Raw genomic sequence first — 56,535 nt, 5'->3', positions numbered from 1 at the left:
GGGCGACGCCGGGTTCGACGCCGAGAGCGAGACGCTGCTGGCGACGCTCGCCGAGCAGACCGCTGCCGCGCTCCTCCGCGCCCGCCTCTCGACGGAGGTGGCCAGCGCCCGCACGGCGGCAGAGACAGAGCGTGTCCGCAATATATTGCTCGCCTCGATCAGCCATGATTTCCGCACGCCGCTGGCCTCGATCCTGGGGGCTTCCACCAGCCTGCTCGACTATGGCGACGACATTCCGGAGGCGACCCGGCGCGATCTGCTGGGCCATATGCGCGACGAGGCGGAACATCTCGACACCATGGTGCGGAACCTTCTTTCCATGACACGGCTGGAGGCCGGGGCGCTGGACCTGCGCCGCGATTGGATCGATGTCGCCGAAGTCCTGAACCGCGCCGTCTCGGCGGCGCGCAAGCGCGGCGCAACGCAGTCTTTCACCGTCGACACGGCAACGGACCTTCCGCTTCTATTCGCCGATCCGGGTCTCATCGACCAGGCGCTCGCCAATGTCGTCGGCAACGCCGTGCGCTATGCGGGACCCAGCGCGAAAGTTACCCTCTCGGCCACGGCGGACGATGAAATGCTGGAGATCGCCGTGACCGACGACGGGCCGGGAATTCCGCCGGAAGCCCTGCCGCATGTCTTTGAGAAATTTGTCAGGGCCGCCCGCACGAGCGGCGATGGTGGCGATGGCTCAGGGCTGGGACTCGCCATCACCAAGGGAATCATCGAGGCTCATGGTGGAACCACACTGGCGCTGAGCCCCGTTCCCGGCCGAGACGCCGGCGCGAGGGTCCTTTTGCGCCTTCCGCTCGGTACGCCGCCGGACCTGGAAGGATAACCTCGATGCAGCCTCCGCGCGTCCTTGTCGTGGACGATGAGCCAGCCATCCACCGCTTCATGGCGCCTGCGCTGGCCGCCAATGGCTACGAGGCCTTGCGCGCCGATACGGGCGCCGAAGCGCTGGCGCTGGCCGCCAGCCGCCAGCCCGACCTCATCATTCTCGATCTCGGCTTGCCGGATATGGACGGCAAGGAAGTGATCCGACGGCTGCGTGAATGGTCGCCGACGCCGGTCATTGTGCTCTCGGCGCGGGACCGCGATGCGGAGAAGATTGAGGCGCTGGACCTCGGAGCCGACGATTTCGTCAACAAGCCATTCAGCATGGGCGAACTGATGGCGCGGCTGCGCGCGGCGCTGCGCCACCGGATGAAGGAAAAGGGAGAGACCCCACTGCTCCGGCTCGCCGACATCGAGATCGATCTGCCCCGCCACCGCGTCACCCGCGGCGGAGAAGAAGTGAAGCTGACGCCGAAGGAATTCGACCTTCTCGCCTTTCTCGCCCGCCATACCGGCAAGGTGGTCACGCATCGCCAGATCCTGCGCGAAGTCTGGGGACCGGCGCATGAGTACGACACGCAATATCTGCGCGTCTATGTCGGACAGCTCCGCGCCAAGCTGGAGCCCGATCCTGCCAATCCGGTACTGGTCGTCACGGAGCCGGGGGTCGGATACCGGGCGGGAGAATAGCTCCGCCGAACGGCAGGAAGCCCTTTGTCCAGCGGCTCAGAAATCGCTGGCGATGCCCTTGTTCTCCCAATCGCCATAGCGGACGGGCTCGGGCCCGGCGCGGCCGAGGATTTCGCGTGGGCGGTCGGCGGCACCCTCGATCTTCCCGCGCCTGGCTTCAGCCTCGGCCAGCGCCCGAATGGCGGCGGAGCTGAGCGGCTTCGGATCGTTCGGTATCGGTCCCGTCATCGCGAACCTCTTTCAAGCTGGGCCATAGGCGATATAGGGCTCGGCACCGGTCGGCGGCAATCCCGTTGGCGAGCCTAGCGCTTCACGGGTCTCGCCACCGCCAGCACGGCCACTCCGGCCGGACTTGTTGCGGAATCGCGGCACCGCCATCATATGCGTCCTTGAACACGGACCCGTTGAACGGGAACCAGAGGAGACCGCGAAAGCGGGGATCGAAGAGCATGAACATGATGCGGACCGCCCTCCTGCTCGCTGCCCTGACGGCGATCTTCATGGCCGTCGGCTATCTCGTCGGTGGCGTGGGCGGCATGGGGATCGCCTTTCTTGTCGCCGCGGGCATGAACGTCTTCAGCTATTGGAACTCCGACAAGATGGTGCTGTCGATGTATGGCGCCAGGGAGGTCGACGAACGCACCGCGCCGGAATATTACGGCATCGTCAAGCGACTGGCCGCCCGCGCCGGCCTGCCCATGCCGAAGGTCTTCATCATCGATTCGCCCCAGCCCAACGCCTTCGCCACCGGCCGCAATCCGCAGAATGCAGCCGTCGCCGCGTCGGCCGGACTTCTGCGCACGCTTAGCGCCGACGAAGTCGCCGGCGTGATGGCGCATGAGCTGGCGCATGTGAAGCATCACGATACGCTGACCATGACGATCACCGCGACGATCGCCGGCGCGGTGTCGATGCTCGCGAATTTCGCCTTCTTCTTTGGCGGCCGGCGCGATTCGAACAGTCCTTTCGGCGCGATCGGCGCCATCGCGGCGGCGCTTCTGGCGCCGATTGCCGCGATGCTGGTGCAGATGGCCATCAGCCGTTCGCGCGAATATGCTGCGGATCGCATGGGCGCGGAGATTTCCGGCCAGCCCCGTGCCCTCGCCTCGGCGCTTTCGAAAATCGCCGGGGAGGCAAGTCGCATTCCCAACGAGGCGGCCGAGGCCAATCCGGCGACGGCCCATCTCTTCATCATCAACCCCCTTTCTGGTCAGCGTATGGACAATCTTTTCTCGACCCACCCCGCGACCGAAAACCGGATCGCGGCGCTGATGGCCATGGACCGGGAGATGGGACCTGCCCCCGCCGCGTCCCGCGTCGGCCTGCCGGGAGGCTTTGGCGCCAGGCGAGCCGGTGGATCGACCGCGAGCGGTCGCCAGGGACCATGGGGTTGAGCCCGCGCGAGCCGCAGGGACAGCGGTCGAAGCGTCCAGCCGTGTCTTCCGTGCCGGGGCTTGCCGCCCGTGCCGCTGCCGCCGCCGCACTCGACGCGATCCTGAGCGACGGCCGGCAGGCCGATGCTGTTCTGGAATCCTCCGACGGCCCCTTCGCCGCACTGGAGACGCGCGAACGCGCTCTGGCGCGTGCGATCCTCGGCATGTCGCTTCGTCGGCACGGCCAGATCCGCGATGCGCTCGGCCGCTTTCTCGACAAGCCGCTGCCTCGAAAGAGCGGCCGAATGGCCGCGATCCTCGATACTGCGATCGCACAAATCCTGTTCATGGAGGTTGCTGACCACGCTGCGGTTTCTCTCGCCGTGAGCCTTGCCGATGCCGATCGCGATGCGCGGCATTTCAAGGGCCTCGCCAACGCCGTGCTGCGCCGGGTTGCCGGAGCCCGCGATGAGATCGTCGCCTCGCAGGACGCCCCGAAGCTGAATACGCCGCCCTGGCTGCTGAAAAGCTGGACCAGGGCATATGGCGAGGCAACGGCGCTCGCGATTGCCAGCGCACAGGTCAGCGAGCCCTCGCTCGATCTTTCGGTCAAGTCCCAGCCCGCCGAATGGGCGGAGAGGCTGGGCGGCATCGTGCTGCCGACCGGCTCGATCCGTCTCGCGAGCCATGGTCCGCTCGAGGCGCTTCCCGGCTATGCCGATGGCGAATGGTGGGTCCAGGACGCCGCCGCCGCCCTCCCGGCCCGTCTCTTGGGTGACATCGCCGGCAAGTCCGTTATCGACCTCTGTGCCGCGCCGGGCGGAAAGACGGCCCAGCTCGCCGTCGCCGGAGCGAAGGTAACCGCCGTCGACATTTCCGACGCGCGCCTGGCCCGCGTTCGGCAAAACCTCGCCCGCCTTCGGCTCGATGCCACAGTAGTTGCCGCCGACGCGGGCGACTATCTGCCAGCCGAGCCCGTCGACGCCGTCCTGCTCGACGCGCCCTGCTCGGCAACCGGCACCATCCGCCGCCATCCTGACGTCGCATTGCTGAAGCGACCGCAGGATGTGACGGCGCTCGTCGAGATCCAGGCAAGGCTGCTGCAACAGGCGACGCGGATGCTGAAGCCGGGCGGGACGCTGGTCTACTGCACGTGCTCGCTTCAGACGGAAGAGGGCGAGGCGCAGATCCATCGCGCACTCGCCGAACTGCCGCTGGCATTGGAGCCGATCCAGCCATCGGATGTCGGCGGGGTTGGGGAAATCTGCCGCAACGGCTTCCTGAGAAGCTTGCCCTCCGATCTCGTCATGGAGGATGCTCGGCTTTCCGGCCTCGACGGCTTCTTCGCCGCGCGTCTGCGCAAGCTTGGCTGACCGCAAAGCTGGTTCAATTCGCTCGCCGCGGTCGCTAGATTGCCGACGATACGGTAAGAGAACGATTCGTCGCGCGGGCGCCGGCGGCAAGAACGAGGGCTAGAGGCGATGGCGCTGGGCGCGGGATCCGGTCAGGGGCGGCTCGTCCGCTACGCGGTCGGATCGGCGTGGCGTGGCTCTCGCTATGCCTTTCATGCCGGCCTTCTCTATCGCTGGCGCTATTTCGGCCAGGTGCCCGAGCGCCTGCTGATCGCGCCGACGGATCTTCGCACCGCCGACCCGACCATCGCCCACGACATCTATGCCGGACGCTTCGTCTTTGCCGGCGAGGTGGTCGACGTATCCGGATTCTCGGTCTTCGAAATCGAAGCGCCCTCAAGGGCATGGGCGGCCGGTCTGCACGGCTTCGGCTGGCTGCGGCATCTGCGCGCCTCCGATCTTACCGTCTCGCGCTCCAACGCGAGGGCGCTCGTCGACGAATGGATTCGCTTCCAGAGAAGCCACGATCCGGTCGCCCGCGACCCCGAGGTGATAGCTCGCCGGGTGATATCCTGGCTAGCCCAGACCCCGCTCGTTCTCGACGGTTGCGACCACGGCTTCTATCGTCGCTTCATGCGCTCGCTGACGCGGCAAGTCCGGTTGCTGCGGCGCGTCGCCCGTGACGTGCGGCCCGGCTTGCCACGACTGCGGGTCGCCATGGCGCTGGCCGCTGCCAGCCTTTCCCTGTCCGACCAGACCCGCTTTGCACGACAGGCCTCCCGTTTCATCGATCAGGAACTCGCGCGCCAGATCCTGCCGGATGGTGGTCATGTCGATCGCAATCCGGGCACGGTACTCGAGGTGCTCGTCGATCTGCTGCCGCTGCGTCAGGCTTTCACCGCGCGCGGCCTGCAGCCGACGCCGCCGCTGCTTGGCGCGATCGACCGGATGATGCCGATGCTGCGCTTCTTCCGGCATGGCGACGGCTCCTTTGCGAAGTTCAACGGCATGGGCGAGACCCAGCTCGGGCTTCTCGCAACGGTCCTCGCCTATGACGACGCGCGCGGCGCCCCGGTCCGGAACGCCCCCTATGCCGGCTATCAGCGGCTCGATGCCGGCGAGACGGTGGTGATCGTCGACACCGGACCACCGCCTCAGCCCGTGCTGTCGGCAAACGCCCATGCGGGCTGCCTCGCCTTCGAGATGAGTGCGTCACGCCAGCCGATCATCGTCAATTGCGGCGTGCCGGCACCGGGCGCCACGGCGCTCCGCCGCCTCGCCCGCACAACGGCCGCGCATTCGACGGCAACGCTCAACGATTCGTCGTCCTGCCGCTTCCTCACCGGAGGCTATCTCGCCGACCGCCTCGGCGAAGTCATCCTCTCTGGCCCGACCCGCGTTTCCCTGGCGCGGCAGGAAGAGCGCGGCGAAACGGTCATCACCGCCTCGCATGACGGCTACGTCTCGCGCTACGGCATCCTGCACACGCGGCGACTGTCCCTTTCGCGCTATGGCGACCGCATATCCGGCAGCGACAGCTTCACGTCTCCGAGCGGCGGAACGATCGCCAAGGGCGGTCGCGATTCCTTCGCCATCCGTTTCCACCTGCATTCCGCCGTCAAGGCCAGCCGGATCAAGAGCGGACACGGCGTATTGCTCGCGCTGCCCGACGGGTCAGCCTGGGAATTCGAGACAGACGGAGCAGAGGTCGCGATCGAGGAGAGCATTCGCCTTTCTGACATACGCGGCAGTCGCCGGGCTGAGCAGATCGTCATCCACGGCAGGGCTCTGCGGCAGGCGCAGGTGAAGTGGCAGTTCCGTCGCGTCGTGGAACCGGGCGGTCGTCGCCGCGCCGATAGCGACGGCATCGACGATCCGTCCTCCGAAGTCTGATCGAAGCCGGCTCAAGGCTGCACGAGACGAGAAAACGTGCTATCGCGCGGGCCTCCCATCGATCCGCTGTTCAAGACAGCCCGCAAGCCTCGAGGATTGAGATGACTGTAGCGCCGCCGAAGGTCCAAGCTCCCGATCTGGTTCCCCTGAAGCGCGCCCTGTTCTCCGTTTCCGATCTCCGCGGCGCCATCGCGCTGGCCGAAGCCCTGCATCGCCGCGACGTCAGCCTGTTCGCGACCGGTTCGACGGCAAAGGCGATCGCAGCGGCGGGTCTTCCGGTGACGAATGTCGCCGACTGGATCGGCTTTCCCGAGATCCTTGGCGGCCGCGTCAAGACGCTGCACCCGAAGATCCATGGCGGTCTGCTGGCCCTTCGCAACGACCCGGTTCATGCGGCTGAAATGCAGGAACACGGCATCGAGCCTTTCGATCTCGTCGTTTCCAACCTCTATCCGTTCGAGGAGACGATCGCCGCGACGGATGACTATGCGACCATAGTCGAGAATATCGACATCGGCGGGCCGGCCATGACACGCGCCGCGGCCAAGAACCACGGCTTCGTCTCGATTCTGGTCGACCCGGACGATTATGGTGATTTCCTCTCGGTCCTGTCGGCCCATGACGGCGCCACGACGCTGGAAGCCCGCAAGCGCTGGGCGGCCAAGGCTTTCGCCCGCACGGCCGCCTATGACGCCGCTGTGTCCAACTGGTTTGCCGGTCGCATCGGCGATACCGCGCCGAAATGGCGCAGCCTCGGTGGAACTCTGCGGGAGGTGCTGCGCTACGGCGAGAATCCGCACCAGAGCGCCGCCTTCTACGCTACGGGTGAGAACCGCCCCGGCGTCGTTACGGCGCAGCAGCTCCAGGGCAAGCAGCTTTCCTATAACAACATAAATGATACCGACGCGGCCTACGAACTGGTTGCCGAATTCGATCCGGCGGCGAGCGCCGCCGTCGCGATCATCAAGCACGCCAATCCCAGCGGCGTCGCCACCGGTTCATCGCTTGTGGAGGCCTATCGGCGGGCTCTGGCCTGTGATCCCGTCTCCGCCTTTGGCGGCGTCGTCGCGCTCAACCGCACGCTCGATGCCGAAGCGGCCCGCGATATCGTCGAGATCTTCACCGAGGTGATCATCGCCCCCGACGCAAGCGAGGAAGCGATCGCTATCGTCGCGGCCAAGAAGAACCTCCGCCTGCTGGTCGCCGGCGCGCTTCCCGACCCGGCGAAACCGGGCCTTTCGCTCCGCACCGTCGCCGGCGGTTTCCTGGCGCAGGACCGCGACGCCGGCCGCGTGGGACGCGACGATATCCGCGTCGTCACGAAGCGCGCGCCGACCGAGGCTGAGCTGGCGGATCTCCTGTTCGCCTTCCGCATCGCCAAGCACGTCAAGTCGAACGCCATCGTCTATGCCAAGGATGGGGCGACGGTCGGCATCGGCGCAGGGCAGATGAGCCGCGTGGATTCCTCAACCATCGCCGCCAAGAAGGCAGCGGACGCTGCTCGGGCGGCTGGCCTTTCCGAGAGCCTCGCAATCGGTTCCGTCGTCGCCTCCGACGCCTTCTTTCCCTTCGCCGACGGCCTGCTTGCCGCGGCCGAGGCGGGCGCCACCGCGATCATCCAGCCAGGTGGATCGATTCGCGACGAAGACGTGATCGCCGCGGCGGATGCCGCAGGCCTCGCCATGGTGTTCACGGGAATGCGTCACTTCCGCCATTGACGCAGGCGCTCGATCGACGATGATCGAGCTTGCCTCCCCTCTTGTCGGGCCTATCAAGAAGGCGAGACAGCGACGAGAGGAATCGCTACAAGGTTTGTCGCCCCGCCGGCCACGTTGTCCTGGGGCATTCACGGGTTATGGCCGATCGCCGATTTGACGATGTGACCTGGTTGTGCCGCAGGGAGAGTTCATGACGGCCGCAGTCAAGACTGTCTTGTTTGTCGACTACGACAGCCTCTATCTCAGCCTACGCGCGCGCGATCCCGGCATGGCCCGTCGCTTCGCCTCACGTCCCGGGGCTTGGATTGAAGCGATTGAATCCGGCCAGCTCATCACCCCGGTCGGCGACACACCCGTCCGCCGCCGTATCTTGATGCGCCGCTGCTATGCCGATCCCAAGCTCCTCGGCAAGGCGCGGCCGGCTTTCGCCAGCCAAGGTTTCCAGATCGTTGATTGCCCGCCCCTGCCGGGCCGGGATCGGAATTCCGCCGAGATCCAGATGGTGCTCGACACCGTCGACGCCCTCGGCCACCAGACGGGCTTCGACGAGTTCATTCTTCTCTCCGCCGACACCGACCTGACGCCGGTGATCTTCCGTCTCCGGTCCTATAATCGTTCGACGACGATCTACTCCTCCGCCATGACGCCGGCCGGCTATCGGGCCATTGCCGACGGCACGATCGAGGAGGCGGCGTTGATCGCCGTGCTCGGGCCGACCGCCGACGCGGAACCGCCGGAAACCGACGAGCCGGATGAAGACGCCCCTGCCGGGCGGCCCGCGGGCGAACGGGACGATCTCGCCTCGTTGGCGCGGCGGATCCATCAGGCGACGAGCGTTCCGCTTTTCACGCCCAAGGTCTTCGCCGAACTGTTCCGAGCGCTGTCGCACGAGATCACCGAGAACGGCTATCATTTTCAGACGACGGCTGAGAACGTCGCGGTGCGCCTTGTGGCCGCGGGCCGCAGCGCAACGCGCCGGCAGGTAGCCTTCGTCGTCAAGGGCCTCGCCCTGAAGGGGCACGTGTTCTCCGTGACCGATACGCCCGAGCGTCTTGCCGAGGTGTTCAAGGAGCAGGTGCTTTATCTCGCCCGCAATGCGGGCATAGAAGTCGACGACGCGGTCGAGATGCAGGTCAAGGCTTGGATTTCTGGGCGCGCCAACACCGCGGAGGTTCCCGCCCTGCCGCCGCCAGCGGCGGTTGCGCCGCCTGTGACTGCCCCGGCAATCCCGATGCCGCCTCCGCAGCCGCAGAGGCCCGCAGCACCCACTTCAACGGCCAAGCTGACGCCGATCCCCTCGCCGCCGCCCATGCCCGCTGCGCCCGAAAGTCCGGCAAAGCCCCGCCCGATCATCCTGCGCGGAACGGAACAGCCGCTGCCGCAGCCGATTCGCCCGATTTCCGTCCGTCCAGCGGCCCCGGCTCCCGAAGCGCCTGCCCCGGCCGTCGCAGCCCCTCGGCACGAGGTCGAGCGCCGGGCACCTCAGCCGGTCGCGCCGCGACCGCAGCCGCAACCGCCGGCAGCCGCCAACGCGGACGAACCTGTGCCTGCGCCGCGCGCCGCGCCTGCGCCGCGCCCCACGGCCCAGCCACCGATCCTCGAAGCAGAAGAGCCCGTGCGTCCGAGAACGCCGATCGGTCCGCCGCGGCCCAGGATCGCGCGCTCGCCGAACCCGCCCGAGGTAGCTCCGCCCAGTCCGCCAGTTCCCGCTTCACCGGCACCGGCACGAAGCGCGGTCGCCACCGTCCGTCCGCCGGCGCGTCGGACCGCGCCGCCGACTGCAGAAGCGGTCGATCGATCTGACAAGGATCCGATCGAGACTTCGATCCTGGCCGCGATCGCGGAAGCGGTCGACGTCTTGGTGGTCGAAGAAGGCGAGGCGAATACCAGCGCACCGGCTTCGAACCAGCTGAGCCCGGAGAAGGCGGTTCCGCAGGCTCCTGAGGCTGCGGCCGACGATGGCGACATCGGCGACGAGATCCAGCGGATTCTCGCCGCCTACAGCCAGAACCGGAAGCCCTCCGGCAAATAGCCGGAGGCGCTTCGCCCGCGTTCAGCCATTGGCGATATATTGGCCGCCATTGATGGTGAGGACCGAGCCGGTCATGAACCCGCTCGCGTCCGAGGCGAGATAGGCGACGAGCGCGGCGATCTCCGCAGCCTGGCCAAGACGCCCGACCGGGATCTGGGCGATGATGCCTTCCAGGACCTTCTCCGGGACGGCGGCGACCATCTCGGTGTCGATATAGCCGGGGCAGATGCAGTTGACCGTGACGCCCTTGCGCGCATTCTCGAGCGCCAGCGCCTTGGTGAAGCCAATGACACCGGCTTTGGCGGCCGAATAGTTGACCTGGCCGAGCTGGCCCTTCTGGCCGTTGATCGACGAGATGTTGATGATGCGGCCGAAGCTGCGATCCCGCATCCCCTCGATGACCGGCCGGGTCATGGCGAACATCGAGCCGAGATTGGTGCTGATGACGCTCGACCAGGCGTCATAATCCATCTTGTGGAACCAGCCGTCGCGGGTGATGCCGGCATTGTTGACCAGCACCTCTACCGGTCCGACCGCGGCCGCGACCTCGGCCACGCCCTTGGCGCTCGCCTCAGGATCGCTCACGTCCCACCGGAACGTCTCGATCCCCGTCTCGGCGCGGAAAGCCTCGGCCTTCTCGACATTGCCGTGATAGGTCGCCGCGACCGTGTGGCCGGCTGACTTCAACCCGATGGCGATCGCCGCACCGATGCCGCGCGTGCCGCCCGTTACGAGGGCCACTCTTCCCATGGCGTCCTTGCTCCCCTTGGAATGGCCGGTTTAATTCCAGCCGATTTCACGATTGTCGTTCAGCGCTCGACGGTCATCGCAATGCCCATGCCGCCGCCGATGCAGAGCGTCGCCAAGCCCTTCTTCGCATCGCGCCGCGCCATCTCATGCAACAAGGTCACCAGGATGCGGGCGCCCGAAGCGCCGATCGGATGGCCGATGGCGATTGCGCCGCCATTGACGTTGACCTTGGCGGTATCCCAGCCGAGACCCTTGTTCACCGCGCAGGCCTGAGCGGCGAAAGCCTCGTTTGCCTCGACGAGATCAAGATCGTCGGCCGACCATCCCGCCTTCAGAAGCGCCTTCTTCGAAGCCGGGATCGGGCCGGTGCCCATCAAGGCCGGATCGACGCCGGCCGTCGCCCAGGAGGCGATCCGGGCGAGCGGCGTGACGCCGCGCCGCGCCGCTTCCGCCGCTGTCATCAGTACAACAGCGGCCGCGCCGTCGTTAAGCCCCGACGCATTGGCCGCCGTCACCGAGCCATCCTTGGCGAAGGCCGGACGCAGCTTGGCAACGGCCTCCAGCGTGGTGCCGGCGCGGATATGCTCGTCATTCTCGACGACGATGTCCCCCTTCTTGGACGCGATGGTGAAGGGGATGATCTCGTCCTTGAACCGGCCAGCCTTCTGGGCGGCCTCGGCCTTGTTCTGCGAGGCGACGGCGAACTCGTCCTGCTGCTCGCGCGTGATCTGAAACTCACGCGCGACGTTCTCGGCAGTGACGCCCATATGGTAGCCGTTGAAGGCGTCCCAGAGCCCGTCCTTGATCATGGTGTCGATGAGGTTCAGATCACCGAACTTGGTGCCGGCGCGCATATGGGCGGCATGCGTCGAGAGCGACATGGATTCCTGACCGCCGGCCACGATGACCGAGGCATCGCCCGAGGCGATCTGCTGCATGCCGAGCGCCACGGCGCGAAGGCCCGAGCCACAGACCTGATTAAGGCCCCAGGCTGTCGTCCCGATCGGCAGCCCGGCCCCGATCGAGGCTTGACGCGCTGGATTCTGCCCCTGCGCCGCCGTCAGCACCTGGCCGAGGATGACTTCATCGACCTCGCCGCCCTCCGTCTTGGCTCGCTCCAGGACGGCCTTGATCACGGCAGCGCCGAGCTGGTGGGCTGGCGTCGAGGCGAAGGATCCGTTGAAAGCACCGACCGCCGTCCGTCCGGCACTGGCGATCACGATGTCGTTTTGCTGAGCCATGACCATGTCCTCGATTGGTTGGGCCGCTATCCGGGCTGTTCTCTTCGATCCAAGACAGGCTCCGCCTGCGCTGTCAACCGGAGGCCCGAACGGCCACTGCTGCGTTGCAGCGACCGCGCAGCAAAGCTGCAGCAATGCGCTGCACAAAAGGATGGCGGAGCCCTTCAAAAGCCCCTATCGTTAGCATGGGAGAGGAGACGGTTGCATCTTGGGCGCCGGGTCTTTGGGCACGCAGCGCCGCAACCGACAGTCGACGTCCAGCGTCAGCGTGGGAGCGGGTATGGCTAAGGATCAAGAACCGACGACGATCAAGAAATACGCCAATCGGCGGCTCTACAATACCGGTACCTCCACCTATGTTACGCTGGAGGATCTGGCGACGATGGTGAAGACGGGCGAGGATTTCGTCGTCTTCGACGCCAAGAGCGGTGACGAGATCACCCGCTCCGTACTGACTCAGATCATCTTCGAGCAGGAAAACAAGGGGCACAATCTGCTTCCGATCACCTTCCTGCGCCAGTTGATTCGCTTCTACGGCGATTCGATGCAGAATCTGGTGCCGACCTATCTGGACTTTTCCATCGACAGCCTGACGCGCGATTCCGACAAGCTTCGCGGCCAGATGGCGAACGCCTTCGGCCCGAGCGCCTTCACAGCGATCGAAGAAACGGTACGGCGCAACACCGAGATGTTCGAGCAGGCCATGCGCATGTTCCTGCCCTTCAGCGGTGGCAGGCCCGACGGAACGACTTCCGATCGCGCCGGGCGGCCCGATGCGAAGGTCGAGCCGCGTGCCGAAGGAAAGGCCGAGGCCGAGTTCGATACATTGAAGCGCCAGCTCGACGAGATGCAGAAGAAGATCGAGGCGCTCGCCGGGAAGCCCTGATCGCGGTCAGCAAGGCGGCGGTATCGCCTGGACGCTGTCGAGCGGGAACATCTGCCGTTTATCTAGCCGTTGCAGCGGGCCTTGTTCGTTCCTACCTCCATCAGGGCCCGACATTCCGGGCCTCTCGGACGAGGTTGAAGCGATGTTCGGTGCAAAGCGGGACAAGACCTACGGGGCGGACAGTTTCGCCGAACGCGCGGAGCGCGTGCGGCGTGATCTGTGGCCGACCTTGCGCCGTGCCGCCGCTCACGTCCCCTTTTCCGAAGATGTGGTCGCGGCCTATTTCTGCGCCCTGGATCCCAAGACGCCCTTTCGCGTCCGCGCCACAATCATGGGGGCGTTGGCGTATTTCGTATTGCCTGTAGACGTGATCCCAGATTTTCTGGTCGGCATCGGCTTTGCCGACGATGCCACCGTACTGATGACCGCGCTTTCCATGCTCGGCGCTCATCTGACCCCGGTCCATCGCGAAGCGGCGCGCCGCGCGCTCGCGAAGAAAGCGCCCGGCGAAACCATCTGATCGCAACCGATCCACGATCGGACAAGCTCGGGCCATAGTCTTGCCCCAACCTACCTTCAAATCACGGTACCGAGCTTAATCAGCTTGACGATGACGGCTTGGTTCACGGAATGTTAATGTGACCCCGCCAATTTGAAATTCGTTCGGAAGGCTGGCGGTTTCCTCGCCGTTCGGCGAGCTGAAACGTGGGTGAGAGGATAATGAACGCAATCAGGATCGCGACAATCGCGCTGGTAGTCGGCTTCGCCGGCATCGCGCACGCCCAGACCCCGAATCGCGTCGGCACCTTCAAGGATTGGAGCGCCTATGCCTATTCGGACAAGCGGGGCAAGGTCTGCTACGCCGCCTCGCAACCCAAGACGCAGAAGCCGGATGGCGTCAACCGGGACCCGTCCTATTTCATGATCACGGCGCGGCCGACCGAGAATGTGCGGAGCGAGGTCTCCGTCATCATCGGTTACCGCTTCAAGGAAGGCTCCAAGGTGACCGTCGATATTGACGGGCAGAAATTCGCCATGTTCACCAAGGAAGACGGCGCCTGGATCGAAAATGCGGCCGAAGAGACCGCGATGATTGAGGCGATGAAGAAAGGCCACGCCATGAGCGTGAACGGAACGTCCAGCCGTGGGACGGTAACGACGGACAGCTACTCCCTCTCCGGCATCTCGGCGTCGCTCGATGCCATGGGCAAGAGCTGCAAGTAAACCTTTGGGCGGGGCGCGGCCAGAGATAGGTCGCGGCCCCTGGCCGATTGCAATAGCGCGTTTGCGCCTTTCCGCATGACGGGAAGGTCTATCCGACAGGCGGAGAACGCGGCAGCACCAGACCGAAGCGCGAGCCACCGCCGGGCCGGTTTTGAATAACGACGCGCCCGCCATGGGCGTCGACGATCTCCCGGACGATGGCGAGCCCCAGACCAGTACCGCCCGTGTCCCGCCCGCGCGAGGTTTCGAGTCGCTCGAAGGGCTCCAGGATCCGCTCGCGCTCCCTCTCCGGTATGCCAGGGCCCCGGTCGTCAACCCAGACCGCCACCTCCCCCTCCCGACATTCGATGGAGAGTTCCGCCGAGCCACCATAGAGGATCGCGTTGTCGACGAGATTTCCGATCGCCCGCCCGATGGAAAGGCGCGACGCCGAAAGGAAGATGGGGTCCTGCGGCCGCGCGAAGGCCGCGCTCGCGCCAAGCTCCGCTCTGGGCAGGCACACCTCGTCGACGAGTAACGCCAGATCGAACATCGTGCGATCGTCGCGGCTGCGCGTCGCCTTGGCATAGAACAGTGCCTCCTCGACCAGCGCCTGCATGTCCTCGACGTCGCGCTCCGCCCGCTCGCGTATGCGATCCTCGGATATCATGGCAACGCGGAGACGCAGCCGCGTCAGATGGGTGCGCAGATCGTGCGCGATCGCAGCCACGACAAAGGTCCGGCCGTGCACCAGCCCTGCTATACGCGCCTGCATGCCATTGAAGGCGCGAACCAGCGCCCGCATCTCGGGCGCGCCCGTCTCGGGCAACGCCTCGGCCTCCATGCCCTGTCCGAAGCGCTCCACCGCGACGGCGAGGCGAGCCAGCGGGCGCGTCTCGCGCAGGATCGCGAACCCGGCCAGCAGCGCGATAGCAAAGCCGAGCAGGCTGGCGATGAAGCCGGCGGGCAGGCCGAACAGGCGGACACTAAGGCCGTCGGTCGGGCGCACGTGAAGGCTACGTTCCCCCGAGAGCCCGATGATGATCTCGACCGGATCGCGCGCAAAAAGCCCGCCCCACCGGCGGCGGATCGATGCATCGCCGGTGGAAGCCCCATCCGAACTCACGAGAACGGCGCGCGCGTCTCCTTGGGGCAGATTGCGCCGGATCGCCCGCTCCAGCCAGGCAAGCCGCCGCGCCTCGATCTGGATCGGGACGGGCTCATCGACGATGGAGACGGATAGGCTCGGACCGTTGAGCGCACGCAGCAGCAGCTGGGCTTCCTCGCCGGCCGGCTTGTCCATGAGGATGGCGAGCGCCGCCACCTGATCCGGCAGCGGCGCCCGGAAGCCCGATGCCGTCGTCGCGTCCCGCTGGACGAAATAGACGACCGATGAGACGATCTGGAGCGCGATCAGCGCAAGGATCAGGACAAGCGTGATGCGCCAGGCGAGGCTGAGGCGCAGCACGGTTCAGACCTCCCTCGCTTCGCCGGCGAAGAGATAGCCGCCATTGCGAACCGTGGTGATCAGCGTCTCCGCCTCCGGGCTGGCGTCGATGAGCTTGCGCCGCAGCCGACTGACCGAGACGTCGATGGTGCGATCGAACGGATCCGCCATGCGGCCGCGCGTCCAGTCGAGCAATTGGTCGCGCGAGAGCACGCGGCGAGGGTGTTCGACGAAGCAGGCCAGGAGATCGAACTCAGCCGCCGTGATCGCTATCCGCCGTCCGTCCGCCTCGAGGCTGCGCGTATCGAGATCGACCACGAAAGCACCGAAGCGCCGCCGTCGACGCGGTGCCGATTCGGCCGGCAGGGGTTCGGCGCGGCGCAGGATCGCGCGGATCCGTGCCAGCAATTCGCGCGGGTTGAACGGCTTGCCGATATAGTCGTCGGCGCCGAGCTCAAGGCCGACGATGCGGTCCACATCATCGTCCTTTGCGGTCAGGATGATGATCGGAACCCGGCTGCGCGCCCGCAGGCGCCGGCAGATCGAAAGCCCGCCCTCGCCCGGAAGCATCAAATCCAGGATGACGAGGTCTGGCTCGACCCGGCGCAGCACGGTGTCCATCGCGACGCCCGAGACGGCGAGTTCGATACGGAAGCCCTCGCGGCCAAGAAACTCCGAAAGGAGAGCGCCGATCTCGCGATCATCCTCGACCACGAGAAGAACGGGCGTCTTGAACATCGTTTCCATGGGGCGAAGCTGCCTCTTCTCGAATGACGCCGCAACGTCGAGGAGGCCATCGTTACAAAACTTTACAGGAAGACCCGATCCGGCAAACCTCGCGCAAACTGCGGCGCCGATCCTGGACACGTCGAACCGATCCCTCGACAGCCAAGGAGAAAAGACGATGAAGACTTCCGCTTCCCGTATGGTTCTCGCTGCCGCCCTCGCCGCGGCGTCCGTCTTCGCCGCGATGACCCCGGCCTCGGCCTGGACCCGGAACTCGGTCGTGACCACGCCGCGCGGCACCTATACGGGTTCCGGCTCCGGCCAATGCACCTATGGCTCGGGTTGCCAGCGCAATAGCGCCTGGACCGGCCCCAATGGCGGCACCGTGAACCATCAGGGATATGCTTATGGCACCGGCAACGGCTCGATCAACTATGGCGGCTCGACCACGGGCCCGAACGGCGGCACGGTTTCGCGCAGCGGCACCCTCACCCGCTACTGACCATGCGGCAGGGCGACGTCGGCATCGGCGGTACCGGGCTCGCCCCTGAAGCCGACCGGAAATTCGCCGACTGATTGACAATTCCGCGGTTTTTGCTTATCAGCCGCGGAATTATCGCGAAGAGGTTTCCTCCGAGCCACTGACCGGAACGAGATTCCGGAGGTCCACGTCCGCCAGCGCGTTGCGCCCGCGGGCGCCGATCTTATTTGCGTGGTGGCGGGTCGGTGGCGATCCTTTGAAGCAAGCGAGTCCGATGTTCGATTCTCTTTCCGAACGCCTTTCCGGCATTTTCGACAAGCTCACCCGCCGCGGTGCGCTTTCGGAGAACGACGTCAACGAGGCGATGCGCGAGGTGCGCCGCGCTCTGATCGAGGCGGACGTCGCGCTCGACGTGGTGCGCTCGTTCACCGACAAGGTTCGCAGCCGAGCCGTCGGCGCCGAGGTCATCCGCTCGGTGACGCCCGGCCAGATGGTCGTCAAGATCGTCCATGACCAGCTCGTCGAGATGCTGGGCTCCGAGGCCGAGACGATCGATCTGAACGCGCCGGCGCCGGTTCCGATCATGATGGTCGGCCTGCAGGGCTCGGGCAAGACGACGACCAGCGCCAAGATCGCGCGCCGCCTGACGCAGCAACAGAAGCTGAAAGTCCTGATGGCCTCGCTCGACGTGCGCCGTCCGGCCGCGCAGGAGCAGCTTCGCGTCCTCGGCGAGCAGAACGGCATCGACACGCTGCCCATCGTCATGGGCCAGTCGCCAACCGATATTGCGACACGCGCGCTGCAGGCCGCGCGCCTCGGCGGCTATGACGTCGTCATCCTCGACACCGCCGGTCGCACGCATATCGACGAGCCGCTCATGGTCGAGATGGCCGACATCAAGGCCATCGCCAAGCCGCACGAGATCCTGCTCGTTGCCGATAGCCTGACAGGCCAGGACGCCGTCAATCTCGCCCGCTCCTTCGACGAGCGCGTCGGCATCACCGGCATCGTGCTGACGCGCACCGACGGCGATGGCCGCGGCGGCGCCGCGCTGTCGATGCGCGCCGTCACCGGCAAGCCGATCAAGCTGCTCGGCACCGGCGAGAAGGCCGATGCGCTGGAGGATTTCCATCCCGGCCGCATCGCCAACCGCATCCTCGGCATGGGCGACATCGTCTCGCTCGTCGAGAAGGCGGCGCAGAACATCGACATGGAGCAGGCGAAGAAGGCCGCGGAGAAGATGCGAAAGGGCATCTTCGACCTCGACGACCTCGCCGACCAGCTCCGCCAGATGGAAAAGATCGGCGGCATGTCGGGCATGCTCGGCATGATGCCCGGCGTCGGCAAGATCAAGAAGCAGATGGAAGGCGCCAATCTCGACGATGGCATGCTGAAGCGCCAGGTCGCGATCATCTCGTCGATGACGAAGGCCGAGCGCCGCAATCCGGACCTGCTCAAGGCAAGCCGCAAGAAGCGGGTGGCGGCCGGCTCCGGCACCAAGGTCGAGGAAATCAACCGCCTGCTCAAGATGCACCGCCAGATGGCCGACATGATGAAGGCCATGGGTAAGCAGAAGGGCGGCGGCGTGCTCGGCAAGATGATGGGCGCGCTCGGCGGTGGCGGCATGGGCGGCATGCCCAATGTCGATCCGGCCGAACTTGAAAAGCTCGCCAAGCAGATGGGCGGCGGCGCCGGCGGATTGCCGCCCGGCCTCTCCCAGGGTCTCTCGCAGGGATTGGGCAGGGGTCTGCCCGGTCTCGGCGGCCCGAAGCTCCCCGGCCTCGGCGGCGGTTTCCCCGGATTCCCGGGAAAGAAGAAATAGGCGCCATAGCGCCAGTCACAATTCAGTTTCGTTCGAAAGGAAGAAGAAAATGTCCCTCAAGATCCGTCTCGCCCGCGCTGGCGCCAAGAAGCGTCCGTTCTACCGCATCGTCATCGCCGACGCCCGCGCTCCCCGCGACGGCCGCTTCATCGAGCGTATCGGCTCCTTCGATCCGATGCTGGCCAAGGACCACGCCAACCGCGTCGTTCTCGACGTCGAGCGCGCTAAGCACTGGCTGTCGATGGGTGCGCAGGCGACCGACCGTGTCGAGCGCTTTCTGGACGCCGCCGGTCTCCTGAAGCGCGAAGTGCGCAACAACCCGAAGCAGGCCCTCCCCGGCAAGAAGGCGCAGGAGCGCGCCGCCGAGAAGGCCAAGAAGGCCGAAGCCGCTGCGGCCGCCGTTGCCGAGTAAGGTTCCCCCGCTCCCTCTCCACGGAGAGGGAGCGCCAGGAAGGCTCGGATGACAGGTTCGGAGAAGATCCTCCTCGGCCAGTTCGGCGCCGCGCACGGCATTCGCGGCGAGGTGAAGGTCAACGCCTATACGGAGGATCCGCTCGGCCTTGCCGATTACGGTCCGCTGACGATGGGTGACGGCCGCGTCGTCGAGATCACCAACCTGCGTGCGCAGGGCGAGGCCATCATCGCCCGCGTCAAGGGTATCGGCGACCGGAACGGCGCCGAGACGCTCCGCAATCAAAAGCTCTTCGTCGACCGCGCGCTCCTGCCGGCGCTCGACGAGGAGGATGATTTCTACCATGCCGACCTGATCGGCCTCGAAGCCGAACTCGAAGACGGCACGGCCTTCGGCCGGATCCTCGCCGTGCAGAATTTCGGCGCCGGCGACCTGATCGAGGTCGAACCGGCTGGCGGCGGCCGCTCGTTCTATCTGCCCTTCACCCGTGCCGTCGCACCGGTGGTCGACATAAGGGGCAAGCGGATCGTCATCGTCCCGCCGCCGGAGGTCGAGGCGCGGGAAGAGGGCGGCGAAGGCGAGGCGGAGGAGGCACCGTGAGTTCCAGCGCGCCGTGGCGCGCCACGGTACTCACGCTGTACCCCGACATGTTTCCCGGTCCGCTGGGAACCTCGCTCTCCGGCAAGGCCCTCGCGGAGGGCATCTGGTCGCTGGAAACGCGAGACATCCGCGCCTCGGCGACCTCGCGCCATCGCAATGTTGACGACACGCCGGCTGGCGGCGGGCCGGGTATGGTCATGCGCGCCGACATCGTCGCCGCAGCCATTGATGCCGCCATCCCCGAACCTGACGGGCGCCCACGCCTGCTGATGAGCCCGCGCGGCCGTCCGCTCGACCAGGCGCGGGTGCGCCAGCTGGCCGCCGGCACCGGCGCGCTCGTTCTCTGCGGCCGTTTCGAGGGCGTCGACGAGCGGGTGATCGAGGCGCGCGGGCTCGAGGAGGTCTCGATCGGCGACTACGTCCTCTCCGGCGGCGAGCTGGGCGCCATGGTGCTCCTGGACGCCGTCGTGCGCCTACTGCCCGGCGTCATGGGCGCCAGCACGTCGGGCGATGAGGAGAGCTTCGAGGGCGGCCTGCTCGAATATCCGCATTTCACCCGCCCCCGCGAATGGGAAGGCCGCAGCATTCCCGAGATATTGCTCTCCGGCGACCATGCGGCGATCGCCCGCTGGCGCCGCGCCGAGGCCGAGCGCATTACCCGCGAGCGCCGACCGGACCTCTTCGCCGGCTACGCGCAAAACGCAGGAAATCGGCGCTGAACGGCCACTCCGGCTTGACAGAAACGGCTCTACCCGTATAAGAGCGGCCGATCACGGCTCGCCATAGCGGCTCAGCCGTTTTTCATGTTGAAACCTGACTGAAAGAAGCCGGCCCTTTGAGGCTGAGCTGAACAACGGAAAGAACAATGTTCGCAGTCATCAAAACGGGCGGCAAGCAGTATCGCGTTGCCGCCAATGACGAGCTCAAGGTCGAGCTGCTCACCGGCGAAGCCGGCGACACCGTGACCTTCGATGAAGTGCTGCTGGTCGGCGGCGAAGACGGCACTACCGTCGGCGCTCCGCTGGTTGCAGGCGCAACGGTCACCGGCGAGATCGTCGACCAGATGCGCACGCGCAAGATCCTTGTGTTCAAGAAGCGTCGGCGCCAGAATTCGAAGCGCAGCCGCGGCCACCGTCAGCATCTGACCGTCGTCAAGATCACCGGGATCTCGGCGGGCGCCTGAGCGGCGGCCAACGCCTCGCCTTCGGGCGCGGCTTGAGACGAACGCCGCAGGGCGTCACATTGGAACAGGGCTCCGCCGCGATCCGCGTGCGTGAGCCGGGAACGGCCGCCCGATTGGGCAGCGGTCCCGAGCGGAACTGGAGTTGAGATCATGGCACACAAGAAGGCAGGCGGCTCTTCGCGCAACGGCCGCGACTCCGCGGGTCGTCGCCTCGGCGTCAAGAAGTTCGGCGGCGAAGCCGTCATTTCCGGCAACATCATCATTCGTCAGCGCGGGACGCAGTGGCATCCCGGCACCGGCGTTGGCATCGGCAAGGATCACACGATCTTCGCCGTCGAGGACGGGCATGTCGCGTTCCGTCGCAAAGCCAATGGCCGCACCTACGTATCCGTCGCCCCGGCGGTGATGGAGGCTGCAGAATAACCGGTCATTCCTTAGGAACGCCGGTGTCGCATCGACCCGGCCGAACCTGACGGTCCGAAAGACGGGGAGATGGGACGCCATCTCCCCTTTTCTTTTTGGCCCGACGGGAGGCCCCGATGCAGGACGACGGCGGTGAGGAAGCGACGGACGACGATGAACGGGGGCTGCGGACACGACGTCTGCTCCTGCGTCAGCCAAGGACACGGGATGTAGCCGCGCTGACGGCGGCTCTCGACAACCCCCGCGTCGCGATGGGGCTGGTGAGCGTCCCCTATCCCTATCGGCGCGGCGACGCCGAAATTTGGATCGAGCGCGAACGCGCCCGTTCCTCGACATCGGGCGCCAGCTATGTTGCCGTTTCGCGCGCGGAAGGCGGACTGGTCGGCGCCGGCTTCCACAGCCGGAGCGACACCTGGCCGGACGGCTTCGAGATCTGCTTCTGGATCGCCGAGCGATTCTGGGGCAAGGGCTATGGCACGGAGGTGGCGCACGCTGTGATCGACGATGCCTTCTCCGCGGGCGGCGCGGAGCGGATATGGTGTGCGATCCGCGTCAACAGCGCGGCGGCGCGCCGGGTCGTCGAGAAGTGCGGCTTCCAGTTCCGCGATTCCGGCATGGTTCGCTCGGTCGCCGCCCGCGGGGCCGTGCCGATCGAGCGCTTCGTTCTGGAGCGCAGGGTCTGGACCAGCCTGAAGGCCTGGGGTGCGGAAGAAACAGGGCGGATAGGAAAGAGCAAGACAGATGAAGGGGACGATGCGAGCAACGCTGCGTGAGCGAATTCTCCGGACCCCGCGCTTGCTGCTGCGCCCCGCCGAACCGGCGGACGCACCGGCGATCGCGGCTGGGCTCGGCGATTTCGAAGTGACACGCTGGCTCGCCCGCGTGCCCTATCCCTATGACATCGACGAGGCGACGCGGTTCCTCGCTTGGGAGAAATCGCAGCGCCATTTCGGCGAGGATCAGGTCTTCATCATCGATCAAGGCGGCCTGATCGGGCTCGTCTCGCTGCGCGGAAGGGGAGAGGCGCCGGTTCTGGGCTACTGGCTCGCCAGGGCGCATTGGGGGAAGGGGCTGATGCGCGAAGCGGTCACGGCCGTGGTCGCCGATACTTTTTCAAACCCTGCCATCGCCGAGATTCAATCCGGAGTCTTCGAAGGCAATGAACGTTCGCTCGCCATCCAGTCGCATCTGGGCTTCGATATCGTTGGCCGCTCGCGCCAGCATAATCTTGCGCTTCAGCGCGATCTTGATCATATCGACACCATACTGACGCGTGCGCGTCATGCCGAGTTAACAACATGAAATTCCTCGACGAGGCCAAGGTCTATATTCGCTCCGGTGACGGCGGGGCCGGTAGCGTCTCCTTCCGCCGCGAGAAATTCATCGAGTTCGGTGGGCCAGATGGCGGCGATGGCGGGCGCGGCGGGGATGTCTGGGCCGAATGCGTCGACGGCCTCAACACGCTGATCGACTATCGATACCAGCAGCACTTCAAGGCGAAGACCGGCGTTCACGGCATGGGCCGCAACATGGCCGGCGGTCGCGGTGATGACGTGACGCTGAAGGTCCCCGTCGGCACCCAGATCTTCGATGAGGACAACGAGACGCTGATCGCCGACCTGACTCATCCAGGACAGAAGATCCTGCTGGCCAAGGGCGGCAATGGCGGTTTTGGCAATACCCATTTCAAGACCTCGACCAACCAGGCGCCGCGGCGCGCCAATCCCGGCCTTGAAGGTATCGAGCGCTGGATCTGGCTCCGGCTGAAGCTGATCGCCCATGCCGGCCTCGTCGGCCTGCCCAATGCAGGCAAGTCGACGTTCCTTGCCGCCGTTTCCGCCGCGAAGCCCAAGATTGCCGACTATCCCTTCACCACGCTGCATCCCAATCTCGGCGTCGTCCGCATCGACGGCCGCGATTTCGTCATGGCCGATATTCCGGGCCTGATCGAAGGCGCGCATGAGGGCATCGGGCTTGGCGACCGCTTCCTCGGCCATGTCGAGCGCTGCCGCGTTCTGCTGCATCTCGTCGACGGCACGCAGGAAGACCCGGCCGAGGCCTACCGGATCGTGCGCGGCGAACTTGACGCCTATGGCGCCGGTCTTGAAGAGAAGCGCGAGATCGTGGCGCTGTCGAAGGCCGACGCGATCGCGGCAGACGAACTCGAAGGGAAGAAAAAGGCCCTTGCTCGAGCCTGCGGGATGACGCCGCTCGTTCTCTCTGCCGCTTCCGGTGCCGGCGTCGAATCGGCCTTGCGCGTGCTGGCTCGCATCATCGAGGAAGGCAACACCAACGATCCGAACGATGTGCCGGCAGCCAAGGCAGAGGACTGGACGCCATGAGCGCCGCTGTCCTGTCCGCGGACAGCGCCGTGGATATGAAGCCCGAGAACTTTCGCCGTATCGTCGTCAAGATCGGCTCGGCCCTGCTCGTCGACCGCGCCACGGGCCGGCTGCGCGAGGAATGGCTCTCCGCGCTCGTCGACGACGTGGCGGCGCTTGCGTCGGGCGGGCGCGACGTATTGCTCGTTTCCTCGGGGGCGATCGCGCTCGGCCGCGGCGTCCTCGGCCTTCCCGGCGGCATCCTGAAGCTGGAGGAGAGTCAGGCGGCGGCGGCTGTCGGCCAGATCGCGCTCGCCCGTGCCTATTCGGAACGGCTCGACCGCCATTCGATCCGCGCCGGCCAGATCCTGCTGACGCTGGGCGATACCGAGGAACGCCGCCGCTATCTGAATGCTCGCTCCACGATCGGCACGCTGCTGCGTCTCGGCGCCGTGCCCGTGATCAACGAGAACGACACGGTCGCGACCAGCGAGATCCGTTATGGCGACAATGATCGCCTCGCCGCGCGCGTCGCCTCGATGATGGGCGCGGATCTGCTGGTGCTGCTCTCCGACATTGACGGGCTCTATACGGCGCCGCCGCATGCCAATCCCGATGCACGCCTCATCCCGATCGTTCCGAAGATCACGCCCGAGATCGAGGCGATGGCCGGCGGTGCGGCATCGGAATATTCGCGCGGCGGCATGAAAACCAAGGTCGATGCGGCCAAGATCGCGACGGCCGCCGGCGCGACGATGGCGATCGCCCTCGGCAAGCCGCTGCATCCGCTCCGGCAGATTTCCGAGGGCGGCACCGCGACATGGTTCCTGCCCGAGGGCAACCCCGTCACCGAGCGCAAGAAGTGGATCTCCGGCCATCTGGAGACGCGCGGCCTCATCGTGATCGACGCAGGCGCGGTGCGGGCGCTGCGGTCCGGCAAGAGCCTGCTTCCGGCCGGCGTCCGCCGGGTCGAGGGCAGGTTCCAGCGTGGCGATGCGATCATCATCCAGGGGCCATCGGGCGAGGAAGTGGGACGAGGCCTCGTCGCCTATGACATGGCCGACGCCGAGCGCATCGCCGGGCGCAATTCGAACGAGATCGCCGCGATCCTCGGCTATTCGGGGCGCGCGGCCATGGTCCATCGCGACGACATGGCCCTGCGGGGCGAATAGCCGCTTTTCGGGTGGAGCTAGGTCCTCCAGGCAACGATGAAGAGGGTCCTGCGGGACAAACGGGAACGATCATGACGACGACAATGGTGCTGAAGCGAGAGAGCGAAGACGTCGCGGCGGTGATGCAGGCCATCGGCCGCACGGCCCGCGCCGCTGCCCGCAAGATCGCCCTCGCCCCGTCGCACGCCAAGGACACCGCCCTTCGGGCCATGGCCGCCGAGATCCGCGCTTCCGAAACGCGCATCCTGGAGGCGAATGCCTTCGACGTCGCTGCGATCGAGAAGTCCGGCGCGCTTCCCTCCTTCGTCGACCGTGCCACGCTCAGCCCTTCCCGCATCGAAGCGATGGCACGCGGCGTCGAGGAGATCGCCGATCTCACCGACCCCGTCGGCACGGTGATCGCCGCCTGGGACCGGCCGAACGGCCTGCACTTCGAGCGCGTCCGCACGCCGCTCGGCGTCATCGGCGTGATCTATGAGAGCCGTCCCAATGTGACGGCTGATGCCGGCGCACTGTGCCTCAAATCCGGCAATTCCGTGATCCTGCGCGGTGGCTCCGACACCTTGCGCACGTCATCGGTCATCCATGCGGCGCTGGTGCGCGGCCTCGAGGCGGCCGGCCTTCCCGGCGCCGCGATCCAGATGGTGCCCACCGCCGACCGCGCCGCCGTCGGCGCTATGCTGGACGGGCTCGGCGGCTTGATCGACGTCATCGTACCGCGCGGCGGCAAGAGCCTCGTCGCCCGCATCCAGGACGAGGCGCGCGTGCCTGTCTTCGCCCATCTCGAAGGCATCGTTCACATCTATGTCCATTCCGGCGCCGACCTCGCCATGGCGATCCCCCTGATCGTCAACGCCAAGATGCGCCGCACGGGCGTTTGCGGCGCCGCAGAGACGCTGCTCATCGACAAGGCGGTCGCCGCTACCCATCTGGTGCCGATCGTGCGCGCGCTGATCGAGGCCGGCTGCACGATCCGCGGCGATGCCGAGACCTGCCGCCTGGTGCCCGAGGCGTCGCCGGCCGCCGAGCAGGATTGGTCGGCCGAATATCTCGACGCCATCATCGCCGTGAAGGTCGTGGACGGGCTCGACGCGGCGATCGATCATATCGAGACCTATGGCTCGCACCATACCGACGCGATCCTCACCGCGGATCAGGAAGCGGCCGATCGCTTCCTCGCGGAAGTGGATTCAGCCATCGTGCTGCACAATGCCTCGACCCAGTTTGCCGATGGCGGCGAGTTCGGCTTCGGCGGCGAGATCGGCATCGCGACCGGCCGGATGCATGCCCGCGGCCCCGTCGGCGTCGAGCAGCTCACCTCGTTCAAGTACCGTGTTCATGGCGCCGGGCAGACGCGGCCGTGACGTCGGACGATCTGTCCGACCCTTCGCTTCGGCTGGCGCTGAAGCTGCCGCAGGCGAGCGCCGGGCAGCGCATCGGCCTTTTCGGCGGCTCCTTCGATCCGCCGCATGACGGCCATCTGATGGTGAGCCGGGCCGCCATCCGTCGCCTGCGGCTCGACCAGCTCTGGTGGCTCGTAACTCCCGGCAATCCCTTGAAGGAGCATGCACCGGGCGCGCTCGCCCGCCGCGTCGAGGCAGCGCGACAGCTGGCGCGCGGCGAGCCGAAGATTCGCGTCACCGCCGTCGAAGCGGCGCTCGGCACGCGCTTCACTGCCGAAACACTGGCCATCCTGAAGGCCCGGCGGCCGGGCGTGCGCTTCGTCTGGATCATGGGCGCCGACAATCTTCGCCAGTTCCACCGCTGGCGGCAATGGCGCGAGATCGCGTCGATGATGCCGATTGCTGTCCTCGACCGACCCGGCAGCACCTATGCGGCAACCGTTTCGGCTACCGCAACAGCGCTGGCTCCTTACCGAATCGGGGAAGATCGGGCCGGAGCCCTAGCCGGGCTCGATCCGCCCGCCTGGATCTTCCTGCACGGAAGAAGAACGGCCCTTTCCTCGACGGCGCTACGTGCCGCAGGAAAGACACGAGATGAATCATCTTGACCGCGGTTCAAACCGCGTCTTGAAAGCTTCACCTTCTCGTGCCTATGTTTTAGACGGGCAGCCTAGGCTGCTTGGGAGAGTTCCGATCACGGCCCTCTTGAAAGGCCCGATACGCCCTATGGCGAAAGGAAAGAACCACTGACGACGGCAATTCAAACCGAGGCCGCGCTGGAGCGCGTTCCTCATCGGACGGCCGTGCGCCGGCAGATTGCGGCGGACGACGTTCTCAAAATCATCCTCGACAGCCTCGACGATTCGAAGGCGGAGGAGATCGTATCCATCGACATCGCAGGCAAATCGGCATTGGCGGACTTCATGGTCATCGCCACCGGCCGGTCGCAACGCCATGTCGGCGCCATCGCGGATCATATCGCCCGCGATATAGCGGAGGCCGGTGGCCGCGTCGCGAGCGTCGAAGGCATGCCGCATTGCGATTGGGTACTGATCGACGCCGGCGACGTGATCGTCCATGTCTTCAGGCCGGAAGTCCGCAGCTTCTACAATCTGGAGAAGATGTGGTCGTCTGATGCTCCAAAGACCGGGGCGCTGCGTCCGGTAACGGAGAATCCGGCCGGCTGAGCCGGATCGCCCATGCGCATTTCGATCTTCTCGGTCGGACGACTCAAAACGGGCCCCGACCGGCTTCTCGTCGAGCGTTATCTAGAACGCGCCGTCCATGCCGGCCGCAGCCTGAGCCTTGATGTCGTCACTCGGGAATTTTCCGAGAGCCGGGCCGGTCGCGGCGAGGACCGCATGGCCCAGGAAGCGACGATGCTTATCGCCGCCCTCCCGCCCGGCGCCCGGCTGGTCGCCCTAGACGAAGGCGGCCGTGCTCCGACCAGCGTCGAGTTCGCCCGCAAGATCGGACGGCTGCGCGATGACGGGCTCGGTGACCTCGTATTCGCGATCGGCGGTGCCGACGGCCATGGCGCCGCGCTCAAGTCCCGCGCCGACGAGACGCTGGCCTTTGGTCAGATGACATGGCCTCACCAGATCGTCCGCCTGCTGCTCGCTGAGCAGATCTACCGGGCGATGACAATCTTGTCCGGCCATCCTTATCATCGTGAGTGACCGTCGCGCTTCGGCCGCAATTCTTGGCTAGCGAAGCAACAAGCGACGGTAGATTGGCGGTCGACCTTTGGGGTCGCGCTTGCGACCGTCCGGACACCTCCTTCGGGCCGTCGAACGTGCATCGACTTCAGCATTCCGCGCCGTCGCTAAGAGCTGCCGCGTTCGCCGCGCTGCTGCTGGCGCTGCTGTCGCCGGAAGCGCACGCCGCCGATGAAGGCGTCACGCCCGCAAGCACCGCGCCGACAGCGGCGGAACAAAGTGCCCGCCGCGCGGAACTCGACGCGATCACCCGCGACATTGACGTCACAAAAGAGCGACAGGAAGCCTTGCGATCCGAAATCGCAAAGCTCGACAATGACAGCACGTCGTTGACATCGGCGTTGGTCGACACCGGGGAGCGCGCCACCGAACTCGAGAAGAAGATCGACAAGGCCGAGCAGCGCATGAGCAGCCTGCTCGACGAAGAGAAGACGGTCCACGATTCGCTCGCCGCGCGCCGGGGAACCCTGGCCAATGTGCTGGCCGCTTTGCAACGTATGGGCCGCAAGCCGCCGCCCGCCATTGTTGTGCGGCCTCAGGATGCCCTCTCAGCAGTCCGAAGTGCCATGCTGCTAGGGGCGGTGGTACCGGAGCTGCGGGGCGAAGCCATCCAGCTGGCAGGTGACCTCCAGCATCTCCTCGCGCTCAAGGGCGAGCAGGAGCGCGAGCGCGACCGCATGCGCGCCGATTCGACCGCGCTCGCCGAGGAGCGCACGCGGATCCAGCTCCTGGTCGAAGAAAAGAAGAAGGCGCGCGTCGCGTCCGAGCAGCAATTGGCCGACGAGCAATCCCGCTCCGAGCAACTCGCCCGCAAGGCCACCAGTCTCAAGGACCTGATCGCGAGCCTGGAGAAGCAGGTCGCGGCCTCCGCGGATGCCGCCGCGGCGGCAAGCAAGGCCGAAGCCGACAACCAGGCCGCGCTCGAGTCCGGCAAGGCATCGCCGAACCCGGACAGCCTCGGCGCGCGCAACCGCATCGCGCCGGCTGTCGCCTTTGGCAATACCAAGGGCATGCTGCCGATGCCGGTCAATGGGGTCCAGATGAAGGGCTTCGGCGACGCCGACGGACTGGGCGGTACAACGCAGGGAATTTCGATCGCGACGCGCGCCGGGAACGGCGTATCGTCACCCGCCGATGGGTGGGTAGTTTACGCCGGACCGTTCCGGTCCTACGGTCAACTCTTGATCATCAATGCCGGCGGCGGATATCATATCTTGTTGGCAGGAATGGAGCGGATCGACGTCGAACTCGGGCAGTTCGTGCTGGCAGGCGAGCCGGTGGCGGTCATGGGATCGCGGTTGCTGGCCAGTAATAATGTCGACGGTATTGGCGCTACGCAGCCCATGCTCTATGTCGAATTCAGAAAAGACGGAACCTCGATCGACCCGGCCCCATGGTGGGCGCGATCCAACGACGAAAAGGTTGGCGGATGATTCGCAATGCTACCCTGCTCCTGGCCGGCACGATCATCGGCGCCGCGGCCACGGTGACGCTGAGCCAGATGCCCGGGCTCGTACCGACGGCCGCGCAGGCCGCCGTGTCCGATACCTACCGGCAGCTCAATCTGTTCGGCGACGTGTTTGAGCGCGTCCGGGCGGACTATGTTGAAAAGCCCGAGGATTCAGCCTTGGTCGAGGCGGCCGTCAACGGCATGCTCACCTCGCTCGATCCGCATTCGAGCTACATGAATCCCAAAGACTTCAAGGACATGCAGGTCCAGACCCGCGGCGAATTCGGCGGGCTCGGGATCGAGGTGACCATGGAGGACGGCGCGGTCAAGGTCGTATCCCCGATCGACGACACGCCGGCCGCCAAGGCGGGCATCCAGGCCGGAGACCTGATCGTCGCCATTGACGGCGACTCGGTTCAGAACATGAACCTCAATCAAGCCGTCGAGAAGATGCGCGGCGCGGTCAATACGCCGATCACACTGCAGATCCAGCGCAAGGGCACCGCCAAGCCCTTCGACGTCAAGATCGTCCGCGACGTCATCCGCATCCAGTCGGTCAAGTGGCGCGCCGAAGGCGATGTCGGCTATATCCGCATCTCCTCCTTCAACGAACAGACCTTTGACGGGCTGAAGACGGCGATCGAGAAGCTCGACGACCAGATCGGCAAGGACAAGATCAAGGGCTTCATCCTTGATCTGCGCAACAATCCCGGCGGCCTGCTCGATCAGGCGGTCGCGGTCGGCGATACGTTCCTCGACCATGGCGAGATCGTCGCGACGCGCGGGCGCCATTCGGACCAGAATACGCGCTACGACGCCCGGCCCGGGGATATGACCGACGGCAAGCCCGTCATCGTCCTCATCAATGGTGGCTCCGCTTCGGCATCGGAAATCGTGGCCGGCGCCCTGCAGGACCAGAAGCGGGCGACGATCCTCGGCACCCGCTCCTTCGGCAAGGGATCGGTACAGACGATCATCCCGCTTGGCTCCAACGGCGCGATCCGCCTGACGACGGCGCGCTACTACACGCCGGCCGGCCGCTCGATCCAGGCCAAGGGCATCGATCCGGATATTCAGGTCCTGCAGGACCTGCCGCCGGAGCTGAAGGACCAGGTGACCGATACCAAGGGCGAAGCATCGCTGAAGGGTCACCTCGCTAACGAAGCTGGCGGCCAGGAAGGCGGCGGCTCTCAGGCCTATGTCCCGCCGGAGGCCAAGGACGACAAGCAGCTTCAGCAGGCGATCGGCCTGCTCGACGGCAAGCAGGCGAACAGCGCCTTCCCGCCGGACCCGAAGGCGGCCGTTCCGAACTGATCCCAGAACGGCGCCCTCGGGCGCCGTTCCTTTATGATCCGACGCTTACCCCAGCCATCGCAGCTTCTGGAGCCGACCTGTGTCGGAGGATTACACCGCCCCCCTCGGCCTCGGTCGCGACCGGAGCCGGCGACCGTCACGCCTCTGGCCCTTTGCGCTCGGCATTGCGCTGGCTGCCACGCTCTTCGTCGTCGGCTGGGCGGTCTGGTTCCATGATCCGGACGGAGGCCAACCGATCGCCAGCGTGGCTCTGCCGGCGCTGCCCCCTGCGCCGCCCCCGCCTCCCGCCGCCGACTCGCCGGCCCCGGAGCCGCCTGACGACCCATCGGGTCAGATCATCATCCGCGATCCCTGATCGCAGGGAGCGTCATCCAAATGTCGCTTCATCCGCCGCCTGCGAGCCGATAGATTGCCGGCTCCTGCGCTGGAGGATGATCCCATGTCGAAGAAGAAACCGGTCGATCCCTCGACCTTGCCCTATCGTCCCTGCGTCGGGACCGTCGTCTTCAACGCCGCCGGGCAGGTCTTTATCGGCGAGCGCTCGCCGAATGCCGAGCTGGTCGCGGGCGACCCCGTCTGGCAGCTGCCCCAAGGTGGCATCGACCCGGGCGAGGAGCCCTTGCCGGCCGCGTATCGCGAGCTGTTTGAGGAGACGAGCATCCGGTCCGTGACGCTGATCGAGGAAGCCGAGGGCTGGTTCGACTATGACCTGCCGCCGGATCTCGTCGGTGTCGCGCTCAAGGGAAAATACCGCGGTCAGCGGCAGAAATGGTTCGCCTTCCGCTTTGAGGGCGAGGAGAGCGAGATCAACGTATTGTCACCTGGCGGCGGCGCCCATGAGGCTGAATTCATCTCGTGGCGGTGGGAGCGGCTCGACGCGCTGCCCAGCCTGATCGTCCCGTTCAAGCGCAAGGTCTACGAGCAGGTCGTCGCAGCCTTCCGCCATCTGGCCTCATGAACGAAAACGGCCGCCCAAAGGCGGCCGTTCGATCGTTGTATTGGCGGAATTCACTGGCCGAGAGCGGCCTGCGCTTCCTTGAGCTGGCTGAGCTTCTGCGCCGCCACCGAACGGCTTTCGTCGTCCTTGGCGTCGGCGAGATCCTCCTCCGCGTCCTTGATCTCCTTGAGGATCAGGGCCGGATCGATGCTCTCGGCGGGAACGGCGAGTTCGGCGAGGATGGTGAGACCCGAGGGGCTCACATCCGCGAAGCCGCCGCGGATGAAATAGCGCTGCGACGCGCCGGACACCGGCGTAACCGTCACGATGCCCGGCCGGATCGTCGACATGAACGGCGCGTGGTTCTTCAGGACGGTGAACTCGCCTTCCGCGCCGGGAACGACAACGGAAAGCACCGGCTCGGAGAGCAGGAGCCGCTCCGGCGAGACGAGTTCGAACGAAAACGGATCAGCCATCGGGCCCTAGCTCCTTTTCGAGGCGATCAGGCGGCAGCCGCAAGCTTCTTCGCCTTGGCGATGGCATCCTCGATGGTGCCGACCATGTAGAAAGCGGCTTCAGGCAGATGATCATAGTCGCCGTTGCAAAGGCCCTTGAAGCCCTTGATCGTATCGGCGATCGGAACCTGGACGCCCGGCTGGCCGGTGAAGGCCTCGGCGACGTCGAAGGGCTGCGACAGGAAGCGCTCGATCTTGCGGGCGCGTGCCACGGTGAGCTTGTCCTCTTCGGAAAGCTCGTCCATGCCCAGGATCGCGATGATGTCCTGAAGTGCCTTGTAGCGCTGCAGGATCTGCTGCACCCGGCGGGCGACCGCATAGTGCTCCTCGCCGACGATGGCCGGCGTCAGCATGCGCGAGGTAGAGTCGAGCGGATCCACGGCCGGATAGATGCCCTTTTCCGAGATCGCGCGCGACAGATTCGTCGTCGCGTCCAGATGGGCGAAGGAGGTGGCCGGCGCCGGGTCGGTCAGATCGTCGGCCGGCACGTAGATGGCCTGCACCGAGGTGATCGAACCCTTGGTCGTCGTGGTGATGCGCTCCTGAAGCTGGCCCATGTCGGTCGCCAGCGTCGGCTGATAGCCCACGGCCGAAGGAATACGGCCGAGAAGCGCCGACACTTCCGAGCCCGCCTGCGTGAAGCGGAAGATGTTGTCGACGAAGAACAGCACGTCCTGGCCCTGATCGCGGAAATGCTCGGCGACGGTGAGACCGGTCAGCGCGACGCGGGCGCGGGCGCCCGGCGGCTCGTTCATCTGGCCGAACACCAGCGCGCACTTGGACTTCACCGCCGGATCGGGATTGTGCGGATCGGCGTTCACCTTGGAATCGATGAACTCGTGATAGAGGTCGTTACCCTCGCGGGTGCGCTCGCCAACGCCGGCGAACACCGAATAGCCGCCGTGAACCTTTGCAACGTTGTTGATCAGCTCCTGGATGAGCACGGTCTTGCCCACGCCGGCACCGCCGAACAGGCCGATCTTGCCGCCCTTGGCGTAGGGTGCGAGCAGGTCGACGACCTTGATGCCCGTGAGCAGGATCTCCGCTTCCGTCGACTGCTCCGAATAGGACGGGGCCGGCGCATGGATCGGGCGAAGGCCTTCGGCGTCGATCGGGCCCGCTTCGTCGATCGGCTGGCCGATGACGTTCATGATGCGGCCAAGCGTGCCGACACCGACCGGAACCTCGATCGGAACGCCGGTATCGCGCACCGGCTGGCCGCGGACGAGACCCTCGGAGATGTCCATGGCGATGCAGCGAACCGTCGATTCGCCAAGGTGCTGGGCGACTTCGAGGACGAGGCGGTTGCCGTTGTTGTCGGTTTCCAGCGCGTTCAGGATCGCCGGCAGGTGCCCTTCGAACTGAACGTCGACGACGGCGCCGATGACCTGGGTGATACGGCCCGAATGACCGGTCTGCTGATTGGTGTTCGCCATGATGTTCTAGCCTTCCAAAAATCCGGTCAGAGCGCCTCGGCGCCCGAAATGATCTCGATCAGTTCCTTGGTGATCATCGCCTGGCGCGTCCGGTTGTAGCGGAGCGTGTACTTCTTGATCATCTCGCCGGCATTGCGCGTGGCGCTGTCCATCGCCGACATCTTGGCGCCCATCTCCGACGCTACATTCTCCAGGAGCGCCGAGAGAATCTGCACCGAGACGTTGCGCGGCAGCAGATCCTCGAGGATTGCTGCCTCGTCGGGCTCGTATTCGTAGATCACCGAAGTGCTGCGATCGACCGCCTCGCCACCATCGACCTCGGCAGGGATGACCCGCTGCGCCGTTGGTATCTGCTGGATGACGGAACGGAACTTTGCATAGAAGAGAGTCGCGACGTCGAACTCGCCCTTCTGGTAGAGCGAGAGCACCTTGCGGCCGATCGTCTCCGCATTGCCAAAGCCGATCTGCTTGACCGTGCGCAGCTCGATCAGCTCGATGATCTGATCCTTGAACTGGCGGCGGAGCAGGTCGTAGCCCTTCTTGCCAACGCAAAGGATCTTGACGATCTTGCCCTCGCGCTGCAGCGCAACGGCGTGATCCCGGGCAAGTCTCGCGATCGACGAATTGAACGCGCCGCAGAGGCCGCGTTCCGCGGTGCAGACGATCAGAAGGTGCGTCGCGTCCGAACCGGTGCCCGCCAGCAGGCGGGGCGCATCGGCCCGGCCGGCGACGCCGACCGCGACATTCGACAGCACCGCGCTCATCCGCTCGGCATAGGGCCGCGAAGCCTCGGCCGCCGCCTGGGCGCGGCGCAGCTTAGCCGCGGCGACCATCTGCATCGCCTTGGTGATCTTCTGGGTCGCCTTCACCGAAGTGATGCGATTTCTAAGTTCCTTGAGGCTCGGCATGACCGTCCCTGTCGAGCGGAATGGAAGCCGGTCCCGTTATCCGGAGCCGGCTCGAAACCGTGGGGTTCAGGCGAAGTTCTTGGCGAAGGCTTCGAGAGCAGCCTTCAGCTTCGAACGCAGATCATCGTTCAGCTCGCGCTTGTCGCGGATGCCGTCGAGCAGGTCCTTGTGCTCGGTGCGGAGCACGGCCAGAAGGCCCTGCTCGAAAGCGCTAACCTGGCTGACCTGCAGCTTGTCGAGATAGCCGTTCACGCCGGCGTAGATCACCGCGACCTGCTCCTCGACCTTCAGCGGCGAGAACTGCGGCTGCTTCAGAAGCTCCGTAAGACGGACGCCGCGATTGAGCAGCTTCTGCGTCGTCGCGTCCAGATCCGAGCCGAACTGCGCGAACGCCGCCATCTCGCGATACTGCGACAGCTCGCCCTTGATCGGACCGGCAACCTGCTTCATCGCCTTGATCTGCGCAGCGGAACCAACGCGCGACACCGACAGGCCGACGTTCACCGCCGGGCGGATGCCCTGGTAGAACAGGTCGGTCTCCAGGAAGATCTGGCCGTCGGTGATCGAAATCACATTGGTCGGAATATAGGCCGACACGTCGTTGGCCTGCGTCTCGATGATCGGCAGAGCCGTCAGCGAGCCGTTGCCATTGTCGTCGTTCAGCTTGGCAGCGCGCTCAAGCAGGCGCGAATGCAGGTAGAAAACGTCGCCCGGATAGGCTTCGCGGCCCGGCGGACGACGCAGCAGCAGCGACATCTGGCGGTAGGCGACGGCCTGCTTGGAGAGATCGTCATAGACGATCAGTGCATGCATGCCATTGTCGCGGAAGAACTCGCCCATGGCGCAGCCGGCGAACGGCGCCAGATACTGCATCGGAGCCGGGTCGGAAGCGGTAGCGGCGACGATGATCGAATATTCGAGCGCGCCGCGCTCCTCGAGCACCTTCACGAACTGCGCGACCGTCGAGCGCTTCTGGCCGATGGCGACATAGACGCAGTAAAGCTTCTTGCTCTCGTCGCCCGACTCGTTGATCGGCTTCTGATTGAGGATCGAATCGAGCGCCACGGCGGTCTTGCCGGTCTGGCGGTCGCCGATGATGAGCTCGCGCTGGCCACGACCGATCGGGATCATCGCGTCGATAGCCTTGAGGCCGGTCTGCATCGGCTCGTGCACGGACTTTCGCGGGATGATGCCCGGAGCCTTGACGTCGACGCGGCGGCGCTCGGTGAACTCGATCGGACCCTTGCCGTCGATCGGATTGCCGAGAGCGTCGACGACGCGGCCGAGCAGACCCTTGCCGACCGGAACGTCCACGATCGCGCCGGTGCGCTTGACCGTATCGCCTTCGGAGATGTCACGGTCGGAACCGAAAATCACGACGCCGACATTGTCGGTTTCGAGGTTCAGCGCCATGCCTCGGGTCCCGTTCGGGAACTCGATCATCTCGCCGGCCTGGACATTGTCGAGGCCATAGATGCGGGCGATGCCGTCGCCGACGGACAGGACCTGACCGACTTCGGAAACCTGAGCCTCGGAGCCGAAGTTCTTGATCTGCTCCTTGAGGATTGCGGAGATTTCAGCGGCGCGGATGTCCATCAGCCGACCTCTTTCATAGCGATCTTGAGTGAATTCAGTTTGGAACGAAGCGAGGTGTCAACCATGCGGCTGCCGACCTTGACGATCAGCCCGCCGATGAGAGCGGGATCAACCTCGGAGGAAAGCGTCACATCCTTGCCGATCTGCGCCTTCAGCGCTTCCTTCAGCGCAGTGATCTGCACGTCGGAGAGCGGCTCGGCGCTGGTCACTTCCGCGGTCACCTCGCCGCGATGGCGGGCGAGCAGCTTGCGGAAAGCCACGATCATGCCGGGAACGGCAAATAAACGACGGTTATTGGCGGCGACCTTGATGAAATTGCCGACAAAACCGCCAATGCCCGCTGCGCCCAGCACGGCCGAAACGGCTCGGAGCTGGTCATCCGCGGAAAAGACAGGGCTGCGCACGAGGCGATTCAGATCGTCGCTTTCGGCCAGCAGCGCGGAAAATCGGGCCAGATCGGCGTCGACGGCATCAAGATTGCCGCCTTCGAGCGCGAGTTCGAAGAGCGCCGTGGCGTAACGCTCGGCCACTCCTGATGCGATGCTTTTCTGTTCCGCCACCTGAACCTCGCTGTCAGACCTATCGCCGGGCAATCGGCACCGCCTGGGTCGCAATCGCAACACTTTGATCGGATTAGAATTTTCTTCGACGAATGGAACCCGTCAAATTGGCCCGCCCGAAAGCCGCGCGTTCGTTAGCACAGCATCCACGCTATCGCAACTCGCGGCCGACTCGGAAATGCCACGATTCGGTGCGGCTCGATACCGTTCCTGTCTCCGGATCGGCCTATCGATGAAGGCCTGATCGCGGACATGGTTCACGAAGACCTCGGTTAAACCCGAACCATTCAGGTGGTTGCACCCGTCTATCGCCGATGGTAAAACCAGACCATCGCAGGAGAGCACGATGGGTACCACCACGATCGGCATCAAGGTCGACGAGGAATGGAAGGCGCGACTGCAGGCGGCTGCGGCGGAACTCGGAAAATCGCCCCATGCCCTGGCGAAGCAGGGCCTGCTCATGGCGATCACTGATGCCGAGGGCACGGAAGCCGGCTCGATTTCCGGCTCCGATTCGCCGGAGATGCCGTTTCTCGATCTGGCGCGCAGCGTTCGCTCGTTGAGCCTGCTGCGAGCCCGCATCGCCGCGGCGGCGCGGCGCCCGGAACTGGAATGTATGCCGCTGCTCATTTCGGAGGCCGCGCTTCCGGACGTCGCCCGCGCCGAGGCGGCGGCTATCGCCGGCGATCTGGTCGAGCGACTGCGCGCCAAGCCCGGATCCGGCCGCGTCGAGGGCCTCATCCGCGAATATGCGCTGTCCACTCAGGAAGGCGTGGCGCTGATGTGCCTTGCCGAAGCGCTGCTGCGGATTCCCGATCGCGCGACCCGCGACGCGCTGATCCGCGACAAGATTGCCGCCGGCGACTGGAGCGCCCATGTCGGTCAGAGCCCGTCGCTTTTCGTCAACGCCGCCACCTGGGGTCTGGTCGTAACGGGGAGGCTGACGGGCACATCCAGCGAGGAAGGACTCTCGTCGGCGTTGTCACGCCTCATCGGGCGCGGCGGAGAAGGCGTGATCCGCAAGGGCGTCGAGATCGCCATGCGGCTGATGGGTGAGCAGTTCGTCACCGGACAGACAATCGGCGAGGCCCTCGCCAACAGCCGGCGCATGGAGGCGAAAGGCTTCCGCTATTCCTACGACATGCTCGGCGAGGCCGCGATGACGGCAGCGGATGCCGATCATTATTTCGCGGCCTATGAGCAGGCGATCCACGCGATCGGCAAGGCAGCCGGCCGACGCGGCATCTATGAAGGCCCCGGCATCTCGATCAAGCTATCGGCGCTGCATCCACGCTATTCGCGCGCCCAGGCCGAACGCGTCATGGTCGAACTCTTGCCGCGCCTTACGAGCCTCGCCCGCCTCGCGCGGCGCTACGATATCGGCCTCAACATCGATGCGGAGGAGGCCGATCGACTCGAACTCTCGCTCGACCTCCTGGAAGCGCTTTGCTTCGATGCCGAACTGGAAGGCTGGAACGGCATCGGCTTCGTCATTCAGGCCTATGGCAAGCGCTGCCCCTTCGTCATCGACTACCTTATCGATCTTGGCCGACGCAGCCGGAGGCGGCTGATGGTGCGCCTCGTGAAGGGCGCTTACTGGGACAGCGAGATCAAGCGTGCGCAGGAGGCAGGACTGGAGGATTTCCCGGTCTTTACGCGCAAGCTCCACACCGACGTTTCCTATCTTGCCTGCGCCAGGCGTCTGCTCGCCGCGCCGGACGCGATCTTCCCGCAATTCGCCACCCACAACGCGCAGACCCTGGCGACGATCATGAAGATGGCCGGCGCGAACTTCTATGCCGGCCAATATGAGTTTCAATGTCTCCATGGCATGGGCGAGCCGCTTTATGAGGAGGTCGTCGGTGCCGATCGCCTCGGCCGCCCCTGTCGCATCTATGCGCCGGTCGGAACACATGAGACGCTGCTCGCCTATCTTGTTCGCCGCCTGCTGGAGAACGGCGCCAATACGTCGTTCGTGAACCGCGTTTCCGATCCGGCGGTACCGATCGAGGACCTCGTCGCCGATCCCGTCGCCGAGGCCGCCGCGCTGGTGCCCATGGGGAGCCCGCATCCCTCCATCCGGCCGCCGCGCCATATCCATGGCGCGCGGATCAACTCGCTGGGCCTCGACCTCGCCAGCGAGCCGCAGATTGCCACGCTCGCGGCCCATCTTGTCGGCGAAGGCAGCCGGAAATGGCAGGCGCGGCCGATGGTCGGCGGCGAAATTCACGAAGGCAAGGCCGAGACGATCCGCAACCCCGCCGACCGCCGCGACGTCGTGGGCTCCGCCGTGACCGCCGCCACGGCCGATATCGCCAGCGCCTTCGACCATGCCGACGCGGTGGCACCGATCTGGTCGGCGACACCCGCCGCCGAACGCGCCGCGATCCTGCGTCGGGCAGCGGACCGGTTCGAGGCCGCAATGATCTCGCTGATCGGCCTGCTGGTGCGCGAGGCCGGCAAGACGATCCCGAACGCTGTTTCGGAAGTGCGCGAGGCCGTGGACTTCCTGCGCTTCTACGCAGACGAGGCGGAACGGGCGGACGACGGCAGCCGCCCGCTGGGGCCGACCGTCTGCATCAGCCCGTGGAACTTTCCGCTCGCCATCTTCACTGGCCAGATCGCGGCAGCGCTCGCGGCCGGCAATCCGGTGCTGGCCAAGCCGGCGGAGGAGACACCCCTCGTCGCGGCGGAAGCTATCCGCATCTTGCGCAGCGCCGGCATCCCGCCGGCGGCCCTGCAACTCCTTCCGGGAGAAGGCGACGTCGGTGCGGCGCTCGTCGCCGATCCGCGAACCCGCGCGGTCCTGTTCACGGGCTCGACCGAAGTCGCCCGCCGGATCCAGGCGAGCCTCGCAGAGCGCCTGACGCCGGAGGGTCGCAACGTGCCGCTCGTGGCGGAGACCGGCGGGCTCAACGTCATGATCGTCGATTCCTCGGCTCTCGCCGAGCAGGTGACAGCCGATGTGCTGCAATCCGCCTTCGACAGCGCGGGCCAGCGTTGTTCGGCGCTGCGCATCCTGTGTCTGCAGGAGGACATTGCCGACCGCACGATCGAGATGATCCTGGGCGCCATGGCCGAACTGACGATCGGCAAGCCGGATCGCCTCTCCACGGATATCGGCCCTGTGATCCGCGCCGAGGCGGCGGCACTGCTCTCGGCGCATATCGCCGCCATGGCCGAACGAGGCTTCAGGGTACACTCGCTGCCCCTTCCGCCAGAAACGGCCACCGGCAGCTTTGTGCCCCCGGCCCTCATTGAGATCGGCGAGCTGGGCGATGTCGAGCGCGAGGTCTTCGGTCCGGTGCTGCATGTCCTGCGCTATCGTCGCAACGAACTGCCGGCCCTGATCGAGGCGGTGAATGCCACCGGCTATGGCCTCACCTTCGGCCTGCACACTCGCATCGACGAGACGATTGCGGCGGTGACTGGCAGCATTCGCGCCGGCAATATCTATGTGAACCGCAACATAGTCGGCGCGGTCGTCGGTGTTCAGCCCTTCGGCGGGAATGGCCTCTCGGGCACAGGCCCGAAGGCCGGCGGCCCACTCTATCTCCAGCGACTTGGCCATGGGAATCCGGCCGCATCCAGCTGGCAGGTCGGCACAGCAACGAATACCCTCGTCGCCTATCTCGACTGGCTGAAGGAAAGTGGACTGTCTGCGGCAGCCACATCATTTGACCGCTACCGCACCCTGGCGCCATCGACACGGCCTCTCGAACTGCCCGGCCCGGTCGGCGAGCGTAACGAATACCGCTTGCGCCCGCGCGGTCGCCTCCTCGTCCAGGCCGAGACCGAGACCGGGTTCCACGCCGCGGTCGCCGCCGCCCTGGCCACCGGAAACCGCCCTGTACTTCCGGCCGATGCTCCCTTCGGCCGAAATGCGTTGCCGACATCCCTGCAGGAACGTGTATTCGGGGAAAGCGAGCGCGACAGCCCCGTGGCGGCCGTGCTGTTCGAAGGCGGCGGCGACGCGTTGATCCGCCTGCAGATCGAACTCGCGGCGCTGGATGGACCCATCATCCCCGTCCATGCGGTATCGCCCGAGGGCCTTGCCGCCGGCCGTGAGGATTTCCCGCTCGCCATGCTGGTCGAGGAAATGTCGATCAGCACCAACACGGCAGCAGCGGGCGGCAATGCCAGCCTGATGACGATCGGCTAATCCAGGGCTGCACGGAGCGCCGCGGCCGCCGCGATCGGCGCCAGAACGGCCGAGGCCAGCGAGAAGGCAGCGAGAAACAGAAAGGGCGCGGTCGACGGCCCATTGCCGCCCACACCCGAGATCGCGCTGACGCCGAAGATCAGCACTGGGATGGTGAAGGGCAGCACCAGCACCGCGACCACGAGACCGCCACGACGCATCGCGGTGATCAGCGCCGCCCCAATGGCGCCAATCAGGGTCAGTGCCGGGGTTCCAAGCAGGAGCGTCGCCGCGACCAGCGTGATCGTCGGCGCGTCGAGGCCGAGGATCAGCCCGAAGACCGGCGTGCCGACGATCAGCGGCAGCCCGGTCGCCAGCCAGTGTCCGATGGCCTTGGCCAGAACGACCAGTTCGAGCGGCAGACCCGACAGCATCAGATGATCGAGCGTTCCATCGTCGCGGTCGTCCTGGAAAAGCCGATCCAGGCCGAGCAGCGTGGCGAGAAGCGCCGCGATCCACAGCATCGCCGGTCCGATCCGCGCCAGCAGCGGCATGTCCGGGCCGACGCCGAACGGCACCACGGCGACGACCGAGAGGAAGAAGACCAGTCCCGTATAGGCCCCGCCCCCGGCGCGCAGCGACAGGCGGGCGGTTCGTCCGATGAGCGCGAGGAAGAGGCTCATTCGCCGGTCTCCGGACGAAGCGCCAGTTCGGCCGTCGCCGCGACCGGCAGACGCCGATGCGTCGCGACGATCGCCGCGCCGCCACCCGCCAGATGCTCGGCGAGAATCGAGCCGAATGCCGCCTCCGCCGCGATGTCGAGCGCAGAGGTCGGCTCATCGAGCAGCCAGAGAGGACGGAGCGTCAGAAGCAATCGCGCAAAACCGACCCGCCGCTTCTGCCCGGAGGAGAGATAGGCCGCCGGCAGGTCCTCCAGCGCGTCGAGCCCGATCCGTTCCAGCGCCTCGCCGACGCTCAGACCCCGCGCGCCTGCGACCTTCGACCACAGGGCCAGATTCTCCGCGACGGTGAGGGCCGGCTTCAGCCCATCGAGATGCCCGAAATAGTGACAGGATTCGGCCAATGGCTGGTCCTGCGGCAACCAGCGGACCGCGCCGTCGGCAAGTGGCAGCAGGCCTGCCACGGCCCGCAGCAAGGTCGACTTTCCGGCCCCGTTCGGCCCGGACAGGACGATGAGGTCGCCCGCGGCGAGGGCGAACGACAGGCCGGACAGAATGCGCCTGCCGCCGCGATCGACCGAAAGCTCAAGGACTTCAAGACGGTTCACCGAGCCTCCGACGCCAGCGCGGCCCCTCGACGCAGGTTCGAAAGGTTCCAACGGCAGCGAGTTTCCTTGTTCTGGCTTCTCCTTACGAAATTCACTATAAGGCCTGCAACCCGGCGCCCGGTGCGCCGCGGCGAAGACCTGAGTCAACACTGAGGCGACGGAAGCCATGCGGAAGCCTTGTTCCGCCGCCGTCCCGCAGTGGCCTGACCGGGTCGGGCACGCTTCGTGCATCGACTTCGGCTAGGCGTTCCTGCGACCGAACCGAGGACCAGTCCATCGTGAGCAACGAGCATCCCGATAGCTTCAAATCCCGCAAGACCCTAGAGGTCGGCGCGGAGAGCTATGTCTATTTCAGCCTGCCGGATGCCGAAAGGAACGGCTTGCCAGGCATCGGCAATTTGCCGTTCTCGCTGAAGGTGCTGCTCGAGAACCTGCTGCGCAACGAGGACGGACGCACGGTCAGCGCTGACGACATCCGCGCCATCGCCGAATGGCTGGTGACACGGAAGAGCGACCGTGAGATCGCCTATCGACCGGCGCGCGTGCTCATGCAGGACTTTACCGGCGTTCCGGCCGTGGTCGACCTCGCCGCGATGCGCGACGCCATGGTCAATCTTGGCGGCGACCCGAAGCGCATCAACCCGCTCGTGCCTGTCGACCTCGTCATCGACCACTCGGTCATCGTCAACTTCTTCGGCAACAACGCCGCCTTCGGCAAGAATGTCGAGGAAGAATACAAGCAGAACCAGGAGCGCTACCGCTTCCTGAAATGGGGCCAGTCGGCCTTCAACAATTTCCGCGTCGTGCCGCCGGGAACCGGCATCTGCCATCAGGTGAACCTCGAATATCTGGCCCAGACTGTCTGGACCAGGACCGAGAACGGCGAGACCGTCGCCTATCCTGACACCTGCGTCGGCACGGACAGCCACACCACGATGGTGAACGGCCTCGGCGTGCTCGGCTGGGGCGTCGGCGGCATCGAGGCGGAGGCGGCCATGCTCGGCCAGCCGGTCTCCATGCTGATCCCTGAAGTGGTCGGCTTCAAGCTCACCGGCCAGCTGCGCGAAGGCATCACCGCGACCGATCTCGTGCTCACCGTCACGCAGATGCTGCGCAAGAAGGGCGTGGTCGGCAAGTTCGTCGAATTCTTCGGCACGGGCCTTGACCATCTTTCGCTCGCCGACCGCGCTACGATCGGCAATATGGCGCCGGAATATGGCGCGACCTGCGGCTTCTTCCCCATCGACGGCGAGACCATCGCCTATCTCGACGAGACCGGCCGCACAGGCGACCGCGTCGCGCTCGTCGAGGCCTATGCCAAGGCGCAGGGCATGTGGCGCCATGCCGGCGTGGCCGATCCGGTGTTCACCGACATACTGGAGCTTGATATCGGCTCCGTGCTGCCCTCGCTTGCCGGACCCAAGCGCCCTCAAGACCGCGTGCTGCTCTCCGACGCCAAGACCGGCTTCCTCGCCGCTCTGGAAGGCGAGTTCAAGAAGCCGGGCGAGGCCGACAAGCGCGTCGCGGTGGAAGGCACCGACTACACGGTCGGCCATGGCGACGTCACGATCGCGGCCATCACGTCCTGCACCAATACATCGAACCCGAGCGTGCTGATCGCCGCGGGCCTGCTCGCTCGCAACGCGGTCGCCAAGGGCCTCAGGAGCAAGCCCTGGGTGAAGACCTCGCTGGCACCCGGATCGCAGGTGGTCGAGGAGTATCTGAACGCGGCGAACCTGCAGAAGGATCTCGACGCGCTCGGCTTCAATCTCGTCGGCTTTGGCTGCACGACCTGCATCGGCAATTCCGGCCCGCTGCCGGAGCCGATCTCCGAGGCGATCAACAAGGGCGACCTCGTCGCGGCGGCCGTGCTTTCGGGCAACCGCAACTTCGAGGGCCGCGTCAATCCGGATGTGAAGGCGAACTACCTCGCCTCGCCGCCGCTGGTCGTCGCTTATGCGCTGGCCGGTTCGCTGCAGATCGACCTGATCACCGAGCCGCTGGGCACCGGATCGGACGGCCAGCCCGTCTATCTGAAGGACATCTGGCCTTCCAACCAGGAGATCGCCGCCTTCATCCGCAAGAACGTCACCAAGGCGATGTTCCAGTCGAAATATGCGGACGTGTTCAAGGGCGACGAGAATTGGCAAAAGATCGCCGTGCCGCAGGGCGAGACCTATGCCTGGGACGATCGCTCGACCTATGTGCAGAACCCGCCCTATTTCGAGGGCATGTCGCGCGATCCCGAGCCGGTCACCGACATCATCACCGCCCGCGTCATGGGCCTCTTCCTCGATTCGATCACGACCGACCACATCTCGCCGGCCGGATCGATCAAGGAAGCCAGCCCTGCCGGCGCCTATCTGCGCGACCATCAGGTCCGGCCCGCCGATTTCAACCAGTACGGCACGCGGCGCGGCAACCATCAGGTGATGATGCGCGGCACCTTCGCCAACATCCGCATCAAGAACCAGATGCTGGACGGCAAGGAAGGCGGCTTCACCAGGCACTGGCCTGACGGCACCGAAATGCCGATCTACGACGCCGCCATGCTCTACAAGCAGGAAGGCGTGCCGCTCGTCGTCTTCGCCGGCAAGGAATACGGCACCGGCTCGTCGCGCGACTGGGCGGCCAAGGGCACCAAGCTGCTGGGCATCCGCGCCGTGATCGCCCAATCCTTCGAGCGCATCCACCGCTCCAACCTCGTCGGCATGGGCATTGTCCCGCTTGTCTTCGAGGAGGGAACCTCGTGGCAGACGCTCGGCCTGAAGGGTGATGAGATCGTGACGATCCGTGGCATCGCCGGAGACCTCAAGCCGCGGCAGATGCTGGACGCCGAGATCCTTTTCGCGGATGGCACGACGAAAATCGTACCCCTGCTCTGCCGCATCGACACGCTGGATGAGCTCGACTACTTCGAGAATGGTGGCATCCTGCAATACGTGCTGCGAAACCTCGTCGCCTGATCCAACGAACCACGGCGGCGCCGCTGGCGCCGCCGTCTCGGCGATGACGCGGCAGTCACCCGAAATTGACTGGTTTGCGATCGCCCGGGGACCTAAAGCAAAGCTGCATCAAACAGTTTGCCGGAAAGTTCGGCAGTCACCGTAGATCGGCTCTCTCCATGCGTGCCCAGCGGCCGGCTCTTGTCGCTATTCTGGTCTGTTCGAGTCTCGCATCGGGCGTCTCGGCCGAAGAACGCAGCGTGCGCGCGGTGGTGGAGCTCTTCACCAGCCAGGGCTGCTCCTCCTGCCCGCCGGCCGACGAATTGCTCGAGGAATATTCGAAGCGCCCCGACGTCATCGCGCTCTCCTATTCCGTCGATTATTGGGACTACCAGGGCTGGAAGGACACGCTCGCCGATCACGAATTCACGGCGCGCCAGAAATCCTATGCCAGCGCGCGCGGCGACCGTCAGGTCTATACGCCGCAGGTCGTCGTTAACGGGCGCGCGCCGGTTGTCGGCAGTAACGAGACCGCCGTCGCCGACGCCATCCGGAAAAGCGAGGCGCCGCTCGTCCCGATCGACGTCGGCATGTCGGGTGATGCGGTGAGCGTTTCCGTCGGAAAGGGCGAGGACGGGGCACCGCGCAAGGCGACGTTGTGGCTGGTGCTCTATGACAGCCACGTCCGCGTCCCGGTCGGCCGGGGGGAGAACCGCAACCGCACTCTCGATTATTACAATGTCGTCCGCCGCATGCACCCGATCGCCATGTGGCGCGGTGAGCCGATCAAAGTCGACCTGCCGATGGGAAAGTACCACCAGGACGACGCCGACGGCTGCGCGTTCCTGCTCCAGGAGGAGGCGCCCGGCGGCGGACCGGGGCCGATCATCGGCGCGGCACGGGTCCAAGGCGCCGAAGGCCGGTGGTAGCTGACCTCAGCCGGCGAAACGGCCGCTGAAGCCTGAGATCGCGAGCGGGTTATCGGCCGTCGCTTCGAGACTCGCCCTGTCCGGCGACGGCATCCCTGCAAAGCTGTCCGCCAGATCCCGGGATGCCGCCTCGCTCATATCCTGAACGATGAAGACGAGCACGGATGTGCGATCGGCGCCCGGCCAATGCGGGAGACGCTCGGGCGGATGCAGCACGCGCTGTGCCGCCTGAACGAGCAGCGGCCGCTCAGGCTCGTCCGGCGTATTGACCAGGCCCTTGATGCGCAGCATCTCCGGCCCATAATCGCGGATCGCGCCGGCGAGGAACGCCTCCAGCGCTGCCACGCGCAGCGGCGCCGAACGCCGGGCGACGAAGCTGCGGATGCGCTCATCATGGCGGCTGACGTCGTGGTGGTGGTGTTCGTGGTGATGTCCATGCCCGTCATGATGATGGCCGTGGTCATGATGCCCGTGGCCGTCATCCGCCGTCTCGGCGAGCCAGAGAGCGACTTCGTCGATCTTTCCCTCGGTCGTGAACGGCGCGACGCCTAACAGACGGGCCGGCATGGCCTCGCCTTTCGCCGCATCGAGGATGGGAGCGGTGGGGTTCAGCCGTCGCGCCGCGGCGATCGCGGGTGCTGGATCGACAAGATCCGATTTTGACAGAACGATCCGGTCAGCCACCGCGACTTGACGCGCCGCCTCGATATGGCGAGCGAACGTCCCGGCACCGTTCACCGCATCGAGCAGCGTCACGACGCCGTCGAGGGCGTAGCGGATCGAGAGGTAGGGATGCAGCAGCACGCTCTGCAGCACCGGCGCCGGATCGGCCAGCCCGGTGGTCTCGATGACGACGCGGTCGAGCCGCTCCAGCCGGCCATTGTCGACCGCCCGAAGCAAGTCCTCAAGCGTTCCGACGAGTTCGCCGCGGATCGTGCAGCAGAGGCAGCCGGAGGAAAGCTCGACGATCCCTTCGTCGGCTTTGCCGACCAGCAGATGATCGAGCCCGACTTCGCCGAACTCGTTGACGATGACGGCCGTGCCGGCAAGCAAGGGGTCGCTCAGCAGGCGATTGAGGAGGGTCGTCTTACCGGCGCCGAGGAAGCCGGTCAGGACCGATAGCGGGATCGGAGGCTTCCGCCCCCTTCGACCGCTCACTGGGTCGCCGGGGCGGGCACGTCCGGCAGCGGCGCGATGTCCGTCGAGTCGAAGGGCACACCGATCTCGATTTTCGACGCCTTGCCAGTCTTTTCGGCCTTCTGGCCGGAGACGGCGACCGGCGCCGCTGGATTCGTGTCGACCAGCGTGGGCAGGGCGCGGCCGTCACCGGCGGCAACGTCGGGCTTCGTCGCCTTCTTCTTGACGACCTTCTTCTTCACCGGCTTGGCCGGCTTCGCCGCAGGTGTGTCGTCCGCAGAAGGATCCGTCGACGCCGACTGAACGTCGCCGGCCGGCGTCCGGCGGCCAAGCGTCGTCACAACCACAGGCTCCATCAGCTTGAAGCGAGGGTCGAGCGCGCTCGCAAAGGGCTGGCCGGCGGCAGCATCGTCCTCATTCTCGCCCTTGTTCTTCTTGCCGCAGACATCATCGCGCATGTCGATCGCATAGGGGACGGGCGACGTGCCTCGAAAGCTCGCAAGCGTTGGGCGCGGCGTCAGCGAAAAGGGCTTGCCGAATCCATCATTCATCAGCCGCGCCGTTAGCTCGGCACGATCCTTGGCCGTATCCGAGCCCAGCACGACAGCGATCAAGGTGCGGCCATTGCGGCTGGCGACGGCGACGATGTTGAAGCCGGACGAACAGATGAAGCCGGTCTTCATGCCGACCGTGCCGCGATAGCGCTCCAGCAGCGAGTTGGCCGATTTCATTACCTTCTTGCCCGACCGGATCGCCGAGATCTGGAACAGAGGTCGCCTTTCGGGAAATTCGGTCCAGAGCGCGTGAGCCAACACGGCAAGGTCGCGCGCCGTCGTGGCCTGCCCCGGCCCCGGAAGGCCGTTGGGGTTGACGAAATGCGTTGAACTCATGCCAAGGCGCGCGGCCTCGGCATTCATCATGTCGACGAAATGAGCCTCGGTCCCGCCGACCGTCTCGCCGACGGCGACCGCGATGTCATTGGAGGAATGCACCAGCATCATCTTCAGCGCGTTGTCGAGGTCGATGACGGTGCCGACCTTGAAGCCCATCTTGCTGGGCGGCTCGGCGAGAGCCTCCGGCGTGACGACGACTTCCGTCTGGAGGGTGATCTTGCCCTCGCGAAGGGCCTTGAACGTCACATAGGCATTCATCAGCTTCGTCACCGAAGCCGGATACCAGAGCTGGTGCGCGTTGCGCTCTGACAGCACCTTGCCGCTATCCATGTCGGCAACGAGATAGGGCGTCTCGATAGCAGCAGCCGAACCAGCGGCGAGCAAGAAGGCTATGAGCGTGGCGAAGAGATGGGCGATCGGCCGCGTCACGGGTCAGTCCTGAGATTTGGGTCGGCGAGGCTCATGCGTCAGGCCATCGCATTCTCCGGCAACCATATCGAAAGGGAGCCGCTTTGGCAAAGCCGGGCGACCGGCCCCCTCAGCCAGGCACGATAAAGGCTTGCTTTACAAGCCGTGCCGGTTGACCGATCGTGCCTCCATGTTGAACCTCGCCCCTGCCGCCGAAACACGCTCAATTCCGACCGATTTGCCTCCGGTGATGCAGCGTGCACGCGGACATGCGCGCATCGCGCTCCGCTTCGACGACGGCGCGACGAGGCTCTGGGAATTCTATCAGCAAGGCTGCTGCAAGATCCGTCTGCCCCGGCCCGAGCTCGGTGGCCCCATGCAGGCGGTGTTGCTGAACACCTCCGGCGGCATCACCGGCGGCGACCATCTGGAATTCGAAGTCGACATCGGCGAGGGTACGGAGGCGGTCGTCACGACGCAGGCGGCCGAGCGGATCTATCGCAGCCCCGCCGGCCCCGGTTTCGTTATCAACCGCCTCACGGTCGCGAACGGCGCCACGCTCGACTGGCTGCCGCAGGAGACCATCCTTTTCGACCGCTCGGGACTCGACCGCCGGCTGGAAGTCGAACTGACCGGCAATGCGACGGCTCTCCTCGCCGAAACGATCGTCTTCGGCAGAGGTGCGATGGGCGAGACCGTCCGGACTCTTTCGCTCGCCGATCGCTGGCGTGTTCGCCGCGACGGACGGCTTATCTTCGCCGACGGCATCGTTCTGGACGGCGACGCGGCCACGATTTTGGGCGGTGGTGCGACCGGCGGCGGCGCGACGGCGATCGGCAGCCTGCTCTATGCCGCGCCGGACGCCCCGGCTCATCTCGGCGCCATTCGCGATGTATTCGCCGAATGCGTATCCGAAGCCGGCGCCAGCGCTTGGCCGGGCCTCCTGAATATGCGATTTGTGGCACAATCCAGCCAGATCCTGCGGCAGGATCTCCGCAGGGTGGTCGAGGCCCTCCGAGGACGTCCGCTGCCGCGTGTTTGGCACTGTTGAGAAATGGAAGCGGGAGACTGACTCGATGATTCTGACACCGAGGGAAAAGGACAAGCTGCTCGTTTCCATGGCGGCGATCGTCGCTCGCAAGCGGTTGGAGCGCGGTGTAAAGCTCAACCATCCCGAGGCTATCGCGCTCATCACCGATTATGTCGTCGAGGGCGCGCGTGACGGGCGCACGGTGGCCGATCTCATGGAAGCCGGCGCGCATGTCGTCTCGCGCGGCCAAGTCATGGACGGCATCGCCGACATGATCCACGACGTTCAGGTCGAGGCGACCTTCCCGGACGGCACCAAGCTCGTCACCGTCCACCAGCCGATCCGCTGAAGGCAAAGCCATGCTTGAGCTTCGCCCCAATTGCGAATGCTGCGATCGCGACCTGCCGCCGGAGAGCGCGGAGGCGCGGATCTGCACCTTCGAGTGCACCTTCTGCGCCCATTGCGCCGAGAGCGTCTTTGCCGGCCGATGCCCCAATTGCGGCGGCGGCCTCGTCGCTCGCCCGATCCGTCCGGCCGACAAGCTCATCCGCAATCCGCCCTCCACGATCCGCGTCCTGCGCGAGGGCGACTGCCTTGCGCAGCGCGTCCCCCACAGCGCCGTCGCATGAACCCGAAGGAAACGTCCATGCATCCAGGTGAAATCATCACCGGCCATGATGACATCGAGCTCAATGCCGGCCTGCCGACACTGACGCTCGACGTGTCGAACACGGGTGATCGGCCGATCCAGGTCGGCAGCCACTATCACTTCTTCGAGACCAACCACGCGCTCGCCTTTGACCGTGACAAGACGCGCGGTCTCCGGCTCGACATCGCCGCCGGCACGGCGGTGCGCTTCGAGCCGGGCCAGACGCGGACCGTGACGCTCGTTCCCTTCGGCGGCGAGCGCAAGGTCTATGGCTTCCAGCAGGCCGTCATGGGTTCGCTCTAGACGTAGACTATGCGTCGCCGGACCTCGGCGAGAAACAGAATCGGGCCGACGCGCCTTTCGGAGACGGATCGATGTCCTTCAAGATTTCCCGCCATGCCTACGCCCACATGTTCGGCCCGACCGTGGGCGACAAGGTGCGTCTTGCCGACACCGACCTGATCATCGAGGTCGAGAAGGACTTCACCACCTATGGCGAGGAAGTGAAGTTCGGCGGCGGCAAGGTGATCCGCGACGGCATGGGCCAGAGCCAGGTGACGCGCGCCGCCGGCGCCGTCGATACGGTGATGACCAATGCGCTGATCGTCGACCATTGGGGCATCGTCAAGGCAGATATCGGCCTCAAGGACGGCCGTATCGTCGCCATCGGCAAGTCGGGCAATCCTGACGTCCAGTCCGGCGTCGACATCATCATCGGACCGGGCACGGAGGTGATCGCGGCTGAGGGCAAGATCGTCACGGCCGGCGGAATTGATAGCCACATCCACTTCATCGCGCCGCAGCAGATCGAGGAGGCGCTGATGTCCGGTGTCACCACTTTCGTCGGCGGCGGCACCGGCCCGGCGCATGGCACATTGGCGACGACCTGCACGCCCGGACCCTGGCACATCGCCCGGATGATCCAGGCGATGGACTCCTTCCCCATCAACGTGTCGATTTCCGGCAAGGGCAACGCATCAAAGCCCGATGCCCTGATCGAGATGATCGAGGGCGGCGCCTCCTGCCTCAAGCTGCACGAGGATTGGGGTACGACGCCCGCCGCGATCGATTGCTGTCTGTCCGTCGCCGATGACTACGACGTCCAGGTGATGATCCACACCGACACGCTGAATGAGAGCGGCTTCGTCGAGGACACGATCGCGGCGATGAAGGGCCGGACCATTCACGCCTTCCACACTGAGGGTGCCGGCGGCGGCCATGCGCCGGACATCATCCGTGTCGTCGGCCTGCCCAACGTCATACCCTCCTCGACCAATCCGACGCGGCCCTATACGCGCAACACGCTCGAAGAGCATCTCGACATGCTCATGGTCTGCCACCACCTGGACAATTCGATTCCCGAAGACGTGGCTTTCGCCGAGAGCCGCATCCGCAAGGAGACCATCGCCGCCGAGGACATCCTGCACGACCTCGGCGCCTTCTCGATCATCTCCTCCGATAGCCAGGCCATGGGCCGCGTCGGCGAGGTGCCGCTCCGTACCTGGCAGACGGCGCACAAGATGAAGGTCCAGCGCGGCCGCCTTGCCCAGGAGACGGGCGACAACGACAATTTCCGCGTGAAGCGCTACGTCGCCAAATACACGATCAACCCTGCGATCGCGCAGGGCCTCGCTCGCGAGGTCGGCTCGGTCGAGATCGGCAAGCGCGCCGATCTCGTCGTCTGGTCGCCAGCCTTCTTTGGCGTAAAGCCGGACCTGATCCTCGTCGGTGGCATGATCGCAGCCGCGCCGATGGGCGATCTGAACGCATCGATCCCAACCCCTCAGCCGGTACACTATCGCCCGATGTGGGGCGCCTTCGGCAAGGCGATGACCAATTCCTCGGTAACCTTCGTCTCCAAGGCCGCGATCGACAACGGTCTGAGAGAGCGGCTCGGCGTCGACAAGGCCCTGGTGGCGGTCGAGAACACGCGCGGCGGCATCGGCAAGCATTCGATGATCCACAACAGCGCCACGCCCCATATCGAAGTCGATCCCGAGACCTATGAGGTCCGCGCCGACGGCGAACTCCTGACCTGCGAGCCCGCCGACGTCCTGCCGATGGCGCAGCGCTATTTCCTGTTCTAGATTGGGGACATGAGCACCAAGGCGGCCACCCACCCGACTGTCGATTATGAGGGAGACTTCTACGCCTGGACACAGGACCAGGCGGAGAAGCTTCGGGATCGTCGACACAATGAGGTCGACTGGGAGAATGTCGCCGAGGAGATCGAGAGCTCGGGTCGATCGCAGCGCCGGGAAATTCGCAGTCGTCTCCTGGTCTTGCTATTACATCTGCTGAAATGGGAATTTCAGCCGGATCAACGAAAGGGCGGCTGGCAAGCATCCATCATCGAGGCGCGGGAAGAGCTGGCATCAGAACTTGATGATAGCCCCAGCCTGCGCGACTATCCGGGTCAGGCGATAGCCCGGCGATATGAAGTCGCGAGGATGAAAGCCGCGGCCGAAACCGGCCTGCCGAGAGACACTTTCCCTGAGACTTGTCCTTACGCCATTGAGCAGGTGCTCGATCTGCACTTCATGCCCGGAGTTCCGTGGCATCCCGACGATCTGATCCGAGATTAAGATGACCCGCGCCGTTTCCGTCTATCCCGCCGGCCTCTGGTCGAAGGCCGCCACCGACGCCGTCGTGCTTGATTTCGACGCGCGGCACCGGCGGCGCATCGCCATGACCGCGAAGGGCGGGACCGAATTCCTGCTCGATCTGCCGGGCGCCGTCGCGCTGAAGCATGGCGACGGGTTGCTGCTGGAAGATGGCCGCATCATCGCCGTCGAGGCGGCGCCGGAGACGCTGGTCGAGGTCACCGGCAAGGATGGCGCTCATCTGCTGCGCCTCGCCTGGCATCTCGGCAACCGCCATCTGCCGACCGAGCTGCTCGGCGATCGCCTGCGCATCCGCCGCGACCATGTCATCGAGGACATGCTGGTCCAGCTTGGCGCCTATGTCGTCCCGGTCGATGCCCCCTTCCATCCCGAAGGCGGCGCCTATGGTCATGGCCGGGTCCATGGTCACGATCATGGCCCGGCTGCTGATCAGGATCACGACGAGCACAGTCATGATCATCACGACCATGATCACCACGGCCACGAGCCTCATGACCACGGCGCCCACGCGCACCACGACCACGACCACGACCACGACCACGACCATTCGGCGCATGGCCATCACCACGGCCACAAGCATGGCTGACGGCGGGGTGCCCGCGACGCCGCCTTCTGACGGGATAGGGCTGGATTACGCCGGCCTGCACCGGCTTATGGCCTGGCTGTCGCCTTCCTTTCCCGTTGGCTCCTTCAGCTATTCGCATGGGCTCGAATGGGCGATCGAGGACGGCACGGTGCGCTCCGCCGCCGATCTCTCCGCTTGGGTGGCGGCCATTCTCGAACATGGCGCCGGCCGTTCGGATGCGATCCTCTTCGCCCATGGCTGGCGCGCGGCGTCTGCGGGCCGGCATCACGAACTCGCAGAGATCGCCGAACTCGCCACGGCTTTTCAGCCCAGCGCCGAGCGACGGCTCGAAGCGCTCGCCCAGGGCCGCGCCTTCCTGATCGCGGTGCGCGCCGCCTGGCCGAGCGAGACGCTGGAGCGCCTGGCCATCGCGATCGAGGGCGAGGACGGCACGCCCTTCGCGCTGGCGGTGGCGGCCACCGCGGCTGCCCATGGCGTCGCCTGCGAGCCGGCGCGGCACGCCTATCTGCACGCCTTCACCGCGAACATTGTCTCGGCAGGCCTGCGCGCCGTTCCGCTCGGCCAGACGGACGGGCAGCGCATCATCGCCGGTCTCGGCCCGGTAATCGAAAGCGTCGTCCGTCGCACAAGTGAACTGCCGCTCGATGCGCTGGGCGGGGCTGCGTTCCGGGCCGACATCGCCAGCATGAAACACGAAACCCAATATACGAGGCTATACCGCTCATGACCCGTTCTTCCAACGGCCCCCTGCGGGTCGGCGTCGGCGGTCCCGTCGGGTCTGGCAAGACGGCCCTGATGGATGCGCTCTGCAAGAAACTGCGCGACCGCTACGACATCGCCGCGATCACCAACGACATCTACACCAAGGAGGATGCCGAGTTCCTGACGCGCTCCGGTGCGCTGACGGCGGACCGCATCCTCGGCGTCGAGACCGGCGGCTGTCCCCATACGGCGATCCGTGAGGATGCCTCGATCAACCTCGCCGCCGTCGCGGATCTGAACCGTCGCTTCCCCGCGCTCGACGTGATCCTGATCGAATCGGGCGGTGACAATCTCGCCGCGACCTTTTCGCCGGAACTCGCCGACCTCACGATCTATGTCATCGACGTTTCGGCCGGCGACAAGATTCCGCGCAAGGGCGGGCCTGGCATCACCCGCTCGGACCTCCTTGTCATCAACAAGATCGACCTGGCCCCCATGGTTGGCGCGTCGCTCGAAGTGATGGACCGCGATTCGAAGAAGATGCGTGGCAACCGCCCCTTCGTCTTCACCAATGTCCGGGCCGGGCACAATGTCGATGACGTCGTCGCCTTCATCGAACGGGCGGGTGGGCTGCAAGCTGCCGCGTGATTTTCTGCTGCGGTGCAGCTAGACTGGCCGCTCGTCCCGCTGCGGAGTGTTCCATGCCGATCATCAACCGTCTCGCCGAATTCCAGAACGATATTGCGGCATGGCGGCATGACTTTCACCGCCACCCGGAGCTGCTCTACGACGTCAACCGCACCGCCGAGGTGGTCGCCGACCATCTGCGGGATTTTGGCGTCGACGAGATCGCGACGGGCATCGGCCGGACCGGCGTCGTCGGTGTCATTCATGGCCGCAACAGCACCGAGGGCCGCACGATCGGCCTGCGCGCCGACATGGACGCGCTGCCGATCGAAGAGGCGACCGGCAAGCCCTACGCCTCGACCGTTCCCGGCAAGATGCACGCCTGCGGCCATGACGGGCATACCGCCATGTTGCTCGGCGCCGCGCGCTATCTGGCCGAGACGCGCAATTTCGACGGCACGGCGGTGGTGATCTTCCAGCCGGCCGAAGAGGGCGGCGCCGGCGGCAAGGCGATGGTCGACGACGGCATAATGAGCCGCTTTGCCATCGACGAGGTCTATGGTCTTCACAATATGCCCGGCCTCCCGATCGGCCGCTTCGCCATCCGCTCCGGCCCGATAATGGCCGCGACGGATGAGTTCGAGATCCGCGTCGTCGGCCATGGCGGCCATGCCGCCAAGCCGCATGCGACGATCGACCCGATCCTGATCGGCACCCAGCTGGTGCAGGCTCTGCAGAGCATCGTCTCGCGCTCGGTCGACCCGCTCGAGGCGGTGGTCGTCTCGGTGACGAAGTTCCATTCCGGCTTCGTCCACAACGTCATTCCCGGTTCGGCCGATATCGGCGGCACGGTGCGCAGCCTGACGGCCGCGATGCGCGACCTCGCCGAACGCCGGATCCGCGAGATCGCCTCCGGCATCGCCCTCGCCCATGGCGCCACGATCGACGTCAGCTATCACCGCAACTATCCGGTGACCCGCAACCATCCGGACCAGACCCTGTTCGCCGCCGGCGTCGCGGGCGAGATCGTCGGCGCGGCGAATGTCGATACCGACGTTGCACCCATGATGGGCGGCGAGGACTTCTCCTACATGCTGCAGGAGCGACCCGGCGCCTTCATCTTCATGGGCAATGGCGACAGCGCGGGATTGCATAACCCGGAATATGACTTCAACGACGAGGCGCTGCCGATCGGCTCGTCCTATCTGGCCCGCCTCGTCGAGACCGCGCTTCAGCCGCGCTGAACGGCGTTCTTCGCCTCGCCGCGAGTCTTCCACAGCGAGAGAATGACGCCGCCGGCGAGCAGGCCGAGGGTGAGGGAGAGCGACACCGCCGAACTCACCGGCCCAACCAGATGCGCCCAGAAGATCTTGCCGCCGACGGCGATCAGCACCAGCGCCAGCGCATATTTCAGATAGTGGAAGCGATGCACCGCGGCGGCGAGCGCGAAATAGAGCGCGCGCAGGCCGAGGATAGCGAAGATGTTGCTCGTGTAGACGATATAGGGATCGGTCGTGATCGCGAACACGGCCGGCACGCTGTCGACGGCGAAGACGATATCGGCGATCTCGATCGACACCAGCGCGAGGAAAAGCGGCGTCGCCACCAGCGCCAGCTTGCCGTCCCTGGGCCGCGCCTCTCGCACGAAGAAATTGTGTCCATGCAGCTTCGCCGTCACCGGGATGAAGCGTCGCACGAAGCGGATCACCGGGTTCTTCTCGATGTCGACCGGCTCGTCGCCGGCGAACAGCATCTTCACGCCGGTAAAGAGCAGGAAGGCGCCGAAGACATAGAGAATCCAGGAGACATTCGAAATCAGCGCCGCGCCGACGCCGATCATGATCGCGCGCAGCACGACAACGCCGACAATGCCCCAGAACAGCACGCGGTGCTGATAGGCGCGCGGAATGGCGAAGGCGGCGAAGATCAGCGAGATGACGAAGATATTGTCGAGCGCGAGGCTCTTCTCGACCAGGAAGCCAGTCAGGTAGTCCATCCCCGCGGTGGCGCCGAGGTCGTGCCAGACCCAGGCGCCGAACAGGAGCGCCACGGCGATGTAGAGGGCCGAGAACACCAGGCTGCGGCGTATGCCGATCTCGTGGTCGCCCTTGTTGGCGAAGCCAAGATCGAAGGCGAGCAGCGCCACTATAATCACGAAGAAGATCGCCCAGGCCGTC

57 protein-coding genes (2 of these 57 cut by a window edge) are annotated in these 56,535 nt (G+C 65.7%); 42 read left to right on the top strand and 15 right to left on the bottom strand.

The features are described 5' to 3' along the window. Window positions 1-838, top strand: partial view of a sensor histidine kinase gene (locus tag OSH05_RS11365; RefSeq protein WP_104221523.1) — the end only. 1,859 nt of this gene lie to the left of the window's left edge; only the last 838 of its 2,697 coding nucleotides appear in the window; the start codon falls outside the window, past its left edge; its stop codon occupies window positions 836-838. Window positions 839-843: 5 nt separating this feature from the next. Further along, window positions 844-1,527 (top strand): response regulator, encoded by a 684-nt coding sequence (locus OSH05_RS11360; protein ID WP_104221524.1) that lies wholly within the window; start codon window positions 844-846, stop codon window positions 1,525-1,527. Between the two features lie 36 nt (window positions 1,528-1,563). Here the strand turns inward: OSH05_RS11360 and OSH05_RS11355 are convergent, their stop codons facing one another. Continuing rightward, window positions 1,564-1,755 carry a DUF1674 domain-containing protein gene (locus OSH05_RS11355; RefSeq protein WP_104221525.1) on the bottom strand — a complete coding sequence of 64 codons (192 nt, stop codon included), beginning with the start codon at window positions 1,753-1,755 and terminating at the stop codon, window positions 1,564-1,566. A gap of 221 nt (window positions 1,756-1,976) precedes the next feature. On the opposite strand from OSH05_RS11355, the gene htpX reads away from it, so the two are divergent. The 5 genes from htpX to OSH05_RS11330 all read left to right on the top strand — a co-directional run bounded on the left by htpX (window position 1,977) and on the right by OSH05_RS11330 (window position 9,895). Continuing rightward, window positions 1,977-2,921: a zinc metalloprotease HtpX gene (htpX, locus tag OSH05_RS11350; protein ID WP_104221526.1), complete on the top strand. Its 945-nt coding sequence runs from the start codon at window positions 1,977-1,979 to the stop codon at window positions 2,919-2,921. Further along, on the top strand, window positions 2,912-4,273 hold the full coding sequence (locus OSH05_RS11345; RefSeq protein ID WP_104221527.1) for an RsmB/NOP family class I SAM-dependent RNA methyltransferase: 1,362 nt from the start codon (window positions 2,912-2,914) through the stop codon (window positions 4,271-4,273). Before htpX ends, OSH05_RS11345 begins: the two co-directional genes overlap by 10 nt. 108 nt (window positions 4,274-4,381) lie before the next feature. Further along, window positions 4,382-6,145: a heparinase II/III family protein gene (locus OSH05_RS11340; RefSeq protein WP_104221528.1), complete on the top strand. Its 1,764-nt coding sequence runs from the start codon at window positions 4,382-4,384 to the stop codon at window positions 6,143-6,145. A gap of 101 nt (window positions 6,146-6,246) precedes the next feature. Beyond that, on the top strand, window positions 6,247-7,863 hold the full coding sequence (gene purH / locus OSH05_RS11335; protein WP_104221529.1) for a bifunctional phosphoribosylaminoimidazolecarboxamide formyltransferase/IMP cyclohydrolase: 1,617 nt from the start codon (window positions 6,247-6,249) through the stop codon (window positions 7,861-7,863). 190 nt (window positions 7,864-8,053) lie between these two features. Beyond that, on the top strand, window positions 8,054-9,895 hold the full coding sequence (locus OSH05_RS11330) for an NYN domain-containing protein (protein WP_104221530.1): 1,842 nt from the start codon (window positions 8,054-8,056) through the stop codon (window positions 9,893-9,895). A 21-nt stretch (window positions 9,896-9,916) separates the two neighbouring features. Here OSH05_RS11330 and phbB read toward each other — a convergent pair whose 3' ends face one another. Both phbB and OSH05_RS11320 read right to left on the bottom strand, forming a co-directional pair. Then, window positions 9,917-10,645 carry an acetoacetyl-CoA reductase gene (phbB, locus tag OSH05_RS11325; RefSeq protein ID WP_104221531.1) on the bottom strand — a complete coding sequence of 243 codons (729 nt, stop codon included), beginning with the start codon at window positions 10,643-10,645 and terminating at the stop codon, window positions 9,917-9,919. Between the two features lie 59 nt (window positions 10,646-10,704). After that, window positions 10,705-11,886: an acetyl-CoA C-acetyltransferase gene (locus OSH05_RS11320; RefSeq protein WP_104221535.1), complete on the bottom strand. Its 1,182-nt coding sequence runs from the start codon at window positions 11,884-11,886 to the stop codon at window positions 10,705-10,707. Window positions 11,887-12,166: 280 nt separating this feature from the next. Between OSH05_RS11320 and phaR the strand changes: the two genes are divergently transcribed. The 3 genes from phaR (at window position 12,167) to OSH05_RS11305 (ending at window position 13,996) form a co-directional block, all read left to right on the top strand. Further along, window positions 12,167-12,772 carry a polyhydroxyalkanoate synthesis repressor PhaR gene (phaR, locus tag OSH05_RS11315; RefSeq protein WP_104221532.1) on the top strand — a complete coding sequence of 202 codons (606 nt, stop codon included), beginning with the start codon at window positions 12,167-12,169 and terminating at the stop codon, window positions 12,770-12,772. Window positions 12,773-12,914: 142 nt separating this feature from the next. Beyond that, the gene (locus OSH05_RS11310; RefSeq protein WP_104221533.1) at window positions 12,915-13,292 is read left to right on the top strand and encodes a YkvA family protein; all 378 of its coding nucleotides are present in this window, start codon (window positions 12,915-12,917) and stop codon (window positions 13,290-13,292) included. A 200-nt stretch (window positions 13,293-13,492) separates the two neighbouring features. Continuing rightward, on the top strand, window positions 13,493-13,996 hold the full coding sequence (locus OSH05_RS11305) for an invasion associated locus B family protein (protein ID WP_104221534.1): 504 nt from the start codon (window positions 13,493-13,495) through the stop codon (window positions 13,994-13,996). 88 nt (window positions 13,997-14,084) lie between these two features. Here the strand turns inward: OSH05_RS11305 and OSH05_RS11300 are convergent, their stop codons facing one another. Next, complete coding sequence (locus OSH05_RS11300; RefSeq protein WP_266352226.1) at window positions 14,085-15,443, bottom strand: ATP-binding protein; 1,359 nt, start codon at window positions 15,441-15,443, stop codon at window positions 14,085-14,087. A 3-nt stretch (window positions 15,444-15,446) separates the two neighbouring features. Beyond that, complete coding sequence (locus OSH05_RS11295; protein WP_207778848.1) at window positions 15,447-16,169, bottom strand: response regulator; 723 nt, start codon at window positions 16,167-16,169, stop codon at window positions 15,447-15,449. Between the two features lie 157 nt (window positions 16,170-16,326). On the opposite strand from OSH05_RS11295, the gene OSH05_RS11290 reads away from it, so the two are divergent. The 19 genes from OSH05_RS11290 (at window position 16,327) to OSH05_RS11200 (ending at window position 31,405) form a co-directional block, all read left to right on the top strand. Beyond that, window positions 16,327-16,650 (top strand): hypothetical protein, encoded by a 324-nt coding sequence (locus tag OSH05_RS11290; protein ID WP_266352224.1) that lies wholly within the window; start codon window positions 16,327-16,329, stop codon window positions 16,648-16,650. 253 nt (window positions 16,651-16,903) lie between these two features. Continuing rightward, window positions 16,904-18,451: a signal recognition particle protein gene (gene ffh, locus OSH05_RS11285; protein WP_104221668.1), complete on the top strand. Its 1,548-nt coding sequence runs from the start codon at window positions 16,904-16,906 to the stop codon at window positions 18,449-18,451. Window positions 18,452-18,500: 49 nt separating this feature from the next. Further along, entirely contained in the window at window positions 18,501-18,863 is a 363-nt protein-coding gene (gene rpsP, locus OSH05_RS11280) for a 30S ribosomal protein S16 (RefSeq protein ID WP_104221669.1), read from the top strand. 48 nt (window positions 18,864-18,911) lie between these two features. Beyond that, window positions 18,912-19,463, top strand: a complete 552-nt coding sequence (gene rimM, locus OSH05_RS11275) for a ribosome maturation factor RimM (RefSeq protein WP_104221670.1) — start codon at window positions 18,912-18,914, stop codon at window positions 19,461-19,463. After that, window positions 19,460-20,182, top strand: a complete 723-nt coding sequence (trmD, locus tag OSH05_RS11270; protein ID WP_266352221.1) for a tRNA (guanosine(37)-N1)-methyltransferase TrmD — start codon at window positions 19,460-19,462, stop codon at window positions 20,180-20,182. Before rimM ends, trmD begins: the two co-directional genes overlap by 4 nt. A 146-nt stretch (window positions 20,183-20,328) precedes the next feature. After that, window positions 20,329-20,646 carry a 50S ribosomal protein L21 gene (gene rplU, locus OSH05_RS11265; protein ID WP_104221671.1) on the top strand — a complete coding sequence of 106 codons (318 nt, stop codon included), beginning with the start codon at window positions 20,329-20,331 and terminating at the stop codon, window positions 20,644-20,646. A 150-nt stretch (window positions 20,647-20,796) separates the two neighbouring features. Further along, window positions 20,797-21,069 carry a 50S ribosomal protein L27 gene (gene rpmA / locus OSH05_RS11260; protein WP_104221519.1) on the top strand — a complete coding sequence of 91 codons (273 nt, stop codon included), beginning with the start codon at window positions 20,797-20,799 and terminating at the stop codon, window positions 21,067-21,069. Window positions 21,070-21,185: 116 nt separating this feature from the next. Beyond that, window positions 21,186-21,842, top strand: a complete 657-nt coding sequence (locus tag OSH05_RS11255) for a GNAT family N-acetyltransferase (protein WP_104221518.1) — start codon at window positions 21,186-21,188, stop codon at window positions 21,840-21,842. Beyond that, window positions 21,811-22,371, top strand: a complete 561-nt coding sequence (locus OSH05_RS11250) for a GNAT family N-acetyltransferase (protein WP_104221517.1) — start codon at window positions 21,811-21,813, stop codon at window positions 22,369-22,371. Before OSH05_RS11255 ends, OSH05_RS11250 begins: the two co-directional genes overlap by 32 nt. Continuing rightward, window positions 22,368-23,411 carry a GTPase ObgE gene (gene obgE / locus OSH05_RS11245; RefSeq protein WP_104221516.1) on the top strand — a complete coding sequence of 348 codons (1,044 nt, stop codon included), beginning with the start codon at window positions 22,368-22,370 and terminating at the stop codon, window positions 23,409-23,411. Before OSH05_RS11250 ends, obgE begins: the two co-directional genes overlap by 4 nt. Then, window positions 23,408-24,562, top strand: a complete 1,155-nt coding sequence (gene proB, locus OSH05_RS11240; RefSeq protein ID WP_104221515.1) for a glutamate 5-kinase — start codon at window positions 23,408-23,410, stop codon at window positions 24,560-24,562. Before obgE ends, proB begins: the two co-directional genes overlap by 4 nt. Window positions 24,563-24,633: 71 nt before the next feature. Continuing rightward, window positions 24,634-25,926, top strand: a complete 1,293-nt coding sequence (locus OSH05_RS11235; RefSeq protein WP_104221514.1) for a glutamate-5-semialdehyde dehydrogenase — start codon at window positions 24,634-24,636, stop codon at window positions 25,924-25,926. Then, a complete protein-coding gene (locus tag OSH05_RS11230; RefSeq protein WP_104221513.1) occupies window positions 25,923-26,573 on the top strand; it encodes a nicotinate-nucleotide adenylyltransferase in 651 nt (216 codons plus the stop codon). The genes OSH05_RS11235 and OSH05_RS11230 overlap by 4 nt, the downstream gene beginning before the upstream one ends. A 195-nt stretch (window positions 26,574-26,768) precedes the next feature. After that, the gene (rsfS, locus tag OSH05_RS11225) at window positions 26,769-27,152 is read left to right on the top strand and encodes a ribosome silencing factor (RefSeq protein WP_104221512.1); all 384 of its coding nucleotides are present in this window, start codon (window positions 26,769-26,771) and stop codon (window positions 27,150-27,152) included. A gap of 12 nt (window positions 27,153-27,164) precedes the next feature. Next, a complete protein-coding gene (rlmH, locus tag OSH05_RS11220; RefSeq protein ID WP_104221511.1) occupies window positions 27,165-27,644 on the top strand; it encodes a 23S rRNA (pseudouridine(1915)-N(3))-methyltransferase RlmH in 480 nt (159 codons plus the stop codon). Window positions 27,645-27,697: 53 nt separating this feature from the next. After that, the gene (locus OSH05_RS11215; protein WP_266352218.1) at window positions 27,698-29,116 is read left to right on the top strand and encodes a murein hydrolase activator EnvC family protein; all 1,419 of its coding nucleotides are present in this window, start codon (window positions 27,698-27,700) and stop codon (window positions 29,114-29,116) included. Continuing rightward, window positions 29,113-30,447 carry a S41 family peptidase gene (locus OSH05_RS11210; RefSeq protein WP_104221510.1) on the top strand — a complete coding sequence of 445 codons (1,335 nt, stop codon included), beginning with the start codon at window positions 29,113-29,115 and terminating at the stop codon, window positions 30,445-30,447. The genes OSH05_RS11215 and OSH05_RS11210 overlap by 4 nt, the downstream gene beginning before the upstream one ends. A 79-nt stretch (window positions 30,448-30,526) precedes the next feature. Then, complete coding sequence (locus OSH05_RS11205) at window positions 30,527-30,802, top strand: hypothetical protein (RefSeq protein WP_104221509.1); 276 nt, start codon at window positions 30,527-30,529, stop codon at window positions 30,800-30,802. A gap of 84 nt (window positions 30,803-30,886) precedes the next feature. Continuing rightward, entirely contained in the window at window positions 30,887-31,405 is a 519-nt protein-coding gene (locus OSH05_RS11200) for an RNA pyrophosphohydrolase (protein WP_104221508.1), read from the top strand. Window positions 31,406-31,455: 50 nt separating this feature from the next. On the opposite strand, the gene OSH05_RS11195 is transcribed toward OSH05_RS11200, so the two are convergent. From OSH05_RS11195 to OSH05_RS11175, 5 genes are all read right to left on the bottom strand, one after another. Continuing rightward, a complete protein-coding gene (locus OSH05_RS11195) occupies window positions 31,456-31,860 on the bottom strand; it encodes a F0F1 ATP synthase subunit epsilon (protein ID WP_104221507.1) in 405 nt (134 codons plus the stop codon). A gap of 26 nt (window positions 31,861-31,886) precedes the next feature. Continuing rightward, entirely contained in the window at window positions 31,887-33,335 is a 1,449-nt protein-coding gene (gene atpD, locus OSH05_RS11190; protein WP_104221506.1) for a F0F1 ATP synthase subunit beta, read from the bottom strand. 26 nt (window positions 33,336-33,361) lie between these two features. After that, complete coding sequence (locus OSH05_RS11185; RefSeq protein WP_104221505.1) at window positions 33,362-34,243, bottom strand: F0F1 ATP synthase subunit gamma; 882 nt, start codon at window positions 34,241-34,243, stop codon at window positions 33,362-33,364. Window positions 34,244-34,309: 66 nt separating this feature from the next. After that, entirely contained in the window at window positions 34,310-35,839 is a 1,530-nt protein-coding gene (atpA, locus tag OSH05_RS11180; RefSeq protein ID WP_104221504.1) for a F0F1 ATP synthase subunit alpha, read from the bottom strand. Continuing rightward, window positions 35,839-36,399, bottom strand: coding sequence for a F0F1 ATP synthase subunit delta (locus OSH05_RS11175; RefSeq protein ID WP_104221503.1), 561 nt, complete (start codon window positions 36,397-36,399; stop codon window positions 35,839-35,841). Before OSH05_RS11175 ends, atpA begins: the two co-directional genes overlap by 1 nt. A 346-nt stretch (window positions 36,400-36,745) precedes the next feature. Here OSH05_RS11175 and putA point away from each other — a divergent pair, with 346 nt between their 5' ends. Next, window positions 36,746-40,561, top strand: coding sequence for a trifunctional transcriptional regulator/proline dehydrogenase/L-glutamate gamma-semialdehyde dehydrogenase (gene putA, locus OSH05_RS11170; protein ID WP_104221502.1), 3,816 nt, complete (start codon window positions 36,746-36,748; stop codon window positions 40,559-40,561). On the opposite strand, the gene ccmB is transcribed toward putA, so the two are convergent. Then, window positions 40,558-41,223 carry a heme exporter protein CcmB gene (gene ccmB / locus OSH05_RS11165; RefSeq protein ID WP_266352215.1) on the bottom strand — a complete coding sequence of 222 codons (666 nt, stop codon included), beginning with the start codon at window positions 41,221-41,223 and terminating at the stop codon, window positions 40,558-40,560. The genes putA and ccmB overlap by 4 nt on opposite strands. Next, entirely contained in the window at window positions 41,220-41,828 is a 609-nt protein-coding gene (ccmA, locus tag OSH05_RS11160; protein WP_266352214.1) for a heme ABC exporter ATP-binding protein CcmA, read from the bottom strand. The genes ccmB and ccmA overlap by 4 nt, the downstream gene beginning before the upstream one ends. A gap of 278 nt (window positions 41,829-42,106) precedes the next feature. On the opposite strand from ccmA, the gene acnA reads away from it, so the two are divergent. Both acnA and OSH05_RS11150 read left to right on the top strand, forming a co-directional pair. Further along, the gene (gene acnA / locus OSH05_RS11155; protein ID WP_104221537.1) at window positions 42,107-44,794 is read left to right on the top strand and encodes an aconitate hydratase AcnA; all 2,688 of its coding nucleotides are present in this window, start codon (window positions 42,107-42,109) and stop codon (window positions 44,792-44,794) included. A 158-nt stretch (window positions 44,795-44,952) separates the two neighbouring features. Continuing rightward, the gene (locus OSH05_RS11150) at window positions 44,953-45,702 is read left to right on the top strand and encodes a DUF1223 domain-containing protein (RefSeq protein ID WP_104221538.1); all 750 of its coding nucleotides are present in this window, start codon (window positions 44,953-44,955) and stop codon (window positions 45,700-45,702) included. Window positions 45,703-45,708: 6 nt separating this feature from the next. Here the strand turns inward: OSH05_RS11150 and OSH05_RS11145 are convergent, their stop codons facing one another. Together OSH05_RS11145 and OSH05_RS11140 are read right to left on the bottom strand one after the other, a co-directional pair. Further along, the gene (locus OSH05_RS11145) at window positions 45,709-46,860 is read right to left on the bottom strand and encodes a CobW family GTP-binding protein (protein ID WP_104221539.1); all 1,152 of its coding nucleotides are present in this window, start codon (window positions 46,858-46,860) and stop codon (window positions 45,709-45,711) included. Further along, the gene (locus tag OSH05_RS11140; RefSeq protein ID WP_104221540.1) at window positions 46,857-48,161 is read right to left on the bottom strand and encodes a D-alanyl-D-alanine carboxypeptidase family protein; all 1,305 of its coding nucleotides are present in this window, start codon (window positions 48,159-48,161) and stop codon (window positions 46,857-46,859) included. The genes OSH05_RS11145 and OSH05_RS11140 overlap by 4 nt, the downstream gene beginning before the upstream one ends. Window positions 48,162-48,390: 229 nt before the next feature. Here OSH05_RS11140 and OSH05_RS11135 point away from each other — a divergent pair, with 229 nt between their 5' ends. From OSH05_RS11135 to OSH05_RS11090, 10 genes are all read left to right on the top strand, one after another. Continuing rightward, window positions 48,391-49,191: an urease accessory protein UreD gene (locus tag OSH05_RS11135; RefSeq protein ID WP_266352210.1), complete on the top strand. Its 801-nt coding sequence runs from the start codon at window positions 48,391-48,393 to the stop codon at window positions 49,189-49,191. A 25-nt stretch (window positions 49,192-49,216) separates the two neighbouring features. Beyond that, the gene (locus OSH05_RS11130) at window positions 49,217-49,519 is read left to right on the top strand and encodes an urease subunit gamma (protein ID WP_104221542.1); all 303 of its coding nucleotides are present in this window, start codon (window positions 49,217-49,219) and stop codon (window positions 49,517-49,519) included. A gap of 10 nt (window positions 49,520-49,529) precedes the next feature. Beyond that, entirely contained in the window at window positions 49,530-49,799 is a 270-nt protein-coding gene (locus tag OSH05_RS11125; protein ID WP_104221543.1) for a DUF1272 domain-containing protein, read from the top strand. A gap of 17 nt (window positions 49,800-49,816) precedes the next feature. Continuing rightward, window positions 49,817-50,122 (top strand): urease subunit beta, encoded by a 306-nt coding sequence (locus tag OSH05_RS11120; protein WP_104221544.1) that lies wholly within the window; start codon window positions 49,817-49,819, stop codon window positions 50,120-50,122. A gap of 71 nt (window positions 50,123-50,193) precedes the next feature. Beyond that, window positions 50,194-51,906, top strand: coding sequence for an urease subunit alpha (gene ureC / locus OSH05_RS11115; protein ID WP_104221545.1), 1,713 nt, complete (start codon window positions 50,194-50,196; stop codon window positions 51,904-51,906). A gap of 9 nt (window positions 51,907-51,915) precedes the next feature. After that, window positions 51,916-52,404 (top strand): DUF29 domain-containing protein, encoded by a 489-nt coding sequence (locus OSH05_RS11110; protein WP_104221546.1) that lies wholly within the window; start codon window positions 51,916-51,918, stop codon window positions 52,402-52,404. Window position 52,405: 1 nt separating this feature from the next. Further along, window positions 52,406-53,029: an urease accessory protein UreE gene (locus OSH05_RS11105; protein ID WP_104221547.1), complete on the top strand. Its 624-nt coding sequence runs from the start codon at window positions 52,406-52,408 to the stop codon at window positions 53,027-53,029. Continuing rightward, window positions 52,911-53,756, top strand: coding sequence for an urease accessory protein UreF (locus tag OSH05_RS11100; protein WP_323181448.1), 846 nt, complete (start codon window positions 52,911-52,913; stop codon window positions 53,754-53,756). Before OSH05_RS11105 ends, OSH05_RS11100 begins: the two co-directional genes overlap by 119 nt. Further along, window positions 53,753-54,379: an urease accessory protein UreG gene (gene ureG / locus OSH05_RS11095; RefSeq protein WP_104221548.1), complete on the top strand. Its 627-nt coding sequence runs from the start codon at window positions 53,753-53,755 to the stop codon at window positions 54,377-54,379. Before OSH05_RS11100 ends, ureG begins: the two co-directional genes overlap by 4 nt. Window positions 54,380-54,432: 53 nt before the next feature. Continuing rightward, complete coding sequence (locus OSH05_RS11090) at window positions 54,433-55,602, top strand: M20 aminoacylase family protein (protein ID WP_104221549.1); 1,170 nt, start codon at window positions 54,433-54,435, stop codon at window positions 55,600-55,602. Here OSH05_RS11090 and OSH05_RS11085 read toward each other — a convergent pair. Continuing rightward, window positions 55,590-56,535, bottom strand: partial view of a TerC family protein gene (locus OSH05_RS11085; RefSeq protein ID WP_104221550.1) — the 3' portion only. It continues 47 nt past the right edge of the window; 946 of the gene's 993 nt are visible here — the last part of the coding sequence; its start codon lies off the right edge, out of view — the gene reads right to left on this strand; the stop codon is at window positions 55,590-55,592. The genes OSH05_RS11090 and OSH05_RS11085 overlap by 13 nt on opposite strands.

This window comes from Kaistia algarum (genome assembly GCF_026343945.1).
Taxonomy (GTDB): Bacteria; Pseudomonadota; Alphaproteobacteria; order Rhizobiales; family Kaistiaceae; genus Kaistia; species Kaistia algarum.
This window is presented reverse-complemented; position numbering and strand designations above follow the sequence as displayed.

Bases quoted from the DNA above. Each gene is read 5' to 3' on its own strand.
- OSH05_RS11210 (WP_104221510.1), top strand. From the start codon at position 29,113: ATGATTCGCAATGCTACCCTGCTCCTGGCCGGCACGATCATCGGCGCC.
- OSH05_RS11185 (WP_104221505.1), bottom strand. From the start codon at position 34,243: ATGCCGAGCCTCAAGGAACTTAGAAATCGCATCACTTCGGTGAAGGCG.
- obgE (WP_104221516.1), top strand. From the start codon at position 22,368: ATGAAATTCCTCGACGAGGCCAAGGTCTATATTCGCTCCGGTGACGGC.
- ureC (WP_104221545.1), top strand. From the start codon at position 50,194: ATGTCCTTCAAGATTTCCCGCCATGCCTACGCCCACATGTTCGGCCCG.
- ffh (WP_104221668.1), top strand. From the start codon at position 16,904: ATGTTCGATTCTCTTTCCGAACGCCTTTCCGGCATTTTCGACAAGCTC.
- OSH05_RS11360 (WP_104221524.1), top strand. From the start codon at position 844: ATGCAGCCTCCGCGCGTCCTTGTCGTGGACGATGAGCCAGCCATCCAC.
- OSH05_RS11355 (WP_104221525.1), bottom strand. From the start codon at position 1,755: ATGACGGGACCGATACCGAACGATCCGAAGCCGCTCAGCTCCGCCGCC.
- rimM (WP_104221670.1), top strand. From the start codon at position 18,912: ATGACAGGTTCGGAGAAGATCCTCCTCGGCCAGTTCGGCGCCGCGCAC.
- OSH05_RS11125 (WP_104221543.1), top strand. From the start codon at position 49,530: ATGCTTGAGCTTCGCCCCAATTGCGAATGCTGCGATCGCGACCTGCCG.
- OSH05_RS11150 (WP_104221538.1), top strand. From the start codon at position 44,953: ATGCGTGCCCAGCGGCCGGCTCTTGTCGCTATTCTGGTCTGTTCGAGT.
- rpsP (WP_104221669.1), top strand. From the start codon at position 18,501: ATGTCCCTCAAGATCCGTCTCGCCCGCGCTGGCGCCAAGAAGCGTCCG.
- OSH05_RS11290 (WP_266352224.1), top strand. From the start codon at position 16,327: ATGAAGACTTCCGCTTCCCGTATGGTTCTCGCTGCCGCCCTCGCCGCG.
- ureG (WP_104221548.1), top strand. From the start codon at position 53,753: ATGACCCGTTCTTCCAACGGCCCCCTGCGGGTCGGCGTCGGCGGTCCC.
- phbB (WP_104221531.1), bottom strand. From the start codon at position 10,645: ATGGGAAGAGTGGCCCTCGTAACGGGCGGCACGCGCGGCATCGGTGCG.
- OSH05_RS11130 (WP_104221542.1), top strand. From the start codon at position 49,217: ATGATTCTGACACCGAGGGAAAAGGACAAGCTGCTCGTTTCCATGGCG.
- OSH05_RS11195 (WP_104221507.1), bottom strand. From the start codon at position 31,860: ATGGCTGATCCGTTTTCGTTCGAACTCGTCTCGCCGGAGCGGCTCCTG.
- OSH05_RS11235 (WP_104221514.1), top strand. From the start codon at position 24,634: ATGACGACGACAATGGTGCTGAAGCGAGAGAGCGAAGACGTCGCGGCG.
- OSH05_RS11340 (WP_104221528.1), top strand. From the start codon at position 4,382: ATGGCGCTGGGCGCGGGATCCGGTCAGGGGCGGCTCGTCCGCTACGCG.
- OSH05_RS11255 (WP_104221518.1), top strand. From the start codon at position 21,186: ATGCAGGACGACGGCGGTGAGGAAGCGACGGACGACGATGAACGGGGG.
- OSH05_RS11100 (WP_323181448.1), top strand. From the start codon at position 52,911: ATGATCACCACGGCCACGAGCCTCATGACCACGGCGCCCACGCGCACC.
- OSH05_RS11200 (WP_104221508.1), top strand. From the start codon at position 30,887: ATGTCGAAGAAGAAACCGGTCGATCCCTCGACCTTGCCCTATCGTCCC.
- OSH05_RS11105 (WP_104221547.1), top strand. From the start codon at position 52,406: ATGACCCGCGCCGTTTCCGTCTATCCCGCCGGCCTCTGGTCGAAGGCC.
- rplU (WP_104221671.1), top strand. From the start codon at position 20,329: ATGTTCGCAGTCATCAAAACGGGCGGCAAGCAGTATCGCGTTGCCGCC.
- OSH05_RS11110 (WP_104221546.1), top strand. From the start codon at position 51,916: ATGAGCACCAAGGCGGCCACCCACCCGACTGTCGATTATGAGGGAGAC.
- proB (WP_104221515.1), top strand. From the start codon at position 23,408: ATGAGCGCCGCTGTCCTGTCCGCGGACAGCGCCGTGGATATGAAGCCC.
- ccmB (WP_266352215.1), bottom strand. From the start codon at position 41,223: ATGAGCCTCTTCCTCGCGCTCATCGGACGAACCGCCCGCCTGTCGCTG.
- atpD (WP_104221506.1), bottom strand. From the start codon at position 33,335: ATGGCGAACACCAATCAGCAGACCGGTCATTCGGGCCGTATCACCCAG.
- atpA (WP_104221504.1), bottom strand. From the start codon at position 35,839: ATGGACATCCGCGCCGCTGAAATCTCCGCAATCCTCAAGGAGCAGATC.
- rpmA (WP_104221519.1), top strand. From the start codon at position 20,797: ATGGCACACAAGAAGGCAGGCGGCTCTTCGCGCAACGGCCGCGACTCC.
- OSH05_RS11250 (WP_104221517.1), top strand. From the start codon at position 21,811: ATGAAGGGGACGATGCGAGCAACGCTGCGTGAGCGAATTCTCCGGACC.
- putA (WP_104221502.1), top strand. From the start codon at position 36,746: ATGGGTACCACCACGATCGGCATCAAGGTCGACGAGGAATGGAAGGCG.
- OSH05_RS11305 (WP_104221534.1), top strand. From the start codon at position 13,493: ATGAACGCAATCAGGATCGCGACAATCGCGCTGGTAGTCGGCTTCGCC.
- htpX (WP_104221526.1), top strand. From the start codon at position 1,977: ATGAACATGATGCGGACCGCCCTCCTGCTCGCTGCCCTGACGGCGATC.
- purH (WP_104221529.1), top strand. From the start codon at position 6,247: ATGACTGTAGCGCCGCCGAAGGTCCAAGCTCCCGATCTGGTTCCCCTG.
- OSH05_RS11330 (WP_104221530.1), top strand. From the start codon at position 8,054: ATGACGGCCGCAGTCAAGACTGTCTTGTTTGTCGACTACGACAGCCTC.
- OSH05_RS11320 (WP_104221535.1), bottom strand. From the start codon at position 11,886: ATGGCTCAGCAAAACGACATCGTGATCGCCAGTGCCGGACGGACGGCG.
- OSH05_RS11295 (WP_207778848.1), bottom strand. From the start codon at position 16,169: ATGGAAACGATGTTCAAGACGCCCGTTCTTCTCGTGGTCGAGGATGAT.
- OSH05_RS11310 (WP_104221533.1), top strand. From the start codon at position 12,915: ATGTTCGGTGCAAAGCGGGACAAGACCTACGGGGCGGACAGTTTCGCC.
- OSH05_RS11120 (WP_104221544.1), top strand. From the start codon at position 49,817: ATGCATCCAGGTGAAATCATCACCGGCCATGATGACATCGAGCTCAAT.
- OSH05_RS11135 (WP_266352210.1), top strand. From the start codon at position 48,391: ATGCAGCGTGCACGCGGACATGCGCGCATCGCGCTCCGCTTCGACGAC.
- OSH05_RS11345 (WP_104221527.1), top strand. From the start codon at position 2,912: ATGGGGTTGAGCCCGCGCGAGCCGCAGGGACAGCGGTCGAAGCGTCCA.
- rlmH (WP_104221511.1), top strand. From the start codon at position 27,165: ATGCGCATTTCGATCTTCTCGGTCGGACGACTCAAAACGGGCCCCGAC.
- phaR (WP_104221532.1), top strand. From the start codon at position 12,167: ATGGCTAAGGATCAAGAACCGACGACGATCAAGAAATACGCCAATCGG.
- OSH05_RS11090 (WP_104221549.1), top strand. From the start codon at position 54,433: ATGCCGATCATCAACCGTCTCGCCGAATTCCAGAACGATATTGCGGCA.